The sequence below is a fragment of the Bacillus sp. mrc49 genome (assembly GCF_002803435.1).
The window spans coordinates 56,599-114,269 of sequence record NZ_PHNG01000688.1; the positions used below are offsets into that span (position 1 = coordinate 56,599).

Sequence of the window (57,671 nt, forward strand, 5' to 3'; positions counted from 1 at the left end):
AATCATGATTGGGGCTAAGGAAGGTGTAGAGACAGTTGGAAGTTATTAATTGGAAAGGGATTCTTGAGGCATTGCTGTTTGCTGCTGGAGATGAAGGACTCTCCGTCAAACAGATTGCTTCTGTTCTCGATATAACGGAATTTCAAGCAACGGACATCGTTGAAGGGTTGAAGGAAGAATATGTAGCGGATGTACGCGGGATCCAGGTAATCGAAATCGCAGGTGTTTATCAAATGACGACAAAAAAGGAACACTCGGATTATTTGAAGAAACTAGTAGAAACATCAAGCACCCAAGGCTTATCACAGGCAGCTTTGGAAACACTCGCGATCGTTGCCTATAAACAGCCGATCACAAGGGCGGAAATCGATGAAATTCGCGGTGTGAAAACGGATCGTCCGATCCATACACTGGTCACGAAAGTCTTGATTAAAGAGGTCGGCCGTGCGGAAGGGTCGGGCAGGGCTTATTTGTATGGTACGACAAAGGAATTTTTGGATTACTTCGGGCTCAATTCCATTGATGAGCTGCCGTCTCTTGCCGATCCATCCGATGAAAGCTTTGAAAATGGTGAAGCGGATTTATTTTTTGAAAAATTTCAGCAAACAATCGAATAACATTTTCCCTTAAATTGTGATAATATAGAAAAAAATGAATGCGGGGGGATTGCAGGTGAGGATTGTTGCATGCAATGGATTTAGGCTTGAAAAGGAAAAGTCGAATTCGCCTGAGGAATTTTTTAATCGATCCGTTATACAATACATAAAGGATGGAGAAGAAAAGGCATTGAATGTACTTTATCTCCGTTATTTTGACGAGATGGTCACGCAATGGACGCCCTATCATGCCAATCCCGTATTCCAAACCCCAAAAAGAGAGATTTTCATGGCTGATCTCATCGCCCTGGTCTGCTTACTCAGAGACCAAAGCTTGGTGAACCGAAAACGGATGTATATAAATTCAGAAAAAGAGTTAGCTGGTTACTTCGAAAATATCGATTTTCAAAAATTGGAGAAAGTGTTTATATCGATTGACCAAGCTAAACCATATGATATAGAAACACCTGTTGATTATTATATTCAATCTTAAACATTTTGAGGAGGGTTCACGGTTGGGGAATACATTGGTAAAATCTCAGCTTGAGGATGTAAAAAGCTTTTTAGAAGTGACAGTGGCTCAGCTAGAGGAATTTATGAATGAGACGACCTATTCTAAGCTGCAAGAGGAAAAAAGCGGCGATGAAACGTACTATAAAGGGGTCCTTTCTAGTTTAAGAAGAATGCTTGTCAGTTGTGAAGAGGGCTTGGAAGCCTGCCAAATCGTCCTGAAAAATGAAAACTTCAATAAGGCTGCAGCCGAAAAAACGCTTTATCGAGTCTATCATCAATGTATCGAAGAATACTTTTCCCCAAAATCAGATCGCTGGTTCGAGGACAGCAGATCGGCTTACACAGGAAAGAATTCGATAAAATTCCACAAAACCGTACCGGACAGCATCATATCGATCCTGAAGGCCTTAGAGGGCGGTTTCCAGTCGATGCGTGAAGAGTTGGAGTTTTATGAAACGGATTACCGCACGAAAATGTTACAGTCATGATAAAAAACAGCAAGGCTTACAGCCCTTGCTGTTTTTTTTATTCATAAAATGGAATCTCCGCCTAATCGAAACATAAAATACGTTGATGATTTATGTGCAATAAGGCTACAAGGAGGCGCAAAGATGTCTGAAGTAAGAGAGTATGCCAAAGAGGTAAGTGATTGGATTGATGAAATCATGGAATACCTCGAAAAAATCGATATCACGGATTCTTCATTGCTATCAAATATTGAAAGGCTTTCCCAGTGGACCAAGGATTTGGATGAGGAAGAAATGGATTATGAGCATATGGTCGAGATTGAAGAAGAAATGTCACGCGTTTATGCAGAAGTTGAACAAATCGCTTTGGAATTCAGGAGCAAGGAAAGGCAATCCGTCCCTATCGGGCAGCATACACTCCCGCCATTGCCTTATCCCTATGAAGCGTTAGAACCGACGATTTCGAGGGAAATCATGAGGCTGCATCATGATAAGCATCATCAATCCTATGTTGACGGTTTGAATAAAGCGGAGCTGATGATGGAAAAAGCGAGGGAAACGAAAGATTATGCCTTGCTGAAGCATTGGGAAAAGGAAGCAGCCTTTCATGGGTCGGGTCATTATCTCCATACATTATTTTGGGAAGAGATGATTCCAGGAGGAGGCGGGCAGCCAAAGGGGGACTTACTTAAACAGATAGAGAAGGATTTTGGAAGCTTTGCGGCCTTTAAAAGCCATTTTAGTGAAGCGGCCAAACAGGTTGAAGGTGTCGGCTGGGCAATTTTAGTCTGGGCGCCCCGGGCGCGGAGGCTTGAAATTCTACAATCGGAGCTGCATATGGTCCTGACGCAATGGGATACGGTTCCAATCCTAGTTCTTGATGTGTGGGAACATGCCTATTACCTCCAATATAAAAATGATCGAGCGAGCTATGTGGATAAATGGTGGGATGTGGTGAACTGGCCGCAAACGGCGGTAAGGTTCTCCGAGGCGAAGAAGCTTATCTGGAAAAAACAATAGCGGAAACAGCATGAAGGAAGCTGGAGTCAGCAAATGAAGGAGCCGGGCCGCGATGGTTCGGTTTTTTTGCTTGGGTATTTTCGAATCATTTGTGGGGAAAATGGGAAGGGTATAAAAGAATGACCTGGCCGGTTCATATGATTGGTGGGTCTATTGATTCTCATTTGGGAAAGGATATTAGTTTGAAAAGGAGGCAGTGGCAACTTTCAAAATAATGAGTTTGAGTTTCGATATTACCTTGAGATAGTATTGGGAATGTAGAAAATGAGCCTGTTTTATGTACACTGGGTAAATAAACTCAATAAATGTATATCAATATATAAACTGTGACTAATTTGTGAACATGAAAATTATTAAGGGATATTTATTGACTAATTTCTATTTAATAATTATTATAAATAGGAGCAGATAAAAAAAAGCCATTGGAGGAATTCAATATGTCATTGATTAACAAACAAGTTGAAGATTTTAAAGTACAAGCTTACCATGCAGGAGAATTCAAAGAGGTTACACTTGAAGATGTTAAAGGGAAATGGGCTGTATTCTTTTTCTACCCAGCTGACTTCTCATTCGTATGTCCAACAGAATTAGCTGACCTTCAAGATAACTATGAAACATTCAAGGAAATCGGCTGTGAAGTATACTCCGTTTCCACAGATACTCATTTCAGCCATAAAGGGTGGGCTGATGCTACAGATACAATCGGTAAAATCCAATACCCAATGTTAGCTGACCCAGCAAACGTATTATCCCGTCAATTCGGTGTATTGATTGAAGAAGACGGTCTGGCACTGCGCGGGACTTTCATCGTCAACCCAGAAGGACAAATCAAAGCATACGAAATCAATGACCTAGGAATCGGCCGTAATGCAGAAGAGCTTGTAAGAAAAGTGCAGGCTGCACAATTCGTAGCTGAACATGGAGATAAAGTTTGCCCTGCTAAATGGACTCCAGGTGAAGATACATTAGAACCGAGCTTAGACCTAGTAGGAAAACTTTAATTTTTAACGGGACGAACCAGCATTAAAGCAAAAGGCACTTACCTAAAATAAGTGCCTTTTGTTTTTCAATATAATCGGATTGACGCGAAATTAATTTACAGCAAGGAGCACAAAAATGAAAAACATATATGATTTATTGATTATTGGCGGCGGACCTGCAGGCCTCTCAGCTGGCGTTTATGCAGGGAGAGCCAAATTGAAGACCATCATCCTTGAAAAAGGGACTGGGGGCGGACAAGCTGCAACAACATCGGAAATAGCCAATTATCCTGGTATCCGCCATATTTCCGGCCCGAGGTTAGTGGAAGAAATGAAGCTTCAAAATGAAGACTTTGGCGTGGAAATCGCAAAAGCCGACGTTACGGGCGTCGATTTCTCCGGTGAAGTAAAAGTCGTTAAAACCCTTGGCGGAGACTACCAAGCACGCGCGATCATCATCGCAACAGGTGCTTCACCGAGAACACTTGGATTTCCGGGTGAAGAGGAATTTACAGGACGCGGCGTAGCTTATTGCTCAACGTGTGATGGTGAATTCTTTGATGGGCTGGAAGTTTTCGTTATCGGTGCTGGCTATGCAGCTGCCGAAGAGGCCATCTTCCTGACTCGCTTTGCTACGAAAGTTACCATAATTGCCCGGGAATCAAGCTTTACATGTGCCCCGTCGATCGTGGATAAAGTAATGGCAAATGATAAGATTGAAGTGAAATTCAATACGGAAATCCTTGGCGTTTATGGAGACGGGATGATTCAGAGTGCCCGCTTCATCAATAATAAGACCAAAGTGGAATTTGAATATATGGCGAAAGAAGAAGATAATACATTCGGAGTATTCGTATTCATAGGGTATGAGCCGAAAACGGAAATCTTCCGCGGTCATATCGAAATGGACCATGCAGGTTACATTCTTACGGACGATGATATGAAGACGAATGTGAATGGGGTATATGCGGCTGGTGACTTAAGGCCAAAATCCCTGCGCCAGATAATCACGGCCGTATCTGACGGTGCGATTGCGGCAACGGATGCGGGCAAGTACATTGCCGAGGAAAAAGATCGCTTAGGCATCAAGGATGAGCCTCAGGTGGAAAAACCGGCGAAGAAGGAACAAGCTGCCGTCCCGGCTGGGAAGAGCGCATTATTGAGTGATGCATTGCGCGGCCAATTGAAAGGAATCTTCGGCAAGATGGAGAGCGACGTCACATTGGTATCCATCGTGGATGAAAGTTTGCCAAAGTCAGTGGAATTGCGTGACTTCTTGCTGGATGTTGCCGAGTTAAGTGACAAGCTTCATCTTGAGTTGTATTCGAAGGGCGAGAATAAGGAAATCGAGGAAAAAATCAATGCTGATAAATTCCCTGTCGTTTCCCTCCTGAATGCGAGCGGTGAATACAGCGGTGTCAAATACCACGGTGTACCAGGCGGGCACGAGTTGAATTCGTTCATCTTGGCCATCTATAACTTAGCTGGTCCTGGTCAGGCTTTGGATTCAACCGTACTGAATTCCATTAAGGGAATCAGTAAAAAAGCGAACATTAAGGTTATGGTTTCCTTGGCGTGTCATTATTGTCCGGATGTTGTAGTCGGTGCACAGCGCATTGCGATCGAAAACCCTAATGTTGAAGCGGAAATGGTCGATATCAATAACTTCCAGGAAATTAAAAAGAAATATAAAGTCATGAGCGTTCCGGCTATGATCATCAATGATGAAGAAGTCGTATTCGGTGCCAAGAAAATCGATGAAATTGCTGCATTATTAGTATAATAGAACAATAATTCGATAGAGGCTCCTATCGTTCAGTTCGTAGATAAAAGGGGGGCGGAATGATAAATTCCGTCCTCCTTTTGAAATTTTCTTTGAATGTTCGCCTGAATTTTAAAGATCAGGGCTCTACGAGTCCTCTTTGTTAGGCCAGTTTTGGACCTTGCCATGTCCTAAAGCAGTCCAACGCATACCATAGTCTGAAACGATGGGGGGCCCCTATCGTTTTTTTGTATGCCTGTTTGTTGAAAAGAAGTTATACATCCACTTTCGGTTCTTTTTAATCATAACACTTGTCCCCCTGCATAAACTTGTACAAAAACAAGTAAAGAGACGAGGGGGCACTCATGCGTTTTCCATATAAAGGGTTATCGAGTTTATGTATCGTCATTCTCCTGTTGTCTTTCATGGCACCTGTACAAAGCGCGAAAGCAAATGTAGCCGTCAGCGCCCATAGTGCGATCCTTATGGATGAGGAAAGCGGGAGGGTCATTTATGAAGTGAATGCACATGAGAAGAATCGCATAGCAAGCATCACAAAAATCATGACGGCGATCCTCGCCATCGAATCCGGTGAAATGGATGAAAAAGTAAAGGTAAGCAGCAATGCCTTCGGGACGGAGGGTTCTTCCCTTTATTTAAAAGAAGGAGAAAAGATCAAGCTTGAAGATTTGGTTTATGGGCTGATGCTGCGTTCAGGAAATGATGCAGCCGTTGCAATCAGTGAAAAAGTTGGCGGGAGCCTGGATGGGTTCGTCTGGATGATGAATCAAAAGGCGGAAGAAATTGGCATGAAAAATACACACTTTTCAAATCCACATGGACTTGATAATACGAAAAACCATTATTCGACTGCTTATGACATGGCCATATTGACTCGTTATGCCATGCGAAATGACACGTATGCAAAGATTGCCGGTACGAAGGTGCATAGGGCCCCCAATTCAACTGAACAATGGGATTATGTATGGAAGAACAAGAACCGCCTTCTTACACAATTATATGAGTTTTGCACAGGCGGGAAAACCGGCTATACGAAACTGGCAAAACGCACCTTGGTCACGACGGCAACAAAAAATGGTCATGACCTGATTGCGGTGACATTGAATGGACCCGATGATTGGAATGATCATATTCAAATGTATGAATCCGCTTTTAAGGAGTACAAGCGGACGGAAATCTTGCCGCAAGGCCCGGTAAAGGACTTGAAAAATAAAACGTATAAAGGGCATGTGTACATTAAGAACGATTTCACGTACCCACTGACGAAGGAAGAAAGCGACCTGATCAAGGTAAAAATGAAATTGCTGAAGCCGAAGAAGGCTTGGGAGGACAAACGGAAAATTCCGGAAGTGGTCGGCAGGGCTTCCATTTATCTTGATGGAAAGAAAATAGGTACGCGCTCGATTTTTTACGGGGAATCAGAAGAGAGCTTCAAGCAGCAATCATTCCAATCATCTTGGGTTGAGATGTTCGAAGCGGTGTTGGGAATCGAACGGAATGGTTAATTATATCTGGGGTGGAATGTTCGTCATAGGGATTATATTTGGCATGATCAATGGGACGATGGATCAGGTGAATGAAGCCCTTTTTGTCAGCGCAAAGGAAGCGGTCACCCTCTGTTTGGGCCTGATGAGCATACTTGTTTTTTGGCTGGGTTTGATGAAGATTGCAGAGGAATCGGGACTGCTTGATAAGCTATCCACCTTGTTCAAGCCATTCATGCGATGGTTATTTCCTGAAGTCCCGCCCAATCATCCTGCCATGGGGTATATCCTCTCGAATATGATGGCCAATACATTCGGTCTAGGGAATGCCGCTACTCCCCTTGGGATAAAAGCCATGGAGCAGCTGAAAAAATTAAATGGGGGTAAAGCGACCGTCAGCCGGTCGATGGTTACTTTTTTGGCGATCAATACATCAAGCGTAACGTTGATTCCAACGACAGTCATCGCAATCCGCATGAATTACGATTCCCATTCACCAACCGACATCGTTTTTCCGACGATAATAGCCACTGCCATTTCTGCCATCGGAGGAATTGCGATCGATCGATATTTCTATTACAGGAGAAAAAAGAACGGGAGGGAATAGAATGTTGCATTGGATGACCACCATTTCGATTTGGATGATACCGCTTTTGATTCTCTCCGTATTGCTGTACGGTACATTGAAAAGGGTCCCGACCTATGAAACCTTCGTCGAGGGGGGGAAAGAAGGAATTAACATGTCCTTTTCCCTCATTCCTTACCTGGTAGGAATGTTAGTGGCAATTTCGGTGTTTAGGGCATCTGGTGCCTTGGATTACTTTGTCCAATTAGTAAACCCCTTGCTTGCGCTTTTGCATTTTCCGTCAGAGGTGTTACCTCTTGCGATAATCAGGCCCATATCGGGTACGGCTGCATTGGGCATGACCAGTGACCTGATTTCGGTTTATGGGCCGGATTCATTTGTTGGCCGCCTAGCAGCCACCATTCAGGGAAGCACAGACACCACCTTCTATGTATTGACCGTTTACTTTGGAGCTGTCGGCATCAAAAAAATGGGCGATGCCCTGAAGGTCGGGCTCTTGGCGGATTTAATCGGAATCATAGCCGCCGTCATCGTCGTTACACTCGTTTTCGGAATGAATTAAAGATCAAGGAAATGGGCGCCCCATTTCTTTTTTTTTGTCTTTTTTCGGATAGATGATCCCTAGTGCGGGCCTATTTTTTTATGAGTTTAAACACCACTCAAAAAGGAATATTTTTTTGTATGGAAAAAAAAGCTATGTTACACTCATTATGGAAACCAACCCATTTAACTGTTCCATTATTGGTGCAATATGAAAAGAAAAGTTCATTATCGCGAAAAACCTTTTGTTTTTGTCTCTCCATATGTAATAATTGTATGATTGTGTATTTGTAGACAATGACAAACCAATGATTAAACTATGAGGTGAAGATAGATGGAACGATTACAAAAGGTGATAGCACATGCTGGACTGGCTTCCCGCCGTAAAGCAGAAGAGTTGATTTTGGAAGGTAAGGTAAAAGTGAACGGCAAATTAGTGAAGGAATTGGGTGTGAAGGTGGGGCCCAACGATAAGGTCGAGGTCAATGAAGTCCCGCTTGAAAAAGAAGCTCCTGTTTATTTCCTCTTCTATAAACCGCGCGGCGTCATCTCGGCCGTTTCGGATGATAAGAATAGAAAGGTCGTAACGGACTATTTCCCTTACATCAATGAAAGGATTTATCCGGTTGGCCGGTTGGATTACGATACTTCGGGTTTGCTTGTATTGACCAATGATGGAGAATTTGCAAACACATTAATGCATCCCAAGCATGAAGTGGATAAAGTGTATGTGGCAAAAGTGAAGGGGATGCCACTTCGTGAGAGCTTGAAAAAGCTAGAAAAAGGCATCAAGCTCGAAGATGGCAAGACAGCTCCAGCGAAGACCAGGGTATTGTCTACCGACAAGAAAAAGGAAACGGCCATCGTTGAAATCACGATACATGAAGGCAGGAACAGACAGGTGCGCCGCATGTTCGAAGCGATTGGCCATCCCGTGATTAAATTGAAGCGGGAACAATACGGATTTTTGACCTTGGACGGCTTAACCGCTGGAGATTCCCGGGAGTTGACTCCGCATGAGGTCAAATTGATGCGTACCATGGCATCGACAGACCCTAAACAAAGAAGGATGTAAGCAAGAATTAGGTTGAAACCACTACCCCATTTTTCCCTGTGAAGAAGGGGTGGTGGAAAACAACCTGTAAATACCTTTTCTTTCATCCTACGGTAATGAATGTCACAAAACCTTCGGAAATGCAAAAAAATGACATGGTGTTAAATGGTATAATGGTAGGGTTAAATTTAGTGTTGCCTTAGGAGGATTTCTATGGAAAAAAAGAAGCGACGCTTAATAAGCAGAACCATCATTCTTCTGTTGTTAGGTGCAGCTTTAGTGTTTGCCCTTTATACGAACTTCACTAAAGATAAGAATGAAAGTCTTAGAAAAGGATCAGATGCCCCCAATTTCGTTTTGACCGATATGGAAGGCAAAGAACATAAACTGTCCGATTATAAAGGGAAAGGTGTTTTCCTGAATTTTTGGGGTACATATTGTAAGCCGTGTGAATATGAAATGCCGTATATGGAGCATCAATATCAAAACTATAAAGACCAGGGTGTGGAGGTATTGGCGGTCAACGTCGGGGAATCCGATTATGCTGTCGATAATTTCATCACAAAGCATGATCTTACTTTTCCGGTCATGATCGATCAAGGCAGGGAAGTGGAAAATGCTTATCGCGTGGATATTTTACCCGTTACTTTTTTGATTGATAAAGAGGGACAAGTGATAGATATCATTACCGGAGCTTTGACAGAAGAGAGCATCCAAAAGCATATGGAGAGAATCAAACCATAATACTGGGGAGTTTTTGACATGAAACAAGTAAAATGCGATTGTGGTCATGTAAATCCGTTTGGCACGGAGATTTGTGGAAAGTGCGGCATGGTGCTTGGCAGTGAAAAAGAAAATAAGCTTATCGATATGCGCTATGAAGGAAGTGCGAGGCGTTCGCAAACCTACAAGAAAACGATCATTGATAAAATATGGAACTTTTTTTCATCCGTCAAGGTGGGGGTGTCGCTCATCGTCATTGCCTTGATCGCTTCAGCCATCGGAACGATTTTACCGCAGGAAATGTATATTCCTTCAACTGCTACGCCGGCAGAGCATTATGAACTGGAATACGGCTGGTTCGGAAAGCTGTATTATGAACTTGGATTTCATAATTTGTATAGTTCATGGTGGTATTTGCTCATAATCGGCATGCTTGGCATATCACTGCTGGTTGCCAGTATCGATCGTTTCTTTCCTTTATATCGTTCATTAAAAAAACAAGGGGTCACCCGGCATGACGGGTTCATGAAGCGACAGAGGATATATGGGGTAACAAAGCTTGATGATCAGGATATCGATCTGGATAAAGTAAAGGCTGAACTGAAAAGGCAGCGTTATCATATTCGTGAGGAGAACGGTCATATACTTGCCGAAAAGAACAGGTTTTCACGGTGGGGGCCCTATGTTAATCATATCGGACTTATCATTTTTTTAATGGGTGCCTTACTGCGTTCTGTCCCGGGCATGTATATCGATAAAGTCGTTTGGCTCAGGGAAGGAGAGAGAAAAGAGATTCCCGGCACGAATGGCGAATACTATCTCCAGAATAACGAATTCACCTTAGAGGTATATGACAAAGGCAACAAAGAGGACGAGCAATACAGCGCCGCCATCGATAAAACGGGTACGATAGCCAAAACCTATCAATCCGATGTTACGCTCTATGGACGTAAGGGAGATGCTTTACCAGGGGAGAACGTCGGCCTTGAAAAGATTAAAGATTATAAAATCAAAGTCAATGAACCTCTGAAACATGATCATTACGCCCTCTATCAAGTAGATTATAAGCTGGATGAGCTCAGTACGATGTCTTTTAATTTGATCAACAAAAAAACGGAAGAGAAATTTGGCAGTGTGAAGATCGATTTGAATGATCCGCAAAAGAAATACGAGTTGAATGAGGGCTATTCCGTAGATCTGATCAGTTACTTCCCTGATTTCGAGTTTGATGAAAAAGGCGAACCGAGGACGATATCGAAGATTCCGAATAATCCAGCATTTATCTTTAAAATGCATACACCGGATAAGCCTGAGGGGGAAGTCAGTTTCGTGGCGATTAAAGAGACTGCCGAGCCATTAGGTGAAAACACGTATAAAATGGCTTTCAACGGTGTGGAAACACAAGATGTCACGGCCTTGACCGTTCGGAAGGATTTAACGCTCTGGATTCTTTTCACTGGGGGAATCATCTTCATGGTGGGTGTGGTCCAAGGCTCGTATTGGAATCACCGTCGTATATGGATCAAAAGGAAACAGGATGAGATAGTAATGGCCGGCCATACGAACAAAAACTGGCATGGCATTAAAAGAGATATCAAAAAAGCGATAGAATCGACATCTCTTTCTGAACCAACAGATCAACTTGAAGAGGAGAAATCTTCTACTAAGGGGGAAGTTTTAAATGGCTGAAATGAGCAGTAACTTTTTATATGCAGCTTTCATACTATACTTACTCGCCACTTTCTTGTTTGGGGGGGCGATAAAGGATAAACGGGGAGCGGAGGAAAAGAAACAAAATAAATGGGCTATGCTTGCCATTTCCGTCACCATTCTTGGTTTCGCTGCGCAAATTGGCTATTTCATCACTCGATGGATTGCTGCAGGCCACGCCCCTGTAAGTAATCTGTTCGAATTCACGACCTTTTTCGGAATGATGCTGGTCGGTGCATTCATATTAATTTACTTCCTTTATAAAACACCCGCACTTGGATTATTCGCTTTACCGATTGCGTTATTGATCATTGCCTATGCCAGTATGTTCCCTACGGAAATATCACCGCTCATCCCTGCGTTGCAGAGTGATTGGCTTCATATACATGTAACGACTGCGGCGGCGGGACAGTCGATACTTGCGATCAGTTTCGTGGCAGCCATCATCTATTTAGTTAAATTCGTCGATCAAACACATGCCAGTAAAAGAACGTTCTGGCTTGAGGTCATCATGTTCACGTTAGTCAGCACCATCGGTTTTGTCATCATCACTTCTACCTTTGCAGCAACGGATTACAAAGCGAATTTCGATTGGATCGATAAAAAGGGTGCAGCGGACAAGCAGGAATTCAACCTGCCTGCGTTAGTGGGTCCCCATGAAGGGAAACTGATCGAGCAGGATCGGCTTGAGCCGCTTGTAAGCATGCCGGCGATCATCAATGCCAAAAAACTGAATACAGTCATTTGGTCTACAGGAGCCGGGATCGTTCTTTACGGTCTTATAAGATTGATAACTCGCAGAAGGGTAGCGGCCTTGATAAAGCCAATCGTTAAAAATGTGAATTTGAGCCTGTTGGACGAGATCAGTTACCGTTCGGTCCTTATCGGTTTTCCAATCTTTACACTCGGTGCCCTCGTTTTTGCCATGATATGGGCACAAGTGGCATGGACAAGGTTCTGGGGTTGGGATCCAAAAGAAGTCTGGGCACTTATAACCTGGTTGTTTTATGCAGCATTCTTGCATCTGCGCATGTCAAAAGGATGGCAAGGGGAAAAATCAGCTTGGCTTGCCGTCATTGGTTTCGCCATCATGATATTCAATTTGATATTCGTTAATCTGGTAATTGCCGGTTTGCATTCATACGCATGATTCTGTATTGTAATATGTAGCTGAAGGGGATCTTTTGATAGAAATTCGAGAAGATGGATGATCGAATTTTCTAGAGAATGATCCCTTTTTCTATAGCGCCCAATAAAAAAGGATAACGCGGTGAAGTGCATGACCATTTCTCGAAGCATGCATGCAGCCGATTAATGTGACAAAATGGTGAAATGTCCGTGGTAGTGATGCGGAATCGCCGTTTTATCATACTTTGGATGGAAATAATATTAGGCATCGAAGTATTCATTTTGTAGAATATAGGATAGGAGGCTGATTACATATGAATAATGCGATTAAAATTCTCGTGGTGGATGATGAGGAAAGAATTCGCCGATTATTAAAGATGTATTTGGAAAGAGAGGAATACATAATCGATGAAGCGGAAAATGGTGATGTAGCATTAATGAAAGCCCTCGAAAATGACTATGATTTGATTTTATTGGATATCATGATGCCCGGTAAGGATGGAATCGAAGTTTGCCGAGAGCTGAGGGAGAAGAAGACGACGCCGATCATCATGCTGACGGCTAAAGGGGAAGAAGTGAACCGGGTACAAGGGTTCGAAGTGGGGACCGATGATTATATCGTGAAACCGTTCAGTCCCCGTGAAGTCGTGTTAAGGGTCAAAGCTTTATTGCGCCGTTCTTCAAGCACGAGTTACGTTCAGACGGAAACGACGGCAAAAGATGTGATCGTTTTTTCCCATTTAACCATAGATAATGATGCCCATAGGGTGCTTGCCGATGACAAAGAGGTTTCTTTAACTCCTAAGGAATATGAATTACTATATTTCCTGGCCAAATCCCCTGATAAAGTTTTCGATCGGGAGCAGTTGTTAAAAGAAGTGTGGCACTATGAATTCTTTGGAGATCTTCGAACTGTAGACACACACGTAAAACGCTTACGTGAAAAACTAAACCGAATATCGGAAAATGCAGCCAAGATGATTGTTACGGTTTGGGGTGTCGGTTACAAGTTCGAAGTCATTAATGACTGATGCTATGGGGCAGTGTTGTAGGGAAGCTGTGGGCGACGATCCTATTACTTGTGTCATTTGTATTGATCGTTTTGACCGTCCTGCTCGTCGAATTCTTTGAGAATTTCCAAATTGAAAATATCGAGAACGACTTGACGAAAACGGCTGAACAAATCATCAAGGTGACAAATGATCATCAAGGGTCTCATGCGGATGTTTTGCAAATAGCTTCGGAGCTGATAGGAAATGAAACGAAAATGATCATTTTGAACGATGATAAAATGGTGTTCTCATCCATTGGTGACAACGAGGTTGAAATAACGCCGCAATCCATCAAGGCGGACTCCGAATTGCTTAAAGTTTTTACGGAAAGGAAGACCGTGAAAAAGGAAATGGCGCTATCCGACGATAAGGATCAGGAATTATCCGCAATCGTTGTAGGCGTGCCGCTGGAGTTGAATGGCGAGCAGGACGAAGTATTCCTATTTCAATCGTTGGAGTCCATGGAAGAAACGACAAAATCGACGACACAGTTCATTTTATTGGCCGCCGGAATCGCCATTATTTTGACGACGTTTTTTGCCTTCTTTTTATCTACCAGAATAAATGCTCCATTGGTGAAGATGAGGGAAGCTGCACTGGCCATCGCACGAGGGAAATTTGATACAAAGGTTCCGATCCTGACACAAGATGAAATCGGCGAGCTGGCGATAGCGTTCAATCAGATGAGAAAGCAGCTGAAATTCAACATGAATGCGCTCAGCCAGGAAAAGGAGCACCTTTCAAGCATTCTAAGCAGTATGGCAGATGGGGTCATCACCTTCAATAAAGATGGTACGATCCTTGAGACCAATCCGCCAGCCGAAAGGTTCTTGCAATCCTGGTACTTCGAGAAGGGCTATAATCGGGAAGATAATGTGAATGTCCCGTTGGTGCTGATGAACTTGTTTGATGAATCCGAGTCTCTGGATAAGGAACAGGTCGGGGAAATTACGTTGCAGGGCCGTGACTGGGGCTTGATTGTGAGTCCCCTATATACCAATCCCGACAATATCCGGGGTGCTGTGGCCATCATCCGGGATATGAGTGATGAAAGGCGGATGGATAAACTAAGAACAGATTTCATTGCAAATGTTTCCCATGAGCTGAGAACGCCGATTTCCATGTTGCAAGGATATAGTGAAGCGATCGTTGATGACATAGCCAGCAGCGAAGAGGAAAAGATGGAAATGGCCCGCATCATTTATGATGAGTCCTTGAGGATGGGACGTTTAGTCAATGATTTACTCGACTTGGCTAAATTGGAATCGGGAAAAATGAATCTTAGCTACGAGCGTGTGCCCATTTCCTCTTACTTGAAAAGGATTACCAGCAAGTTTTCCGTGCTGGCCAAGGAGAAGGGAATCTCCATATCCACGAACCTCCAAGACAGTGATATTGAATGGCACTTCGATCCGGATCGTATTGAACAAGTCTTGACGAACTTGATCGATAATGCGATCCGCCATACTCCTTCAGGAGGTAACATTGATGTCATTCAAAGGACCAGTGATCGAAGAGGGCTGGTCATAGATGTTAGGGATTCCGGATCGGGTATTCCAGAAGAGGATTTGCCCTTCGTATTCGAAAGATTTTACAAAGCGGATAAAGCAAGGACCCGCGGCCGGTCAGGTACGGGATTGGGATTGGCAATCGCAAAAAATATCATCAATGCCCATGATGGTTACATTTCGGTGAACAGTTTACCGGATAAAGGGACAACATTCAGTTTTATCCTGCCTCGAATCATGGAAAATACTGAATGATTAACGGAGAGTTTGCCAGAAAATCTTGTTTCATGAGAAACGGTGAAAAACAAAGGCATGTGGACGAAATTCCAACTTGCCTTTGTTTTTTTTCTCAAGCGTAATCCAAGAAAAAATGCCGGATATGTGGAAATTGGTTCAACGTTATAATAAGAATGAAGCGGGTTTATGTAACTTTTCATTCAAGTTTGACGACTATATTTATGAACGGATGTGGGGAAATGATGGATTCCGTTTTCCACGATCTTTATGAAAAATATCATCATGAAATCTATCAATTCATTTATTATATGACTAAAAATCGAGAAACGGCCGAGGATCTTGTACAGGAGGTCTATATCCGGATCATGAAGGCGTATGAACGATTCGAAGGTAAAAGCAGTGAAAAAACCTGGATGTATTCCATCGCAAGAAATGTGACGATCGATCATTTCCGTAAGCAAAAAGGATGGAAGGATAAAATTTTTGCCAACTTTGATTGGGATCGGCAATCGATTGAGGATACCCAGCCGATTCCTGAAGAAGTGGCAATCTTGAATGATGATATCCAAGCCCTTTATCAATGCTTGAACCGATGCACGACAAATCAAAGGTCCGTCATCATTCTTCGCTATATACAGGGAATGTCGATAACGGAAACCGCTGAGATATTGAACTGGAGTGAAGGTAAGGTAAAAACGACCCAGCACCGTGCCATCAAGGTGATCAAAAAGCTGATGGAAGATCTATCAGGGAAGGAGGCGCGCGGCATTGAGAAAATCCCGTTGGAACGAAAAAGAAATTGAAGACATGCTACGCGAGCTTCCAAAAATGAAGGATGACAGAACCAAGGCAGAAGTAATGGCGGGGATATATGATAAAAAGAAAAAGAAACGCTCATTACATCTATTGGCTGGCGTTGCTTCCCTATTCCTGATGATTGTTGTGGCGTCAGCATTGATGACTGGAAAAGATGGGGGAGTGGGTCCGGAAAAAAGTGACGGCAGCCGGAAGTTATCAGTTACTGAAAGTAAGGAATCAGCAGATTATGGAGCTAAATCGAAAGAAAGCAGCTCGGGAGATATCCAGGAAAACCAAACGCTTTCGGGCAACCATGCAGAAATGGAAGCCAAAGATGAGGAATTGGATATTGAACCTTTTAATGGAAGTCAGGAAAAAACGTTTACACATGCGATTTACGAGAATGACCTGAAAAATGTCTCGGTCATTACGCTGGGCATTCCTGATGATCAAATGAATATCATCGTCCCTGTTTCCTTCAAGTTTAGATCCTTTGACGAATCGGATACACTGAACCGGATGGTCAAGCAAATGTCCAAGGTCGATGAAGAGCGATATGGTTTATCTGACTATTTTCCGCTTGATGTAACGATTAGTGAAGGCAGCGATAGGACGACTGCTCACATTGAGTTTCGAGAAGGTAGTCCACTATTGGATGAGGATGATCTTTTTCTCTCTTCCATGGCAGAGAGCCTTTCCTATAATAATATAACGAAGATGACTTTTGCTACAGATGGTAAGCAAGGGGCGAAGTTTTTGCATGCAGGTTTCTTAAAGAAGCTTGATATACCCGAACATAAACGGCGAACTTACCACCTTTACCAAAAAAATCAATCCTCTCCAAAGCTGCTCGTCCCAAGCACTGTCCAATATCAGGAGTTTTCCGCAGCGCTGCAAGCCGGGAAAAGGCAGTCCGAATTAAAAGGAATATCACCTGCCATCCCAAAAGACCTGGAATGGGAACGAATTAAGTCTAAAGGGAGTCATGTGACCATTCATTTAGCAGAAAATATGATTATGGAAAATAGTGAGCGGAATCTTCAAGCCATAGAAGCGATTCTTTTCATCGCAAAGGATTTTGGCTATGAAACAGTGAAGTTCGAAAATGCTTCGATCGAAAAAGTGGGGCATCTGGATTTAACAGGCGAGATAACAGTGCCGAGGGCACCTAACCAAATGAATTAAGACGAAGGCTATTTTCTATCAGAAAAAAAGCAAAAGCGCCCATGTTGCAGGCACTTTTGCTTTTTTTATAAGGCTATGCGGGCCATAAAGGTGATTTCTTTCGTTTCCATCAAGACTTGTTTGAGGTTATCCTCGAGCGGGGCATCAAAGCTTAATACCATGATGGCCTCCCCTCCAGCTTCTTTACGGCCTACCTGCATCGTGGCGATGTTCACCTCATGATCTCCTAGGATCTTCCCTACGTTTCCGATTACTCCAGGTTTATCTGTATGCTGGATATACAGTAAATGTGGTTCTGGATGAAAGTCGATTTTGAAACCATTCAAATTCACGATCCGTGAACCGTAATTTTCGATATACGTACCGCTGATCGTTAATTCCCGGTTATCGCCCTTGACCTTCAGGCTGATCAAGTTCGCATATCCTAAGGGGTCCGTGGAGATTTTTTCCCCGACTGTGATGCCGCGCTCTTTTGCAACCAGCAGGGCATTCACCTCATTGACTGATGCGTCAACCCTAGATTTGAAGAAACCTGAAATTAAACTTTTTGTCAGGATCGCTGTATCGAAGTCGAGTGAGTCTCCTGCGTAGGTTACCGAGATTTCTTGAATTCCTTCTTTCATGCACTGTGAAGCAATCGATCCCATTTGCTGGACGAGTTGATAGAAGGGCTGGACCCTCTCAAACACTTCTTTGGAAATGGCTGGCAGGTTGATGGAACTTGAGACTGGATTTCCCTCGAAATAGGTCAATACTTCCTGTGCGACCTGTACGGCCACATTCAATTGGGCTTCTTTCGTGGATGCACCCAGATGAGGCGTGGCAATGACACTATCAAGTTCGAGCAGTTTATGGCCAAGGGGGGGCTCTTCGACGAAAACATCCAGCGCAGCGCCGGCTACATGACCTTTAACGATCATTTCGTATAAATCATCTTCGTCGAGAATTCCGCCGCGGGCACAATTCAGGACATAAACGCCTTTTTTACAAGTGTTCAATTTTTCTTTATTGATTAACCCCCTCGTTTCAGCGGTTAGTGGAGTATGTACAGTAAGGATATCTGCTTTAGGAAGCAATTCATCCAAGGGCAAGGATGTTACGGACACTTTCTTGGCACGATCAGCGGTCAGGAATGGGTCATATACAATGACATCCATGCCAAACACTTTAGCGCGCTTGGCAATTTCACCTCCAATACGCCCAAATCCAACAATGCCCAATGTTTTGCCTCGGAGTTCCGTACCTGTATAGGAAGAACGCTTCCACTCCCCATTCTTCAGTGAGGCGTTTGCCTGAGGAATGTGGCGCATAAGTGAAGCCATCATGGCAAAAGTATGTTCAGCTGTAGAAATGGTATTGCCGTCAGGCGCATTAACCACTAAGATTCCGCGCTTCGTTGCAGCGGGGATGTCAATGTTATCCACGCCTACACCTGCGCGGGCGATGATTTTTAAATTCGGCATCTTGTTCATTAAATCTACCGAGACCTGCGTTGCGCTTCTTACAAGGATAGCATCAATCTGTTCTAGTTCGTTTGCTGCTTCCTCTACCGTCTTTTGAATGAGAAGAATATTGGATGCCCCTGATAGCGGACCGAGTCCTTCTTGTTGAATAGCATCTGCTACTAAAATTCGATACATGACTACACACCTTCCTAGTGGATAATTATCTTAAATTTCAGTTAATTTTACAATTTAACGATGGAGGATGTCAATTTGGGATTATTAATTGTGTTAGCACTTAGGTTGGCAGCTTACGTACGCCGTATGATCGGTTTTAACATAGAAAGCTATAAAAGCATATAGAATTGCATTCATTAATTTTGGATGCCCCGCTAAAGGGAGTGCTTGCAATGGAAATCAACGATCAACTTGCAAAACAACTCCTCACTGCTGAAATCGGTTCGAATGAATTTTTGCTGGAACCTAAAGAAATTCAAGGAGTCATCAGGTGAGGAAGAAGGCAGGTATATGAGCCCTTAGTCATTTCCCCTTTAAAGTAATAAACGTGGGTAGCAAATTAAGTAAATTGGGTTGAATCGAATGAAAAAGCGGATGAAATCAGGAATTTATTTCTTGCATTTTTTCAATTACATGTTAAACTCAAGTAAATTAGGTGGAATTAAAACGGTAGGTTATGGGCAGGGAAACTTTGCAGGAAAAATGAGTTTTCAAGGGGTTGGTGACAAACACATAAAATCCCCCATACGCATAAAATACCGATGTAAAGCCACTTAATCCTTTCGGAAACGGAAGGAAACAAAAAATTTTATAGGTCTATCTTCGGGGCGGGGTGCAATTCCCCACCGGCGGTGATGAAGAAAAAGCTTCTTCTAAGCCCGCGAGCCTTTCGGGGCAGGATTTGGTGCAATTCCAAAGCCGACAGTATAGTCTGGATGGGAGAAGATGGAGGTTCCTGATTGCGTTTCAACAATCATTTGCTGAACGTTTGTTTGATGTAACCTTTAATTAATCCCTTTAATTCAATCGGAATTAGAGGGTTTTTTATTGCACATCAGCATGTTGATGGAACCCAAACCTCTTTTTCAGGTAGATCGGAAAAGAAGGAGAGAGAACTATGAAAAAGAGCAAAGTGAAAAAAACGGTCACACTGGCCATGATGGGGAGCATTTCATATTTATTGATGCTTTTGAATTTCCCGTTTCCGGGATTCCCGTCATTTCTAAATGTTGATTTTAGTGATATTCCCGCATTGATGGCCGCCTTGATTTTTGGCCCGGTCGCTGGAATATTGGTTGAATTCATTAAAAACCTCTTGGATTTAATCATGACAGGTACGCTGACAGTTGTACCAATAGGGCACATCGCTAACTTTTTAGCGGGCATCCTGTTCGTTTTGCCGACTTACTATGTGTTCAAAAAACTCAATTCGAAAAAAGGAATGACGTTCGCATTGCTTGCGGGCACCATTTCCATGGCGGTAGTAATGAGTGTCCTGAACTATTTCGTTTTTTTACCGGCGTACACCTTCTTTATGGGATGGGATGCCATGTCGGCAACGGAATCAAGGAAGCTCGTAACGGCTGCAATCCTGCCTTTCAATGTGATCAAGGGCTTGCTTATCACCTCAGTATTCATGTTGCTGTTCATTAAATTGCAGACATGGATCAATAAGCAAACCATATATAAAAATGCTTAAGGGCATTGACGATAAAAAAACCGGATAGAGATATCCGGTTTCAGACTGTAGACAAACTCGATAAGAATCGAGTTTGTCTATTTTTATGAGTTATACAATGTGGCCGTTGGTTTCCTCTCCAGGCACTCGCTTTCCGCGGGCGGTCCGGGAGCCTCCTCGGCTTTCAGCCTCCAGTGTCTTCCGTGACTCGCATTTCCCGCAGGAGTCTCGTACCTTCCGTTCCAACCAACTTTGTTTTACCTTTTAGTTAGAACACTTTTGCCTAGAGTCATTTTTGTACTAAAATAGAAGGATTAAAACTTGAGGTGATGAGGATGCTTTCTAAACATGATTCTATTCTGCGAGGTCAACTTGAAATGATTACGTTAGATCAACTGGTGCGACCGAACCAGTTGGTTCATAAAATTGAGGCTGCAATGGACTTCACTTTCATTTATGACTTGGTGAAAGATATGTATTCAGAGGTAGGACGCCCAAGTATTAATCCCGTTATATTATTGAAACTGACTCTCATTCAACATACCTTCGGTATTCGTTCCTTGCGTGAAACGATTGATCGTGTATTCGCAGATGCAAAAGAAAAGCATGGTATGCGTTGGACTACTTTAAGGGGACTTGAAAAATTGTCGATGCAGGCGATGCTTACTTTCGCTGCCATGAATGTAAAGAAGCAATTGGACATGGCAAGGTCCAAAAATGGCCTAACATAGTTGGCTCGTAGAGCCACAATCTTTTAACTATAGGCGAAAATTCAAAGGGAATTTCAAAAGGGGTTCGGAATTTTTTAATTCCGAACCCCTTTTGTCTACAAACTGAAACCACAGAGATATCCGGTTTTTTTCGCTTTCCCAAAAGGGGAAGCGGTGCAAATAAAAAAAAGCCATTCTCGTCTGAAAATGGCTTGTACCTTTATTCGAATTTCAGTGCGTCTCCGTCAAAGGCCTCGTCGGCAACTTTAATGGAATCGGTTGGACATCCTTCGAATGCGTCCATCATGTCATCTATAAGTACATCCGGGATTTCCACGATTCCCTCGTTATCGTCAAGGGTAACAAAAGCGATCCCTTCGTCATCATAATCATATATATCCGGTGCTGCCGCTCCGCAAGCCCCGCATGCAATGCATGTTTCTTTATCCACAATCGTAAATTTAGCCATGAATATAACCCCTCCTAAGTTGTTTAACAACTGATAATCTTTTTATCCAGATTATTATCTCTTTCTTATTGTAAGACCCAATGCCAAACTTTTCAATAGAAATTGTATTGAGAATAACTATCATAGAGCGGAATGTCAATGGAAAACATTCTAATATTTCATTTTACTCTTGCCTTGTTTCGTCATATAGTCACAATTTCTTCCTTATATTAAGCAATAAAAACGGCGACTTTTGCTGTTTTTTGTTACAATAGGGTTTACGGATCGATGAAATAAGGATGTGAGTCCCATGAATAATTATCTACAGGCAATCATTCTATATGCGATAAAAAAATTTCAAGGCGAGCGTTCCATTTATGCTATATACCATATGCTGCAGGGGAAGAAGTCGTCACAAACGATTCAGGATGCCCATTTATTCGGATTAACGAATATATTTGGGACGATGCCTGTATTTACCCGTCAGCAGTTAAATCAAAACATAGAACAATTCATTAACGATGGCCTGATTAATCCGACGGATAAACCGGATGCCTATGAAATTAGTGAACATGGCGAGGAGACATTAGCCGGATATTTGTTCGATAATCCGTTTCCAACCTACCTGAATGGCTGGAAATATCAAAATATCACCCCTGTCTTCTGGGGCAGGTTAAATTTGCTCATTCAAACCATATCCCATATTGTCCACAATGAAAGACGTTTTTATCCGATACAGCGAAGCCCTAAGATCCAATATTTCGTAAAGGAATTCCTACATACGAATCGTCAGGACCGAGGCTTGATAGCGATGCATCTATATGAAGAGCTGGTTTCGCTATTAGAAGCGCAAAGTGAGTTGAAAAAGGATATATTCATCCTCAAATTAACGGGGGTAAACCGGATTGGCCTGACTTTTGAACAGATTGCCAAAAGGAAAGCAGCGGAAGAAGAATACGTGCGGTTCATGTTTCTTGACTCGTTGCATCAATTGCTTGCTGAATTGGGGGATGGAGCGGATCATCCGCTTTTGGCGTCGTTGACATTTGATTGGAAAAGGGGCGGGAACCCTCATTTGACCCAATCTACACAAACGACCTTGCAATACTTGCAGGAAGGAAGGAGCATGGGGGAGATCGCTGAAATACGCCGTCTGAAGCAAAATACCATTGAAGATCATCTCGTCGAAATCGTTCTATCGGATAAAAGTTTTCCGATAGCCGATTATGTGTCGCGCGAGGATGAACGTGATATTGCGGCAGCAATCACGGAACTTGGCACAAAAAAGCTAAAGGCAATCAAGCAGATGGTCGATAATAAAGAAATAAGCTTTTTCCAGATCAGGCTTGTACTCGCGAAGATGGGTGACCAATGATGAATATGGAACATTACCTCAAAAATAAATTCGGCTTTGATGAATTCCGACCGGGGCAAAAAGAAGTGATTGAATCTTTGTTGGCCGGCCGCCATACATTGGCGATGCTGCCCACCGGATCTGGTAAATCATTATGCTATCAGTTGCCTGCCTACCTTTTGAATAAAACTGTCCTGATTGTTTCCCCGTTATTATCGTTAATGCAGGATCAGGCAGATCAGCTGAAAATGAATGGTGAAAAAAGCGTTTTGACACTCAATTCTTTTTTGACGCTGAACCAAAAAAGGATGGCATTTGATCGGTTACATAGTTACCGGTTTATCTTTTTATCCCCTGAGATGCTCAGCCTTGACGGTGTGATTCAATCCTTGAAATCAATCGAAATAGGGTTGTTCGTCATTGATGAAGCGCATTGCATATCGCAATGGGGCTATGATTTCCGTCCGGATTATTTGAATTTAGGTGAAGTGAGGCGCGAGCTGAACGATCCGTTAACGCTGGCACTGACAGCAACGGCAACCAATGAAGTCAGGCAGGACATCGTAAGTAAGCTTAATATCGGGCAGGCAGAAGAAATTGTTTCATCCGTAGACCGTGAAAATATTACGATACTGCTCGAACGTATGCACAGCTATGAAGAGAAGCAACTACGAGCATTGGAGCTAGTGAGGAAATTCAGCGGCAGTGGAATCATTTACTTTTCATCTAAAAAAGTGGCCGAGGCAGTCACTGGTTTTTTACAGGAAAATGGAATAGATAGTGTCAATTATTATCACGGCGGGATGGAACAGGAACAAAGGATGCTGATTCAGCAGCAATTCATTTCCGGTCAGTTGAAAGTTATCTGTGCGACAAGTGCTTTTGGCATGGGAGTAAATAAAGCGGATGTCAGATATGTCATTCATTTTCATATGCCATCGACAATGGAGGCATACCTTCAGGAAATAGGCAGGGCGGGGCGGGATCGGAAGCAAAGCGTGGCCATCTTATTATATAGTGATGGCGATGAAGGACTTCCGCTGCATTTGATGGAGCAACAATTGCCGACCGATGCTCAAATTGAAGGGGTATGCTCGTACTTGGGCGCTTCAGGCTTGACGCTGTCCCGTTGCACCCTTCCTGAAAAAGAACAGCTCTCGCAAGCCTATTCCTTGAACGAAATCCAGCTTCGTTTTTTCACTCAGCTCATGACAGCCAATGAAAACCCGTTACACCAAATGGCGGAGATGAAGCAATATTGCCAAAAGCGAAAGTCCGCCAATCAAGAAAAGCTGCATAAGTTCTTGAATTGGATTCATGCAAAGGAATGCCGGCGCTTAGGAGTATTGGATTACTTTGATGAAAAGCAGCAAGCAGTAAACCCGCAATGCTGTGACTACTGTGGAATGGACGCGCAAAGAATGGTTGATGCATGGCCCGATGTCAAGCATGATCAGGTTCATTCCTATTCCACATGGAAAGAGGAACTGGCTTTCATTTTATTAAAAAAGGAAAATGGGAATGAAAAATAAGCAGGCTGAATTAATTAAGCAACTGACAGATAAGCAGTTGCTCCAAAATTTATTTCTTACACAAATTATTCTCTTAACGTTAGCATTTTTTTTAGGTATTATTTTATTTGAAGACCGTTCCGCATTTTTCGACTTATTTAACTTCAATGACCTTAACATTTTGCTGATCGGTGTTCCCGCTGGAGTCCTCGTCGTGGTATTGGATGTTATATTGATGAAAGTGACACCCCCTTCCTATCAGGATGATGGGGGAATCAACGAACGCATTTTCAGCCATTTGCCGTATTCGATGATTTTTGTCGTTGCATCAGTGGTTGCGGTAAGTGAAGAGTTATTATTTCGCGGAGTGCTGCAAACCCATTTTGGTTTGCTGTGGACGAGCATCATTTTTGCAGCCGTCCATTATCGTTACTTGTTTAATTGGTTCTTATTTTTAAATGTATTGGTTTTGAGCTTTTTTATCGGTTTTTTATATGAATGGACCGATAATATCATCGTGACGATCATGGCCCATTTTTTGATTGACTTTATTCTGGGTGTTTTAATTAGGAACAAAAAGCAAAAAGAGTTAGGTAAGAAGGGGGGTGACTTGAATGAATCGAGTGCAAAAGGGTGAGCAGGATAACGATCAGGCAGGTGAACTTCGTTCGCGTATTGAACGTCATAAGGCTAAGTCATTGCCTAAGCGCAGTAAAATTCACCAAAATAAAAAGAAAAAAAGTAAGGTGAAGTTCAAGTTTCCGATCATCAAGGCATTGGCGTTGTTTTTCATTTTACTTCCGATTGGTTTTTACAGCCTTTATTCATATCTTCAGAAATTACCGGCCCAAGATCCGAAAACTGACCAAATCGTTTTTGAAAATGGTGAGGATGCAAAGGAAACGATTCCGACTACAGCAACTGCAAAGGATTTAAAGGGCAATGATGAAAAAGAACCGTCGAAGGCCGAAGCGAAGAAAGAGAAAGAAGAAGCTAAGGCAAAAGCGGAGGCAGAAGCGCAAAAGCAGCAGGCTAAGGAAGAGGAACAAGCTAAGAAAAAAGCTGAAGAGAAAGCCAAAGCCGAGCAGGAAGCGAAGGAAAAAGCTAAGTCCGAGCAGGAGGCGGAAGATAAGGTCAAAGCCGAGCAGGAAGCTGAAGAAAAGGCAAGGGCTCAGCAATTGGCTGACGAAAAAGCCAAGCGAGAGGCCGCAGAAAAGAAAAAGGCAGCCCAAAACGCTCAAGCCGCAAAGCCAGATAAGGATGAATATAAGGTTGTCTTACATACTGTTCAACCACAGGAAACCCTGTTCCGGATTTCAATGAATTATTACAAATCCCAGGAAGGCATTGCCCTTATCCAGAAGTGGAATGGACTGAATGGCAATGAAATATCCAACGGGCAGGTTTTGAAAATTCCGATCAAGAAATAATGATGACACCTTGCCTTATTGGCAGGGTGTTATTTTCTCATATGCAGCTAAAAACATGTGATGGATAGCCGCTTTATCATTTTTTCCTGGACAGACTCATATCATGTTTGGAGAGAGTGAAGGAGGAAAAAAGATGGAATCGACTATCATTTTATTGGATGAAAAGACGGACCAAGCAACAAAGCAAATGTTGCAAAATGTCGTGGACCGAAAAAAAAAATTCGAGGCGCTTAAAAGGAAGCACCTAAAAACTTTATGGGCTACCATGATTGCTGTCGCTTTTCTTTTTATTTACCTTTATCTTTATATTGTTGTCCCTTATTCCTATTCTTTTTTCACGATGTTCAGTGTTTTCGTCGACCATTTCAGTCATTTCCTATTCTTGGCTGCAGCGATTGGGCTTTATGGATATATGGTATTGGTTAAGAAGAAGCTGGATAAGGCGGAAAAGGAATTTCAGCTCCTTCGCTGTGAAATCATAAATAAAAGCAAGCAGCTATGGGAAAAAGAGGATGAGTGGAAGAGCCGCCATAAGGTTTTTGAAATGATGAAGAAAAATTTTGATATTAATTTATACCATGAAAATAAATGAGGGCATGTTAGGCGATATATTATTGCGGGTGTCATGATTTTATGGTTACATGAAGGTAACTCTTAGGCTTAGGATGGAAAGAAGGTTTAATGATAGATGTTATGGTTATCTGTATTATTTTTTATCATCATGGTGCTGGCATTTGCCTTGATCGTTTACATGTGGCGAATTGCCAAGCAAGATAGGCTGATTATTCAAGACTTATATTTCAATGATTTCCCTGAAGGGTTTGGCGACATGAGGATTTTTTTCATATCGGATTTACATCGGCGGATCATTTCGGATCAATTGATTGCAGGTGCCCGCGGCGGGGTCGATTTGGTGATTATCGGCGGCGATATAAGGGAAGGTGGAGTGCCTCTTGCTCGAGTGGAAGAGAACCTTTCGAAATTGAAAGAACTTGGGCCCCTTTATTTTGTATGGGGAAATAACGACTATGAAGGAGATTTCCATGAACTGGATGCGACGCTTCTGAAACATGGAGTGAAAATCCTTGATAATACGGCTGTTTCATTCGAATCTACAAAAGGAAGCGAAATTGCTCTTCTGGGCATCGATGATATCACTGAAGAACGGGATAGGCTGGACCTCGCCCTTTCTGATTGCAAAAATGAGCCATTTAGAATTCTGGTGAGCCATAACCCGTTGGTCAAGGAACAGCTCACTCCGGAACACCGTATCAGCCTTGTTCTGTCAGGGCATACCCACGGCGGACAAATCCGTATATTCGGCTATGGACCTTATCAGCTTGGCGGCATAAAAAAAGAGGGAAACTGTTTGTATATGACGAGCAATGGTTACGGGACAAGCACTGTGCCTTTAAGGCTTGCGGCAAGACCTGAAACACATCTGTTCACCTTGAAGAGGGGGAAACGGACTGAAATGGGCGAAGCGACGGAAAAGACCTATTAAAGGTTTCGTTTAGCCAGCATATCGGGATTTTACAGTCGAAAAAGAATCCACTATAATTTCAATAAATGAACGTTCAGCAATTGGAGGCCTTGTACAACCATGCAAGAAGGTAAATATAATATTAAGGCGGTTTCAAAACTGCTAAACATACAGCCGGGGACTCTAAGGGCATGGGAAAGGCGTTATAAATTCATTGAACCTGTCAGGAATGAGTCAGGCCACAGGCTGTATACAGAAAAACATCTGCAAACCCTTAAATGGCTCATCAATAAAACGAATCAAGGCTTCACAATAAGTCAAGCCGTTTCTCTTCTTGAAAACACCGGGTCTGAAGATAGTGGATCAACGGAAAGCCGGAAGGATGAGCAAACGATCAAGCTAGCGGATGACTTGATCGAAGCGTTATTGAATTTCAATGAAACGAAAGCCCAGATGCTGATTAGCCAAGCCTTCAGTATGTATACAATCGAGCATACGATAGTGGATGTCCTTGGTTCGATACTGGTCCGAATAGGCGATAAGTGGGAAAATGGAGAAATCACCTCCGCTCACGAACATTTTGCTTCGAACATCTTAAAAGCAAGGATCAGTTCCTTCATGCATACGATACCGACCAATGGTTTTCTTCCAAAAGCGCTTGCTGTTTGCGCTCCTGGTGAAAAGCATGAGTTCGGTCTTTTGATCTTCACCATTTTCTTGAAGCGTAAGGGATACGAAACCATTTATTTGGGGGAATCCATTGCCGATAAAGACCTTTTTAAGGTATTGAATATCATAAAGCCCCGATACCTATTCATGTCATGTTCACAGCAAGAAAACCTTGAAGCGACACTAGAGCTTGTTGAGGCGTTAAAAAGCGACTTTCCGGATTTAAAGATCGGTCTTGGTGGAGCGGCGCTCAGCCTTATACCCGAAGAAATGCGTGCAGCCTTCTGCGGCGTTTTGATGGGTGACACGCAATCGGATTGGGAGGAATGGCTCTAGGTATAATGGATATGCACCCTGCGACCAAGGCTTCATATGATGTATGAAGATGGTAACCAGGGGGCATTTTTTTATGAAGCTGGAGCGATTAACTAATAATAAAATCAAGATTTTTTTGACCCTTGATGATTTAATTGATAGAGGTATTACCAAAGAAGATATTTTAGGGAATTCCTTAAAGGTCCACAAGCTGTTTCAGGATATGGTCGAAGAAGCGTGCGAAGAACTCAGCTTTAAAATGAGTGGTTCCATTGCAATCGAAATTTTTTCCCTGCCTGCCCAAGGACTGATCATCATCGTTACGAAGGATGAAGAAGAATTATTGACTGACGAAGAAGAATTCTTGGATTTGCAGGTGAAAATCGACGATTTCCCCCATATTTTATATGTTTTTGATGAGTTTGAGGATATTGTCCAATTATCTCATAGGTTATCCATGCAAGGCTTACTGAAAAGTAACCTTTATCATTATGAGGGCAGGTATTACTTACTTATCGAAAATGTCAAAGATACGACTTATGACATGGTCATTTCCTTAGCTGCCGAGTATGGCCATGCTTCAACTCTCACTCTGTGTCGCATCAATGAGTATGGAACGTGTATCATCGAAAATGAAGCGATAGATGTTTTGATTTCACACTTTAGTTAATGGAAAAAAGAAGGGGGCAAGGAAGGCACATCGAAGAAAACCGAGTGGTTTGCCTTATTTGCCTCACCTTCTGGATGGAGAAATGATTGGGGAAACAATCGCCATGATAACGGTTTCATTTTTTGAATATTTCCAACTTTAATTTTCCCGTTTTTACTCTTGCATAAATATAACGAAGGTGTATACTAGCCATGAAGAGGACTATTTGTTTATTATATTTTAATATATGGATGAGATTTTCTAGGAGGTACTTTTAATGGAATCGGCAAAAGGCAATGGCCATGTAAATGAAGAGGAAAAACATGACGTACTGAGGTCCACTCAAACTGTCATACATAAAGCTTTGGATAAGCTTGGTTACCCGGAGGAAGTTTATGAGCTATTGAAGGAGCCCCTGCGTTTATTAACAGTGAAAATGCCAATCCGCATGGATGATGGCACGGTAAAAATCTTCACCGGTTATAGGGCACAGCATAATGATGCCGTTGGGCCGACAAAGGGCGGTATCCGTTTCCATCCAAATGTAACGGAACGTGAAGTGAAAGCATTATCCATCTGGATGAGCTTAAAATGCGGTATCGTGGATTTGCCATACGGCGGAGGTAAGGGCGGTATCGTTTGTGATCCTCGTAATATGTCCTTCCGAGAGCTGGAAAGGCTAAGCCGGGGCTATGTTCGCGCAATCAGCCAAATTGTCGGGCCGACTAAAGATATCCCGGCACCGGATGTTTTTACCAATTCTCAAATCATGGCTTGGATGATGGATGAATACAGCCGCATGGATGAATTCAACTCACCTGGGTTCATTACTGGCAAACCCCTTGTCCTTGGCGGTTCGCATGGACGTGAATCTGCAACGGCAAAGGGCGTAACGATTTGCATCAATGAAGCTGCCAAGAAGCGCGGCATCGATATTAAAGGAGCACGGGTCGTCATTCAAGGTTTCGGTAACGCGGGTAGCTTCCTAGCTAAATTCATGCATGATGCCGGTGCTAAGGTAATTGGGATTTCCGATGCATACGGTGCCCTTCATGATCCTGAAGGTCTTGATATCGATTATCTTCTTGACCGGAGAGATAGTTTCGGAACCGTAACCAAATTGTTTAAAAGCACCATTTCAAATAAAGAGTTGCTTGAGCTGGAATGTGATATTTTAGTTCCTGCTGCAATCGAAAATCAAATCACTGAAGAAAATGCTGCGGATATCAAAGCTTCAATCGTGGTCGAGGCAGCAAATGGACCTACGACAATTGAAGCGACACAAATCCTCACGGATCGTGGCATTCTGCTTGTTCCAGATGTCCTGGCCTCTGCTGGCGGAGTGACGGTTTCTTACTTCGAGTGGGTACAAAACAATCAAGGATACTACTGGTCTGAAGAAGAAGTGGACGAGAAATTGGAAAAAATCCTTGTGAAATCTTTCAACAATATTTATGAACTTGCACAATCAAGACGAGTTGATATGCGCCTTGCCGCCTATATGATCGGTGTAAGGAAAATGGCTGAAGCTTCACGCTTCCGCGGTTGGATCTAAAAGATTCCAATCAGGCATGCCCATAGAGGAAGTCATATTCATTGCTTTATCATTGAAATGATTTGTAAAAACTCCTATCATGTATTGATAGGAGTTTTTATTTTAGATGAACGAATTACAAAGTGTATGGAAAGGCAGTGGAGTGAAATGAATGTGGAAGAAGTCATTATCATAGGTGGGGGCCCTTGTGGATTGGCTGCTGGAATCGCGCTTAAAGACGCGGGAATACAGTCCCTGATCATTGAAAAAGGCAATGTGGTGGATTCGATTTATCGTTACCCGACACATCAAACGTTTTTCAGCTCAAGCGAGAAATTGGAAATCGGAGATACTGCTTTTATTATCGAAAACCGGAAACCGGTCCGCAGCCAGGCGATGGCCTATTATCGGGAGGTTGTCAGAAGGAAAGATTTGCGTGTCAATACATTCGAAAAAGTGGAAAGGGTGGAGAAACGGGAAGATGGGAAATTTTCCGTCAAGACTTCCAAAGGCGACTATTCAGCCTTGCAGGTAATTGTCGCAACTGGATACTATGATCACCCGAATTATATGTGCATTCCCGGCGAACAGCTTCCAAAAGTGTTTCATTATTTCAAGGAAGGCCACCCTTACTTTAATTGTGATGTGACAGTGATCGGCGGTAAAAACTCAAGTGTGGATGCGGCGCTTGAGCTGGTCAAATCCGGTGCAAGAGTGACAGTGCTCTATAGGGGTACCGTGTATTCCCCAAGCATCAAGCCCTGGATACTCCCTGAATTCGAAGCATTGGTCCGCAATGGAACAATCAAGATGGAATTTGGTGCGAATGTTGACAGAATCACGGAAGATCGCGTCATATATCATGTAGGAGAAGAGGAAAAGGCGATAAAAAATGATTTTGTGTTTGCGATGACCGGATACCATCCTGACCATTCCTTTTTAGCTTCTATGGGCATAAATATTGATAAGGTAACGGGAAGGCCGGATTATGACGAAGAAACGATGGAGACGAACGTTAAAGGAATCTATATTGCCGGAGTTCTTGCAGCAGGCAATAATGCAAACGAAATCTTCATTGAAAACGGCAGATTCCATGGAGGATTGATTGCCAATCATTTGACCGTTAAAGGAAATGAAACGGAATGAAAAGGAGCTTACAGGAGCATGGAGAAAATATCATTAATAACGACAGGCGGAACCATTGCCAGTAAAGAAACGACAAACGGAATGCTGGCTTCTGGTGCGTTAAGCGGGCAGGAATTGGCATCAACTTGCGAATTACCCAACGATATCGAGGTTAAAGTGGTTGATCTTTTCCAGATTTCGAGCATGTCCATGTCTTTTGGGAAAATGGAACAGCTAAGACTTGCCATCCAAAAGGAGTTGGAGGACCCGGAAGTTACCGGGATCGTCGTGACTCACGGAACCGATACATTGGAGGAAACGGCATATTTCCTTGATATCACGAATAATGATCGGCGCCCGATTGTGGTAACCGGATCACAGCGCTCTCCAAAAGAAGTAGGAACGGATGTATATTCGAATTTAAGGAATTCGATTTTATGTGCTGCTAGCGAGCTTCTCAAGGATGTGGGTGTGGTTGTCGTATTTAACGAGCGGATTTATTCAGCAAAATATGTGAAAAAGGTGCATGCCTCCAATTTGCAAGGATTCGAATCCTTTGGCTACGGTTATTTGGGCATCATTGATAACGATGTCGTCAGCATCTATCAAAAACCTTTACATAGGGAGCATTATCAGACCCAAAATCGTATTCCGAGAGTGGATATCATCAAGTGCCATACAGGAGCCGATGGGATTTTTATCGAGTCAGCAGTCCAGAACGGTGCGATGGGGATCGTTCTTGAGGGTGTGGGAAGGGGTCAGGTTACGCCGGAGATGGTGGAATCGATCCAATCTGCGATCGATCAAGGGATAGCGATCGTCATGACCACAAGCGCAGAAGAAGGCAAGGTTTACCCAGCCTATGATTATGAAGGCAGCGCCTTTGATTTGAAGCAGCGCGGCGTGATTTTGGGTGCCGATTATGATAGCAAGAAGGCAAGAATCAAGTTGGCTGTCGTGCTGGCAAGTGAAAACGCAGTAGATGAAACCTTCTTTAAGTACTGACGCGTTAAAATAAATGCTGGAAGACTCGATTCTTGGATTCAGTTTTTCGGCATTACGTGGTACGATTAAGGAAAAGAAGAGGAAAAGAGGGTCAGCTAATGCTGGTCATGTTGTCTGCGGCTATTGCGCCAGGATTGGCGCTTCTCAGCTATTTTTATTTGAAGGATCAATATGAAACCGAACCGATATCGGTTGTGGTGAAAACATTTTTATTCGGCGTCTTTCTCGTTTTGCCGATTATGTTCATACAGTATGTGCTTGAAACGGAGCATATTTTGAATACGGACTTAGCAAATGCATTTTTATGGGCAGCATTGCTTGAAGAATTCTTCAAGTGGTTCATCCTCATTTATGTTATTTACCAGCATGTAGCCTTCGATGAACCCTATGACGGGATCGTGTACGGAGCGGCCGTATCGCTGGGGTTTGCCACGATGGAGAATATCTTATATTTGCTGGCAAATGGAGTGGAACATGCTTTTATCAGAGCCGTGCTTCCTGTATCCAGTCATGCCTTGTTTGGTGTCATAATGGGGTACTATTTGGGTAAGGCGAAATTCTCATCCTCAAATAATAGATTTTATTTATTATTGGCATTGATCGTCCCGATAGCATTACATGGCGTGTATGACTATATTTTAGTGTCACAAAAATTTTGGATATACTTCATAATGCCTTTTATGATCTACCTTTGGTGGTTAGGGATGAAAAAAGTGAAAAAGGCTCGTCTATTATCAGATTTCCATGCAGAAAAACTATCCCGGAATCAATTTATAAGTAAATGACCATTATTATTAAAACGGAGTGCTGGCATATTTTGCCCGCTCCGTTTTTTTTTATGGATTGGAATAAAAAAGACAGTTAAGAAGAAAATAGAATTACATTAATTCAAGAAAAAGAGGAGTGTTTTTGATGAAAGGAATTTCGTCAAAATGGAAATGGCTTTTGCTGTTTTCGTGTATAACAATAGGTTTCGGAATTTACCCGGAAACAAGAACAAATGCCTTTTCGAGCCAAATCATTCAAAAGGGTGCGGTTGGAGATGATGTCATCGAACTTCAGGCACGCTTGCAAAACATCGGTTACTATCATGGAAAGATTGATGGGGTCTATGGATGGGGCACTTATTGGGCACTCCGTAACTTTCAACAAGATTTCGGGCTGCCGGTCGATGGCCTTGGAGGCACCACGACAAAAAAGAAGTTGACGAATGCCTCCAACTTCAATAAACAATTCGTCCACGATCAGATTAATAAAGGGAACGAGTTCACTTATTATGGCGGGGTAGATATTGATAAGCAGGTAAAGGTGAAAGGCAATGGGAATGAATCCAAGTCAGGTGGAGGAAACGCCAATGCAGGCAAGGAACCTGCAAAGCCAGGCACTTCAGCCAATCTTCCTGGAGGGTATTCGCAGAATGACATACAGCTGATGGCCAATGCGGTCTATGGAGAATCGCGTGGCGAGCCGTATACCGGACAGGTGGCCGTTGCAGCGGTCATTTTAAACCGGGTCGAAAGCGCTGCTTTCCCTAACTCGATTTCAGGCGTGATCTTTGAACCTGGAGCCTTTACGGCTGTTGCGGATGGGCAAATATGGCTGACCCCGAACGAACGGGCAAAAGAAGCTGTCGTGGATGCCATCAATGGATGGGACCCGAGCGGCAATGCCGAATATTACTTTAATCCTGAAACGGCAACAAGCAAATGGATTTGGTCCAGGCCGCAAATTAAAAAAATCGGAAAACATATCTTTTGTAAGTAAAGAGGTGAAGGTACATGATCAGAAGTATAGTCATTGCCCTGCTTGTTGTAGGTGTTGGAGGAACTGCATTCTGGGGCTATCAAGAACATAAGGAAAAAAACGCAATCTTAATCAATGCGGAAAACACTTATCAGCGAGCCTTCCATGATTTAAGCTACCAAGTAGATTTATTGCACGATAAGGTAGGCGGTACATTGGCAATGAATTCACGATATTCATTAAGCCCAGCCCTGACGGATGTATGGCGCATCACTTCCGAAGCACAAAGCGATGTCGGGCAGCTGCCATTGACCCTGCTTCCTTTTAATAAGACGGAAGAATTTTTATCGAAAATTGCGGATTTCAGTTATAAAACAGCTGTACGTGACCTTGAAAAAGAACCATTGAATGATCAGGAATATTCGACTTTACAATCCCTGTATGCACAGGCAGGAGATATCCAGGGTGAATTGAGGAAGGTTCAATATCTGGTCCTTAAAAACCATTTAAGATGGATGGACGTTGAGATGGCCCTAGCGACCGGAAAGGAAAATTCGGATAACACGATCATTGATGGACTAAAGACCGTGGAGAAAAAAGTTTCAGGGTATGGGGAAGCGAATGAAATGAACCCGACCTTCACCTCAACCCAACAACGGGATGAAAACTTCAAGAATTTGCAGGGGAAAACGATCACTAAAAAAGAAGCGATCGAGACTGCAAAAAGATATGCACATTCAAAAAGCGGGAATGTGGAAGTCAATGTGGAGGAAAATGGAAAAGGTTCTGATTATGGCTTTTATAGCGTCAGCATCCTGAATAAAGATTCCAATAGCGAATTAAATATGGATTTGACAAAAAAAGGCGGTTACCCGATTTGGTATATCAATAATAGGGATGTGAACAAAACCAATATTGACTTGAATCAAGCCTATACAAAAGCGGCGGAGTTTCTTAAAGAACATGACTTCAGTTCGCTTGACCTCTTTGAAAGTGCCCAGTATGATAACATCGCTTTGCTGAATTTCGTGTCATCAGAGAACGGGGTCAAGATTTATCCGGATTCAGTCAAGGTGAAGATCGCCTTGGATGACGGAGCTGTGATCGGATTCTCGGCGGATGAGTATTTAAGATCACATAAAACGAGGGAAATCGGAACTCCAAAGATACCCGAGAAAGAAGCCAGGGATAAAATCAATCAAAATGTAAAGATCATGGAAGAGGGTAAGGCGCTGATCATCAATGATATCGGCAAAGAGGTTCTCTGTTATGAATTTCTTGGCACGATTAAGGAAGATACATACCGTATTTTCATTAATGCCGATACTGGTCAAGAAGAAAAGGTGGAAAAATTAAAGAATTCGGAGCCCGTATATGAAAATTTAATCTGATTGTATTTCTAATTTCAATTTTAAATGGGGAAATGTGCCTAGTCACTTTCCCTTTTTCTCATTTCATGACATAATAATAGAAACGATTTTTGGATTAAATGGGGAATTTGATGGGCAATGGGATGTCGTTAACCAAATTCCATTACATCATAAAGGAAGTGGAACGTGATGATTAAAATTGGTGATATATTAATGCTCGAACAAAAGTACTCCGCCCAGAAGGAAAAGTTCAAATGTATGGTTGTCGAGATGGAGCCTGGTTTTGTTTATATAGATTTCCCCATCCATTTAGAAACTGGAAAAATTGCCTTCCTGATGGACGGGACTCAGCTGAACGTCACGTTTTCGAATGAGGAGCAAGCGGTTTATGTGTTTGATTCTGAAGTCCTGGGAAAAGTGAAAGGCAGGATACCGATGATACAGCTTTCCCTGCCCCATTTGGACACGTTTGTGAAAATCCAACGAAGGCAGTACGTTCGTCTGGATGTAACGCTTGATGCTGCCCTCCATCCTGAGCATGCCGAGTTTACCCCCTTTCGTGCATTAACGGAGGATATCAGTGCCGGCGGAGCATCGATAAGGCTTTTGAAAGGGGCAACCATCCAATCGGCTTCACAGTTATACCTATGGCTGGCGCTAACGCTTAAATCCGGGGAAATCCATTACTTACGCTTGAAAAGCAAAGTCATCCGAGTGACGGAGAAAAATCATGGCAATATGCTTTTGCATGTCCAATTTGTTGAGCCGTCAAAAAATGATGTACAAACATTAATGCGATTCATTTTTGAAAAGCAGGTCGATTTAAAGAAAAAAGGGTTGTACGTATGACGGGGTTGAATGAAAAACGGCGATTCCACCCATACTGCTAATATAATCAGTATGGAAGGGGCGGAGCATGAAAACATTTGAAAGAATATTAATTAAAGTGATTCTCATCCAATTGGCCTGCTTATTCTTATTCCAGTTCCTGTTAAGCAGGGAGGACCAAATCTTTGATTTGACCAAGCTTTCGAGATATGAAGGCGTTACCAGCAATAATTATACGAAAATCATTGAAACGTTCAATGGGGTTACAAAATAAAGCGGTGATCCGCTTTTTTTTTGTATGAGGAGTCACGATGATCGGAAAACTATTGGGGTGGGATGATTCAAAGGGGATTTTGATTGTACGCTTCCTTTTATTAATGATTTTCCCGCCAGTTGTGATAAAATGAAAGTGTAATAAATAATCAGCATGATTGTAGGATTCTTGGGAGGATTTATGGGAAAAAAATTATCAGTTGCAATCGATGGGCCAGCTGCGGCTGGAAAAAGCACGGTTGCTAAAATTGTCGCAGAAAAGTTCAATTACATATATGTGGATACAGGCGCTATGTACAGGGCCCTTACCTTTAAGGCGCTTAATCAACAGGTTCGCCTCAATGATGAACAAGCTCTTTTTGGAGTGCTCATCGATACGGAAATAGAATTAAGGACGAGTGAAAAGGGACAGCTGGTATTCTTGGATCATGAGGATGTGACAGCCCAAATCAGAAACAATGAAGTGACTGGATCTGTATCGGAAGTGGCGAAGCACCGGAGCATTCGTGAAGAAATGGTGCGCAGGCAGCAAATCTTTGGTGAAAACGGCGGCGTCGTCATGGATGGAAGGGATATCGGCACACATGTGCTGCCAAACGCTGAAGTGAAGGTTTTCCTGATTGCGTCTGTAGATGAAAGGGCCCAACGGCGACACCAGGAAAATTTACTGAAAGGTTTCCCTTCCGATATTGAAAAGCTGAGGGAAGAAATTGCAACAAGGGATAAGCTGGACTCCGAACGTGAAGTATCGCCTTTGAAAAAGGCAGTGGATGCCATTGAAATCGATACGACTTCCTTATCAATTCAAGAGGTGGCCGAAAGTATCATGTCTTTAATAGAAGAGAGGAAAAGATGAAATTGGATTTTTACACATTTGCCAAAAACGTTGTAAAAGGCGTTTTAACGCCTGCTTATAGGGTTAAAACCTTAGGAAAGGAACATTTCCCTAAAGAGGGCGGTGTCTTGATCTGCTCCAATCACATTGATAATTTGGATCCGCCCGTAGTTGGCATGACATCACCTCGCGATATACATTTCATGGCGAAGGAAGAGTTGTTTCAAGCGCCTGTTTTAAAGGGTATATTACCTAGGGTGAATGCTTTTCCGGTCAAGCGGGGCAACAGTGACCGGGAATCGCTCAGGAAGGGTTTAAAGCTTCTGAAGGAAGGCAAGGTCCTTGGGCTGTTTCCAGAAGGAACCAGAAGTAAAACTGGTGAATTGGGAGAAGGCTTGGCAGGTGCTGGTTTTTTCGCATTGCGATCTGATGCCGTGATCATACCTTGTGCAATCATCGGCCCCTATAGGTTTTTACGGCCATTGAAGGTGGTTTATGGCCCTCCCATCGATTTCAACGAATATCGGGAACAGAAGATTTCAGCCGATGAAGCAACAAAGATCATCATGGACCGTATCGGGAAATTGATTTCCGAGCATAAATAGTCCTTCATACTTGACAATTTTCCGATTTTGTTGGAATTTATAAAATAGGGGGCAATGTTCCTTATTGGCGATGAAAAGGAATATAACCTGATTATTCTAAAAAAACTGTTTTTTTATCTTTATTAGGAAAGTGTTTTTATTGAACCACTTAAATAAAATATGTGGCCGATGAAGAGGAAGATTGCTGATCAGTCATGGGTTAAGGAGGAGTTAGTAATGACAGAAGATATGAACCAGGTAGAAGTGAACAATTACAAAGTTGGGGATCAAGTGAAAGCAACCGTTTCAAAGGTAGAAGAAAAGCAGGTCATTGTCGATGTTGAGAACAGTAAGACTGATGGAATCATCCCTATCAGTGAGCTGTCCAGCCTTCATGTCGAAAAGGCATCAGATGCCGTTTCGGAAGGGGATGTATTGGAGCTTGAAGTTATTAAAGTGGAAGAAGAAGCTCTCATTCTATCAAAACGTAAAATCGACGCACTAAAGGCATGGGATGACCTGGAACTGAAGTTTGAAAATGGTGACGTATTTGAGGCAGAAGTGAAAGATGTCGTCAAAGGCGGACTTGTTGTGGATCTAGGCGTACGTGGTTTCGTTCCGGCTTCTCTAGTAGAAGACTATTTCGTTGAAGACTTTTCTGATTACAAAAACAAAACTTTAACATTCAAGATCGTTGAGCTTGAGAAAGACAAGAATCGCTTAATTCTCTCACATCGTGCGGTAGTCCAAGATCAAAAGGAAAAACAAAAGGCAAATGTACTCGATAATCTTGAAAGCGGGCAAGTGCTTGAGGGTGTCGTCCAAAGGATCACCGATTTTGGGGCATTCGTCGATATCGGAGGCGTGGACGGCCTTGTCCACATTTCCCAACTTTCCCACCAGCATGTCGACAAAGCGTCCGATGTCGTTTCCGAAGGTGATAAGGTACAAGTGAAGGTGCTTTCCATTGATCGTGATAATGAGAGGATCTCGCTTTCCATCAAGGATACCCTTCCAGGACCGTGGGCAGGCATTGCCGATAAGGCAGCAAAAGGATCTACACAATCGGGAATCGTCAAGCGCCTGGTTTCTTTCGGTGCATTCGTCGAGATTTTCCCTGGGGTAGAAGGACTTGTTCACATCTCGCAAATATCGCATAAACATATTGCCACACCACAGGAAGTACTGAAGGAAGGGCAAGCCGTCGAGGTGAAGGTTTTGGATGTCAACGAAACGGAACAGCGTTTATCATTGAGCATAAAAGAACTTGAAGAACCTCAGTCCTCTAATTACAACACATCAAACTATGAACTTCCTGAAGAAACAAAGGGTTTTCAGCTAGGTGAAATGATTGGGGATCAATTGAAAAAACTAAAATAAGATAATAATGGTGATAGCCTTGGAGAGAGAAAAACGAAAATTAGATCATATAGAATTTGCGCTAAAAACAGGTCAGCAGCATAACTCCGGACTGGAAGATATTTCGTTTATTCACCAAAGCTTACCAGAAATTTCTTTGAATAACGTGACCCTCACAGCAGAAATTGGCGAACTTGAATTAAGTTCGCCAATTTTTATAAATGCCATGACCGGAGGCGGGGGCGCTGAAACGGAAAGATTGAATGGTGATCTTGCCATAGCTGCAAGGGAAACGAAAATCGCCATGGCGGTCGGTTCGCAGATGGCTGCCATCAAGGATCCTGCCCAGCAGGCGTCTTTCAAAGTGGTCAGACAGGAGAATCCCGACGGCGTGCTGATTGGCAATCTTGGCGGTGAAGCAACTGTAGACCAAGCGAAGCGAGCAAGCGACATGATTCAGGCAAATGCCCTGCAGATTCACATCAACACAATACAGGAGCTGACGATGCCTGAAGGAGATAGGGATTTTGCCGGAACCCTGTCAAGAATAGAAAAAATCACTAGCAGCATCGGAATACCTGTCATTGTAAAAGAGGTCGGTTTTGGAATGAGTAAGGAAACGGTGGATCAATTGCTTTCCGTCGGAGTTTCAATCATTGATGTAGGCGGTTTTGGCGGCACGAACTTTGCTAAAATCGAGAATGAAAGACGAGCGAAAGTACTTGGATACTTTAATGAATGGGGCATTCCGACGGCTGCTTCGATTGTGGAAGCGGTTAAAGTTTCACCTGAACTTTCGGTGATTGGATCCGGCGGCATCCGTAATTCTCTGGAAATCACAAAATGCCTCGCTTTAGGAGCGAGAGGGGTCGGTTTGGCCGGTCATTTTCTCAAGTTGCATAAAGAGTTGGGCCTTGTACAATTAATTAAAGAAATAACCTACATACATGAAGATATAAAAATCATCATGACTGCACTAGGCTGCCGAAATATCGGCGAATTAAGGAAATCGAAAATGGTCATTTCAGGGAATACCTACCATTGGTTAACGCAAAGGGGAATCGATTGCTCCGCCTATGCAAGATGATAGCCATAAAAAGAAGCACCTCAATTGGAATGAGCATTGAGATGCTTCTTTTTTTCGTTCATATATGCCTAGCTATTCCTTTTTCGTGCCTCTTCGGGACCTTCCATACTCGTGGCCCCTTTATGACCCAAGGATTGATCCCTATCGGACTCCACCCGCTTACTTTGTTTCAACTTCTTCTCCTGGCGATCTTTGCCCATGTTTCCACCTCCTTAATTTAAAATGACCGAGCGGAAATGTGAATGAATGCATATAAAGCCCCAATAATTGCAGGACATTACGTTTATTCTTTAAAAAAACGAGCCATAATGTTTCCTAGAGGGGGATGCTGCATGGATGGAATATTGTTTTATTGGTTGTCTTGGATAGTTTGGGTCATTGTCATGTTTTTTATTCCGAAAACGGTGCCATATCGGTTTGATTTTTTGTTTCATCTGTTGGCAGTCATGCTATTAGCGGGATATAAGTTGGAGATTTCCTTGCTTTCCATGCATGTGAGCGGACTCTACCTATTCTTAATACTGTGTGTGTATATCAGGAAGCAATCGATTTTCAAAATCATGGAGTTGATCAGCGGTTGTCTTATCGTTACGCTCGCCTATGCAAGTTTTCAACTTTTTTCTTTGCTAGACCCGATATGGCTCATTATCAACCCCTCCTACCTCTTGTGCCTCTTTTTGAATTATCTTATCCTATTACTTTTTAAAAATTGGAAACATCGCTTGTTTGCCCTTTTAATTGGTTTAATAATGGGGGATATCATATATTCTGTTTTACTGGTTTATCACTCTTTCCCATATGTGGCCTTGGCTTTCGCTTGGCATGATGACGCAGCACTGATTCTGGGAGCAAACGTACTTTGGCGGATGTTGGAGCTTGTTGGCCAATATATATATGCAGCTTCCCAATCGAGATTTTTATCGAAACAGAGAAAAGAAAACTTCAATCAGTGAACTAGGGGGGGGAGATCCTTTCTCGTGTTTTATCCCAATGATGCCTGTTAAATGGAGTAATATGGAATGGGAGGCTTTTATTTATACAATCATTGTTGATTGGCGCGAAATTTGGTACTATAGGGTAGTTAGAGGTCTGTAGATAAATCGTAAAGTGCTCTAAACAATTAATAAGGAAGCACACGCTTGAGAGCTTTCTTCATTTTTTTGGGCTGTATATAATCATGTTTTAGCATGCAGTCGGTTCATGTAAAGAAAGTGAACGATCTTGCCTGTAAATCCTTGATACGTTTAACTGATCATCAGTTGTGCATGTAGTCCTGATGGAAGTTTCCTTTATATGATGATGGATACAGTCTTTTCCTTGAAGTAGGAAATAATGAAAAACAATAATGCAATGCAAGTAATGCATGCATTCCTGGATTTCGTGACTTTGACAGAGATATAGTAGCAGAAAGGGTGAATAGCAATGCCAAAACCGGTAATTGCGATTGTCGGTCGTCCGAACGTAGGTAAATCGACGATCTTTAATAGAATAGTGGGAGAACGGGTTTCGATTGTCGAAGACGTTCCAGGAGTGACACGTGACAGGATATATAGTTCAGGTGAATGGTTGACACATGATTTTAACATCATTGATACAGGCGGAATCGATATCGGTGATGAGCCGTTCCTTGAACAAATTCGCCAACAGGCTGAAATTGCCATCGATGAAGCCGATGTGATAATCTTTATGACGAATGGCCGTGAAGGGGTTACGGCTGCCGATGAAGAAGTAGCCAAGATTCTTTATAAGTCCAGAAAGCCGGTTGTCCTTGCGGTTAATAAAGTCGATAATCCAGAAATGAGAGATCAAATTTATGATTTCTATGCGTTAGGATTTGGGGATCCATTCCCGATTTCCGGATCACACGGACTTGGACTCGGAGACTTGCTGGATGAAGCAGCGAAGCACTTCCCTAATTTCAGTGGCCAGGATTATGCTGACGATGTCATTAAATTCAGCTTGATCGGAAGGCCGAATGTAGGCAAGTCATCATTGGTCAATGCATTGCTGGGGGAAGATCGCGTTATCGTAAGTGAAATTGAGGGTACGACCCGTGATGCGATCGATTCGCCTTATAAATATAACGGTAAAGAGTATGTCATCATTGATACCGCTGGAATGAGGAAAAAAGGGAAGGTGTATGAAAGTACGGAAAAATACAGCGTACTTCGTGCATTGCGGGCAATTGAACGCTCAGACGTCGTTCTTGTCGTATTGAACGCTGAAGAAGGCATTCGCGAGCAGGATAAAAAAATTGCCGGTTATGCCCATGAAGCAGGCAGGGCGGTCATCATCGTCGTCAATAAATGGGATGCGATCGAGAAAGATGAAAAGACAATGAAGGATTTTGAAGAAAAAATCCGTGCCCACTTCCTATTCCTGGATTATGCGCCGATCATCTATCTTTCTGCATTGACTAAAAAGCGGACACATACATTGATTCCGGTCATCGATCAGGCTAGTGAGAATCATGCCATTCGAGTTCAGACAAACGTATTGAATGAAGTGGTCATGGATGCCGTGGCGATGAACCCTACGCCAACCCATAATGGGAACCGCTTGAAAATTTACTATACGACCCAGGTAGCGATCAAGCCGCCTACTTTCGTTGTATTCGTTAATGATCCTGAGTTATTGCATTTCTCCTATGAAAGATTTTTAGAGAATCGAATTAGGGATGCCTTTGGTTTCGAAGGAACACCAATTCGGATTTTTGGGCGCCAAAGAAAATAGTAAAGGGAGTCATACAATGGTGAAAGCAAAAGAAAGCATCGCAGTCATTGGTGCAGGTAGCTGGGGCACTGCTTTAGCGATGGTATTAGCTGATAACCAGCATGAAGTGAGATTATGGGGACATAATCCGAAGCAAATTGAAGAAATAAACCAACATCATACGAATGAAAAATACTTGCCTGGTATTGAATTGCCGAAAGGGATTAAAGGCTATTCTTCCATCAAGGAAGCGTTGGTCGGAATTGAAATGATCATTTTGGCTGTGCCGACCAAAGCTTACCGGGAAGTTCTTGGGCAGGTTGAAGCGGCCCATGATAAACCATTGACAGTTGTGCATGTAAGTAAGGGGATCGAACCGGACTCCCTGCTGCGTATTTCTGAAATGATCGAAGAAGTCTCTTCTCCGGAATGGCTAAAGGATATCGTTGTTCTTTCGGGACCAAGCCATGCGGAAGAGGTCAGTCTCCGTCACCCAACGACAGTTGCCGTTTCTTCAAAAAATATGAAGGCGGCAGAAAAAGCTCAGGACATCTTCATCAACAACAATTTCCGTGTTTATACGAATCCCGACTTGATTGGTGTTGAAATTGGCGGAGCCCTGAAGAACATCATTGCCTTGGCTTCAGGGATTACCGACGGGTTAGGCTATGGTGATAATGCAAAGGCTGCCTTAATGACCCGTGGTTTGGCAGAAATCTCCCGTTTAGGAGTGGCCATGGGTGCCAATCCACTTACTTTTTCAGGATTAGCTGGAATTGGTGATTTGATCGTCACTTGTACAAGCGTTCATTCCCGAAATTGGAGAGCAGGGAATATGCTTGGTAAAGGAAAAAAACTGGATGAAGTATTGGAAAGCATGGGAATGGTGGTCGAAGGGGTCAGAACCACTAAAGCCGCCTACCAGCTAGCCCGGAAATACGAAGTCAATATGCCGATTACTGAAGCCCTGTACCATGTTTTATTCAATGGAAAAGAAGTGAAAAGTGCAGTTGACCTTTTGATGAATCGTTCAAAAACGAATGAAATGGAAGAACTATACAACATTTTGGATAACAGGCAGTAGGATTTCCCTTTTTTTGCTGCATTCATAAAAGAATTTCAATTAATTAGGCATTCGATGATGCGTCTTGCCATGTATCAGCATACAATGCAACGAAAGTAAACTAGTAATTTGACCTCGGCACGGGGGATTTAGTCAAATGAGCAGAAGATATCTTAATATCTTCTGCTTTTTTTGTGGAAAAAAACTTCCCTGAAGGTATGAAAAAATGAATAGGTTATTCAAGTTTGCATGAAACATTCTCTATATTTCCTTATTTTTTGTTAAATATCGACTATTTTTTTTGGTATGAAAATTGCTGAGTGTAATATAACCAAGAAATTTTTTGAAATGAACGGAGAAGTTGGTCAATTATTCTCGAAAAAAAGGGAAGGGGCATGATACATGCAAACAGGTAAACTGAAAAGGTCTTTAAACTTATGGCAAATCGTCTTGCTTGGTGTTGGGTATATGACGCCGATGGTCGTCTTTGATACATTCGGGATCGTTTCCGAATTAACGGGAGGACATGTGCCGACCGCTTATGTCATTGCTTTGGTGGCAATGCTGTTTACGGCAGCCAGCTATGGGAAAATGGTGAAAATTTATCCTCAGGCCGGGTCCTCCTATACGTATACACAAAAAACGATCAATCCGCATTTAGGTTTCCTTGTCGGATGGTCATCGATGCTTGATTACTTATTTTTACCGATGGTGAATGCGATTTTAACAAAAATATACTTAACGGCACTTTTTCCGGAAGTAGCCCCATGGATATGGGTGGTGTCATTTGTCTTGTTAATGACTGGAATTAACTTATTCAATGTTAATTTCGCTGCAAACTTCAATAGCTTCCTTGTCTTTTTTCAAATTCTCGTAATCATCATTTTCGTGGCACTTGTCATCAAGGGGGTCATGAATGGTGAAGGTACAGGAGACGTTTCCTCGCTTCAGCCGTTCATCGGGCCTCATCTGGAAACGTCGACGCTCATTGCGGGTGCTACGATCCTTTGTTTTTCCTTCTTGGGGTTCGACGCTGTCACGACATTATCGGAAGAAACACCCAATCCAGCCAAAACGATTCCGCGGGCCATTTTTTTGACGGCTCTCATCGGAGGGGTTTTATTTGTGGCAGCTGCATTTTTCACCCAGCTATTCTTTCCCGATGTTTCCCGTTTCAATGATCCGGAAGCAGCTTCCCCGGAAATTGCGCTTTTCGTAGGCGGGAAGCTATTCCAATCCATATTCCTTGCTGGCACACTATGCGGTACCCTTGCCTCCGGTCTTGCTTCACATGCCAGTGTATCAAGGTTGTTATATGTGATGGGGCGCGACCAGATGATTTCAAAAAAGCTTTTCGGATTTGTCCATCCAAAATATAATACGCCATTTTTTAATGTCATCTTTGTCGGAGCCATTTCGCTGGTTGCCTTATTCCTTGATCTGGTTACGGCTACTTCGCTGATCAATTTCGGAGCGCTGATGGCTTTCACTTTCGTGAATATTTGCGTAATCGTCCATGCAGTCAGGAACAAAAGTTTTCACACGGTCAAAGGATTTCTTGCCAATATGCTATTCCCTATTATTGGCGGGGCATCGGTATTTATCCTATGGCTTAATCTTGAAATGAGCTCCTTGATTCTGGGGACAGTCTGGGCAGGAATAGGGATCGTGTATCTTTCATACCGGACGAAATGGTTTACGGAATCCCCCCCGTTATTCAGTTTTGAAGAGGCACAGTGAATCGACTTTCATGATTAGGGAGGCAGCTGAACCACTTTTAAGACGTTAAGCAGCGGTCAAATCAATGTCCTATTCGTTTTTGATCAATAATTTGGTAAGCGGATTCAATGCATGCATGTAGAGGTAATGGTACTTGTCGCAACAGGTTGTATCAGAAACTTTTTGGCCCTAGACGCAAAGATACAGTTTACTGATTATTATGACGATTTTTCGTGTAGGGTGATAATGGCTGCAGCAGGAACCTCCTTCTCCATATCGGTGGGAAAGGGAGACTGAAAATGTCGTCCGTATAGAGGAAAAGGGCCAGCGGATGGCCCTTTTCTTATGGCTTGAATAGGCACAGGTGTAAGGGGTATCAAAAGTTAGGGTTATTTTTTATCTAGCAATTCAGAATTATGTTAAAATATAGACTAGGTTACTTTAAGGGGAGTGAAACTGTGTTATCCATTCCGGATGATAAAATTAGACCATTCATAACGATCACGATCGATCAGCCAGCACTTTCAGAGCAAAACATTCATGAGATACAGGAACCTTTCTTCTTTCTGATGAAGGATAATCAGGTGTTTGCCTATATCCGCATGGATGATTTGCCGTTAAATGAAAGAATAACAACAGTCGAACAGCTTTTACAGTATGCCTTATCGATTGATAATGTCTGTAAATTGCCTCCGAACATATCCTTGCCGCTTCTGTTTCAAATTATTGGCGAACCAATCGTCCTGATCAAGACCGACGATGGCATGCTTACCGGTTATGTCAAAAGGGAAGATGTGTTAGCGGAATTATTCAAGCAGGACAGCAAACAAAACCTGGACCTGTTAAAGGTCATATTAACTTCTATTCCGATGGGGATTTTTGTCGCGGATAAAGAAAAAAATATCGTGAACTTCAATGAATCGGGCTTGAAAATGATCAAGAAACCTGCTGAACAGGTTCTTAATGAACCAGCTGAGACCATCTTTAATAAAGAGCATATACATAGCGTGTTTGCAAGCGGGGGCGGTATTCTTAATCAGCTGGAAATCACCGATGTCATGAGTGTACTTGTCGATTATAGCCCGATCCTGAACCATGCTAAAGAAGTGGAAGGCCTGATCATCATCGTTCAGGATTTACCGATGGTTGAGGAAATGGCGATGGAAATAGAATTGATAAAAAGTTCGAATAAAGACTTGAATGCCATTTTAGCGAATATTTATGATGAAATCCTGGTCGTTAATCAAAAAGGGGAGCTGCTTCGCTATAGTGACAGTATCATTTCCGGTTTTTGGGGTAAGGATTTAAAGGATTATATCGGAAAGAATCTCTTGCAGTTGGAGGATGAAGGGATTTTCAATCCTTCTGTAACTCGTCTTGTCCTTGAACAAAAAAAGAAAGTATCGATTGTCCAAGATACGAAAATGAATAAAAAAGTCCTTTCCGTCGGAACGCCTGTATTCAATGAAAAAAGGGAAATCGAACGAATCGTGATTGCATCTAGGGATATTACCGAAACGACGCAATTGAAATCGGAATTGAATGAAATGAGAAAAGAATTGGATTCGTTCAAAAAGCAAGACCAATTTTATAAAGAGTTGATTTTTGCCAGTCCTAAAATGGAACAGATCATCAGCCAAATCAAGAAAATCGCTCATTTTTCCTCTACCGTTCTGATCAATGGGGAATCGGGGGTTGGGAAAGAAGTGATAGCCGAAGCCATTCATAAAATGGGGAGGCGATCGAAACAGCCCTTCCTGAAGATAAATTGCGGCGCAATACCTGAGAACCTTCTTGAAAGTGAATTGTTCGGTTATACGAAAGGCTCCTTTACCGGAGCGGATAAAAACGGGAAAGTCGGCTATTTTCAACAGGCCAATAAAGGCGTTTTGTTCCTTGATGAAGTGGGTGACATGCCGATCCATCTTCAGGTCAAGCTGCTGCGTGTCCTTCAGGAGCAGGAAGTGATTCCGATCGGAAGTACGACACCGATCCCGATCGATGTTCAAATCGTTGCTGCCACCAATAAAGGATTGGAAAAAATGGTCGAAATGGGAACGTTCCGGGAAGATTTGTTCTATCGGCTGAACGTCATTCCGATACATGTCCCCCCTTTAAGGGAAAGGCCAGAGGATATACCGCCGCTTGCCTTTCATTTTCTCCAAAAATTGAATGAAAGGTATCAACGGAACTACCACTTTTCCCCTGATGCCTTGAACATCCTGGAGGTGTATACGTGGCCCGGTAATATCCGGGAATTGCAGAACATGATCGAGAGGTTGGTTGTTTCTGCTGATGAAGAGATGATCGATGCTGACTTCATCCAACGATTCATTCCTGTCGGGAGCGGTTTTAAACAAACGAAACCAATCATTACGCGGATCCTACCTCTTCAGGAAGCCATGGATCATGTCGAGGAGCAACTGATCATGCTTGCCATGAAACAGTACAAAACGACGACGAAAGCGGCAAAAGCGCTAGGGATAAGTCAATCCTCCGTAAGCAGGAAGTATCAAAAGGTCCTGGCTGAACAAAGCAGGAATATCGAAAAAAATGCCTATTAAATGAAAGCCATTGGACAAGCGATTTACAGTCGCTTGTCCAATGGCTTTTTTTCTTGAAGATGCCGACAAAAAGGCGATTATGCAAACTGAAATAGAGCTATGCAATTTCGCATAGTTTCGGAGGGGATGCTAACCTAAATGACGATATCCATAGGATTTTTAACTTGGCATGCTTCTTGCTTAATTATATATATATAAGCAAAAAGGGAGGTAAGCATTAACATCTCACCAGAAATATTTAAAATGATCCAACCACTACAGTTATCAAAAAGGAGATTATTACATGTCTATTAATGTTGAAAGCAAAAAAACTCAAGCTACCCAATCGGAAACTCAAGACTATATTAAAAAAGTGCTTCAATTAATCGAACAAAAGGAAATTTCAAAAGAGGATGCCCAATGGGTCACGAGGGAAACGGTCGAGAATTTCCGTAATCATGTAAACCCTGGTTTTTTGGAATATCGGAAGACAGTGACAAAAGACACACAATTCGCCGCTGTTGAGTGGTCAGATCAGGATTCCTGCTTTACGGATGTAAATGGAAAGAAATATATTGATTGTTTAGGGGGATTCGGGATTTATAATGTTGGTCATCGCAACCCTAAAGTCGTGAAAGCAGTCACGGATCAATTGCAAAGGCAAGCCCTCCATAGCCAGGACTTACTTGACCCTCTACGGGCAATGCTAGCCAAGATTCTTGCCGATATCACGCCGGGAGATCTTAAATACTCCTTCTTTACGAACAGCGGGACGGAGAGCGTGGAGGCTGCGCTTAAGCTTGCTAAAATGTACAGTGACCGCTTCACGATCATTTCCACGACAAAATCATTTCATGGAAAGAGCCTTGGTTCCCTTTCGGCTACGGCAAAGGGCATGTTCCGAAAACCATTCATCCCACTGATTCCAGGTGTGCGCCATGTTCCGTTCGGTGATGTGGATATGATGAGAAAAACGTTTGAAAGTTGTGCACTGGTCGGTGAAGATGTCGCTGCCGTGCTGTTGGAACCTATCCAAGGTGAAGGCGGGGTCATCCTGCCTCCGCAAGATTATTTAAAACAGGTTCGAGCATTGTGCGACGAATATGATGCATTATTGATATTGGATGAAGTTCAGACTGGCATGGGCCGAACTGGTAAAATGTTCGCTTCCGAGCTCTATGATGTTGTACCGGATATCATTTGTTTGGCTAAGGCGTTTGGCGGCGGGGTGATGCCAGCTGGTGCAGTCGTGGCCAATGAGAAAGTATTTAAAAGCTGGTTTGACAATCCATTCATGCACACGACGACGTTTGGCGGAAATCCACTCGCTTGCGCTGCGGCCATAGCTACGATCGACGTTCTTTTGGAAGAAAAATTACCGGAGCGTGCTGCAGAAGTGGGTGAATATTTCTTGAATGGTTTAAGGGAAGCGGCAAACGAGCACCAAGACAAGGTCTTGGAAATTCGCGGCCAAGGATTGATGATCGGTATTGAGTTCCATAAAGACGAAGTGGGCTATGAATTTTCAAAAGCCTTGTTTGATAAAGGCATTTTAGTCGCAGGTACGCTCATTAATTCCAAAACGATCAGGATTGAGCCTTCATTGACAATTCAATTGGATGAAGTCGATACCGTCATCAATGCGTTTAAAGAAGTGCTGCCAACACTTCAAGCTTAATCGGAATCTGTACAAAAGACAGCCTTAGGGCCGTCCTCACACTGTAGGCAAACTCGATGGAAATCGAGTTTGTCTACTTTTTTTATGGCTTGAACAATTTGGACGTTGAACTCCGTCATTATTCAGTTTGAGTCATCCACCAGTGCTGCTTGGTTTCGATTTTGGATACGCAATCAACTCATGAAAGGTCTCGGGTCAAGATGAAGAAATAAAGCGGGGAAACCCGATTATTGATGGAAATTCAAGCCGTTCAGGTGACAAATGCACAGTTTGGACAATGATTTAATTCCTTTAACGTAATTTGGTATGTTATAATAATTTCTGGAAAAAGGAGTGATAAATATATGACACCCGCTCTGCAAAAAATGTGGATATCCTTCATCGCCATGGGCTTTATGGTTATCTCGATATTTCTTATCTACTTAAGCCGCTATAAGTTAAAAGGCTTTTGGAGAGGCTTGACAGCAATCATCGCATACATACTTATGATACTAGCCGGCTTGATCATCATTGTCGTTGTTCTTAGCGGGCCAACCACTTGATAGGTGAGGAGAAATGATGAGGAATTTTTTCAAAATATTATGTTTATTAACCATCACTGCATCATTATCCGGCTGTTTATATCCGGAGAAGCAAAAAATGCAAAATCAGCTGCCTTATAAAGAGCAAATACAATCCGTCCAAAGTGCCGTCGATCAATTTCAAAAGGACGAAGGTGGCATATTGCCAATCGTTACGAAAGATGCCGAGACACCGCTTTATCAAAAATATGTCATTAAATTTTCTAAGATTTCTCCCAGGTACATGGCAGAACCGCCGGATAACGCCTATGAATCTGGAGGTGTTTTTCAATATATCCTAGTCGATGTTGAAAAAGATCCGACTGTGAAATTGCTGGATGTCAGGATGGCCCAGAAGATTCAGGATGTTTCATTAAGATTGACCGCCTATCAGCAGAACAACGGATACCCGCCATTCAAGGAAAGGTTATCCGATGATGTCTTTACCCTCGATCATGAAAAGATGGGCCTGAAGGAAGCTCCCACGGTCACAAGTCCCTTTTCACAAAAAGATCTCTATCTAGTAGTGGATGGGCGTGGGAATATTTTTGTTGATTATACCCCTGATCTAATCGATGTTTTGAAGACACACGAGGCAAAAATCAAACCGGGTGATGATATCAGGGAACTGCTTGTACAAAGCTCGGAGTTCGTTCCAGCTTATTCATTGCCTTATACAATTGATGCAAAAACAAAAAATCCAATATTTCTAGAAAAATAGGCATAACCCTTCTTCTGCAAAATATATTGTAGGGGAAGGGTTATTTCTTTATCTTTAGTTCATCTTACTTATAAAAATAACAACCCTTATATAAAATTTCTGGTGGAGGAAGGGATTGAACCAGGGAAATAATTGGAATAAATTTTTAGGACAACATCATAGATATATAGTGTCCTAATAAAAACAAATGGATAAACGAAATCCCAAAACGCTAATTCGGGAGGGGATACCTTGGAAAAGGTAGATATTTTTAAAGATATAGCTGAACGGACCGGCGGCGACATTTATTTAGGGGTTGTCGGTGCCGTCAGGACAGGGAAATCGACATTTATTAAAAAATTCATGGAGTTAGTCGTCATACCTAATATCCCGTCAGAAGCTGACCGTGCACGAGCACAGGATGAATTGCCGCAGAGTGCTGCCGGAAAAACGATCATGACGACAGAGCCAAAATTCGTACCGAATCAGGCAGCATCGATTTCCGTAGCCGAAGGTCTGGAAGTGAATATTCGTTTAGTGGATTGTGTCGGTTACACGATACCTGGAGCTAAAGGGTGTGAAGATGAAAATGGTCCGCGCATGATTCATACACCTTGGTATGAGGATCCGATCCCGTTCAATGAAGCGGCGGAAATAGGCACTCGCAAAGTGATTCAAGATCATTCCACCTTGGGTGTGGTCGTTACGACGGATGGTTCTATAGGAGAAATACCACGAAGTGATTATTTAGAGGCTGAGGAAAGGGTAGTCGAAGAATTGAAGGAGGTCGGCAAGCCGTTTATCATGATCGTCAATTCCGTCCAGCCCCACCATCCGAATACGGTGGCCTTAAAGGAATCCCTCCAGGAAAAGTATGATATCCCCGTCTTGGCCATGAGTGTCGAGGGAATGAGGGAATCGGATGTTTACAGTGTCCTCCGTGAAGCCCTCTATGAATTTCCTGTTCTTGAAGTCAATGTCAACCTCCCAAGCTGGGTAATGGTTTTGCGAGAGGATCATTGGTTAAGGGAAAGCTATCAGGAAGCGGTTAAAGAGACGGTGAAGGACATTAAACGCCTGAGGGATGTTGATCGGGTGGTCGGACATTTCAATGAATTCGATTTTATCGATCGTGCAGCCCTTGCAGGTATTGAGATGGGGCAGGGTGTTGCCGAAATCGACCTATATGCACCAGATGAACTTTACGACGAAATCCTTAAGGAAATCGTCGGTGTGGAAATACGGGGCAAGGACCATCTATTATCATTGATGCAGGACTTTGCCTATGCAAAAGCGGAATATGACCAGGTAGCTGATGCACTGAGGATGGTCAAACAAACGGGATATGGAGTCGCAGCTCCCTCCCTTAATGATATGAGCCTGGATGAACCGGAAATTATCCGTCAGGGAGCCCGGTTCGGTGTCAGATTAAAAGCGGTGGCTCCTTCCATCCATATGATCAAGGTCGATGTCGAATCGGAATTCTCACCGATCATCGGGACGGAGAAGCAAAGTGAAGAATTGGTACGATACTTGATGCAGGATTTTGAAGACAATCCACTTTCCATTTGGAACTCTGATATTTTTGGCAGAAGCCTGAGCTCTTACGTCAGGGAAGGCATCCAGGTGAAATTGGCGATGATGCCGGACAATGCACGCTACAAATTGAAAGAGACTTTGGAAAGAATCATTAATGAGGGCAGTGGGGGCTTGATTGCCATCATCTTATAAAAACGTTGAAACGCTGGACCAACTCCTTCATTGGATTGGTCTTTTTGCATGCAGCTCATGGCAGGAACAAACCTGCTGAAGTCCGTTTTTATTTCGCATTTTTAGGAAAATCTTGAAAAAACCCCATGGTTAAGCGATTTTCAGTGAAATAATAAGTTTAATTTCTATAAAAACGGGAAATGATGAATAGCGAAAGACAAAATTTATAATATATACAATTATTAATGAAAAGATTCCCATTATTTTTTGAATTCCCTTGCTAAGCTTATAGGATTTGTGATAATCTACATACAGAAAACGCGTTGTAACAGCGATTTCGACCTATTTTAAATTTCCGGATGCATTATTTGGAAATTTAATCAGCTTGGTCATCCCCGGTTTACAGGGATTGAAAATGTTCGAAACGAAACTAATATCAAATCACTATTATAGTGTTGTAATAATGATTTTTTATAAAGATTCCTTTTGGGAGGAGGTGAATGGCATGAACAAAACAGAATTAATTAATGAAGTTGTTACAGCAACTGAAATTTCTAAGAAGGACGCTACAAAAGCTGTTGATGCTGTTTTTGATACAATCTTAGAAGCTCTAAAAACTGGTGATAAAGTCCAATTGATTGGTTTTGGTAACTTTGAAGTTCGTGAACGTGCGGCTCGTAAAGGACGCAACCCACAAACTGGTGACGAAATCGAAATTGCAGCTAGCAAAGTGCCAGCTTTCAAACCTGGTAAAGCACTGAAAGATGCAGTGAAGTAACTCTACCATTACATACGGGTGCTTAACCGAAAAGGGCCGCGTGCAAACGCGGTCCTTTTTTTGCTTCTTAATTTCCATCTGTGATAATATAAAAGACAGTGAATATTTTAGGAACGCTGTAGGCAAGAATGAAATAAACATACGGAAAATGCAGTTCTGACAAGGCTGTGCAGGAATGGTACAATATTGCAAGGGCCCCGGCTGCGTTAACGATAGGATTGAAGGATCTCAGGGTGTCGTTATTACCTTGAAATTTATTTGAATACATACGATTTTTTTAATTTTTAGGAGGTACGGATAAATGGGTAATGTAGATCATGCCAAGATAGAGGAAGCGGTAAAGATGCTTCTTGAGGCTGTAGGGGAAGACCCGACAAGAGAAGGACTGCTTGATACACCAGGGCGTGTGGCAAGGATGTATGAGGAGATTTTTTCTGGACTTAATCAAGATCCAAAGGAATATTTCGATACGGTTTTCGGCGAGGACCATGAAGAACTCGTACTTGTAAAGGATATTCCGTTTTACTCGGTCTGTGAGCATCATTTAGTCCCTTTTTACGGTAAAGCGCATGTAGCTTACATTCCGAAAAACGGGAAAGTGACGGGCCTTAGCAAATTGGCTCGTGCGGTCGAGGCTGTATCGAAGCGTCCCCAGTTGCAGGAGCGCATCACCTCAACAGTGGCCGACTCGATAATGGAAAAGCTTGAACCACATGGTGTGATGGTGGTGGTCGAGGCAGAACATATGTGCATGACGATGCGCGGCGTCAAAAAACCAGGTTCCAAAACAGTCACCTCCGCTGTTAGGGGAACGTTCGCAAAAGATCATCGTACTAGGGCGGAAGTATTGGCGTTCATTAAAGATTAAGGATAGGGGGCAAAAAAATGAATGAGAAAAAGATCCTGAACGATTTTGTGGTAATTAAGGCCATTGAGGATAGTGTGAATGTGATCGGATTGACGAGGGGAACGGATACCAAGTTCCATCACTCGGAGAAGCTTGACTCAGGCGAGGTGATGATCGCGCAATTCACGGAGCATACCTCGGCAATCAAAATCCGGGGACATGCCAAAGTGTATACGCCATTCGGTGAGATAGAAAGTGATTCAAAAAAAAATTCTTTTGAAAAATGATAGCCAGTCTAACAACTGCTTGAGACTGACTCAAATATCTGATAGGACGTTTAACAAGCTGGAAAATCCCCGCATCCATTTTTTTTAGAAGCTAAGCGGCCGCTTCCTTATAATTGGAAGTTTCTTTTTATAAACGTTGTCCATTTCATCTGATTGTTTTTATGGTATAATAATGTGTATTTTACACAGACAGAAACCAATATGCATGAAAAAAATATCTTTCAGGGATGCAAGGGTGGTCTCAATTGTTAAACATAACGGACGACAAAAGCCAATTAAAACGATTAATAGAAAAGAAAGCTCAACATCCATATTTATTGAAGTTTATACAAAAACCAAGCTTGGACGAAGATAAATTGCTATTGCTTTGGGGATTGTTTAACGATTTGGACGTTAAAAGCGAAAAAAGGGATCAATACATCACTTCGACCATGCTCGTGCAAATCGCCCTCGACACCCACGAAATCGTATCGAATTCGGTTGAGGGACCGGAATTGCCTGAAGTATTGAAAAACCGCCAATTACAGGTGCTTGCCGGTGATTACTACAGTGGTCTGTACTACCAGGTTCTTGCCAGTGTGGGGAATGTTGAGATGATCCGTATACTTTCAAGCGCCATAAAAAAAATAAATGACAATAAAATCATCCTATATCAACAAAGGTCGATAAAGGATGTTCGATCACTTGTAACGACGATAAAAGCGATCGAGGCTTCGCTGATCCACAAACTCGCGGTTTATTATAAACAGCCTGCCTGGATCGATGTTTCGGAAGATTTCCTGCTTTTGAGCAGGCTTCATGCCGAAAAGGGGCATTACTTGAAGACGGGGCGATCGATCATATTCGATATCCTCCGGGAGATGCCTTCAGATGGTTCCAATGATCTGGAAGAACTCGCTCCACAAAAGGAAGAACAGGTCCGGTTCAGGTTCGAGAAATGCTTGGGGGATGCCAGGAAATCCTTGGAGCGTTCGATGCAAAAACTGATGAAAACGGATGATGAGCTAAGGGAACGAGTGAAGGTCCTCATGGAACAAACAGCAAGTATAGCAAATTCATATGTGAAAGAAGGGTGAAGCATGGAGCAGTCTAAAGAGCAAAAAGTTCATCATGTCTTTGAGAAGATATACGGAAACTATGACAAGATGAATTCCCTCATCAGCTTTAAGCAGCATCTTAAGTGGCGGAAGGCTACCATGGCCATCATGAATGTCCCGAAAGGCGCCCACGCCCTTGACGTATGCTGCGGCACAGCGGACTGGACCATTGCGCTTGCTAATGAAGTAGGACCAGAAGGCAGTGTTGTCGGTCTGGATTTCAGTAAGAACATGCTTAAAATCGGTGAGCAAAAGGTGAAGGATCTCAATTTGGATCAAATTTCCCTGATGCAGGGGAATGCAATGGAACTGCCTTTTGAGGATAATAGCTTTGATTACGTCACGATCGGGTTCGGGCTGCGGAATGTTCCTGACTACATGCAAGTGCTTAAAGAGTTAAACCGTGTCGCCAAACCGGGGGGAATGATCGTTTGCCTTGATACCTCACAGCCAACCACGCTCGGCTTCAAGCAGGGGTATTATTTTTACTTCCGCTTCATCATGCCTGTGTTCGGTAAGTTATTCGCGAAAAGCTACAGCGAATATTCTTGGCTTCAGGAATCTGCACGCGATTTCCCAGGCATGAAAAAGCTTGAAAGCATGTTCAAGCAGGCAGGAATGGAAAATGTCAGTTACAAGTCCCATTTCGGCGGTGTTGCAGCAACACATTTCGGGTACAAGCCTTCAAAATAAGCATAATAGCAATGGACAAAGCTGGGTGGAATGTATGAAATTTAAAATGATGTATTCATTTTTGAATGCAGATTTGCAATTAATAGAAAAAGAATTGGAAGACGCTATTGAAGCGGATTCCACTGTTTTAAGGGAAGCCTCCCTGCATTTGCTGCAATCCGGCGGAAAGCGGATCCGTCCGGTATTCGTCCTATTGGGCGCCAAGTTTGGCGATTATGATATTCACATCGTAAAGCATGTTGCGGCGACATTGGAACTGATTCACACGGCTTCGCTTGTGCATGATGATGTTGTGGATGATGCAGATTTGCGCAGGGGATCTGCAACCATCAAATCAAAATGGGATAATCGTGTCGCCATGTATACAGGCGACTTCATTTTTGCACGTGCACTGGAAATGATGTCAGTGATCGAGTCACCCCTTGCGCACCAAATTCTCGCGGATACGATGGTCGAATTATGCCTTGGGG

Annotated in this window: 57 protein-coding genes, 1 pseudogene and 1 riboswitch (2 of these 59 only partly in view); of the genes and pseudogenes, 55 read left to right on the forward strand and 3 right to left on the reverse strand. The window is 42.8% G+C overall.

Annotated elements, in window-relative coordinates; translation table 11 throughout:
* From CVN76_RS11565 to CVN76_RS11650, 18 genes are all read left to right on the forward strand, one after another.
* On the forward strand, positions 1–49 hold the final stretch of the coding sequence (locus tag CVN76_RS11565) for a segregation/condensation protein A (RefSeq protein ID WP_100531362.1). Its footprint begins 719 nt before the window's first position; 49 of the gene's 768 nt are visible here — the last part of the coding sequence; the start codon falls outside the window, past its left edge; its stop codon occupies positions 47–49.
* Positions 36–617: an SMC-Scp complex subunit ScpB gene (scpB, locus tag CVN76_RS11570; protein WP_061144335.1), complete on the forward strand. Its 582-nt coding sequence runs from the start codon at positions 36–38 to the stop codon at positions 615–617. The genes CVN76_RS11565 and scpB overlap by 14 nt, the downstream gene beginning before the upstream one ends.
* A 55-nt stretch (positions 618–672) precedes the next feature.
* On the forward strand, positions 673–1,089 hold the full coding sequence (locus CVN76_RS11575; RefSeq protein WP_100531363.1) for a hypothetical protein: 417 nt from the start codon (positions 673–675) through the stop codon (positions 1,087–1,089).
* Between the two features lie 22 nt (positions 1,090–1,111).
* Positions 1,112–1,597, forward strand: coding sequence for a YpuI family protein (locus CVN76_RS11580; RefSeq protein ID WP_100531364.1), 486 nt, complete (start codon positions 1,112–1,114; stop codon positions 1,595–1,597).
* Between the two features lie 123 nt (positions 1,598–1,720).
* Positions 1,721–2,596, forward strand: a complete 876-nt coding sequence (locus CVN76_RS11585; protein ID WP_100531365.1) for a superoxide dismutase — start codon at positions 1,721–1,723, stop codon at positions 2,594–2,596.
* Between the two features lie 437 nt (positions 2,597–3,033).
* Complete coding sequence (ahpC, locus tag CVN76_RS11590; protein ID WP_061144331.1) at positions 3,034–3,597, forward strand: alkyl hydroperoxide reductase subunit C; 564 nt, start codon at positions 3,034–3,036, stop codon at positions 3,595–3,597.
* Positions 3,598–3,712: 115 nt separating this feature from the next.
* A complete protein-coding gene (locus CVN76_RS11595) occupies positions 3,713–5,359 on the forward strand; it encodes an FAD-dependent oxidoreductase (protein WP_100531366.1) in 1,647 nt (548 codons plus the stop codon).
* A gap of 344 nt (positions 5,360–5,703) precedes the next feature.
* On the forward strand, positions 5,704–6,864 hold the full coding sequence (locus CVN76_RS11600) for a D-alanyl-D-alanine carboxypeptidase family protein (RefSeq protein WP_100531367.1): 1,161 nt from the start codon (positions 5,704–5,706) through the stop codon (positions 6,862–6,864).
* Entirely contained in the window at positions 6,857–7,450 is a 594-nt protein-coding gene (locus tag CVN76_RS11605; protein ID WP_100531368.1) for a nucleoside recognition domain-containing protein, read from the forward strand. Before CVN76_RS11600 ends, CVN76_RS11605 begins: the two co-directional genes overlap by 8 nt.
* A gap of 1 nt (position 7,451) precedes the next feature.
* Positions 7,452–7,991 (forward strand): spore maturation protein, encoded by a 540-nt coding sequence (locus CVN76_RS11610; protein ID WP_198512542.1) that lies wholly within the window; start codon positions 7,452–7,454, stop codon positions 7,989–7,991.
* Between the two features lie 312 nt (positions 7,992–8,303).
* Positions 8,304–9,044: a 23S rRNA pseudouridine(2605) synthase RluB gene (gene rluB / locus CVN76_RS11615; RefSeq protein WP_100531369.1), complete on the forward strand. Its 741-nt coding sequence runs from the start codon at positions 8,304–8,306 to the stop codon at positions 9,042–9,044.
* A gap of 192 nt (positions 9,045–9,236) precedes the next feature.
* Positions 9,237–9,767 carry a thiol-disulfide oxidoreductase ResA gene (resA, locus tag CVN76_RS11620; RefSeq protein WP_061144326.1) on the forward strand — a complete coding sequence of 177 codons (531 nt, stop codon included), beginning with the start codon at positions 9,237–9,239 and terminating at the stop codon, positions 9,765–9,767.
* Positions 9,768–9,785: 18 nt separating this feature from the next.
* Positions 9,786–11,435 carry a cytochrome c biogenesis protein ResB gene (gene resB / locus CVN76_RS11625; protein WP_100531370.1) on the forward strand — a complete coding sequence of 550 codons (1,650 nt, stop codon included), beginning with the start codon at positions 9,786–9,788 and terminating at the stop codon, positions 11,433–11,435.
* Positions 11,428–12,606, forward strand: a complete 1,179-nt coding sequence (ccsB, locus tag CVN76_RS11630; protein ID WP_061144324.1) for a c-type cytochrome biogenesis protein CcsB — start codon at positions 11,428–11,430, stop codon at positions 12,604–12,606. Before resB ends, ccsB begins: the two co-directional genes overlap by 8 nt.
* 292 nt (positions 12,607–12,898) lie before the next feature.
* A complete protein-coding gene (locus CVN76_RS11635) occupies positions 12,899–13,615 on the forward strand; it encodes a response regulator (RefSeq protein ID WP_100531371.1) in 717 nt (238 codons plus the stop codon).
* Positions 13,612–15,399, forward strand: coding sequence for an ATP-binding protein (locus tag CVN76_RS11640; RefSeq protein WP_061144322.1), 1,788 nt, complete (start codon positions 13,612–13,614; stop codon positions 15,397–15,399). The genes CVN76_RS11635 and CVN76_RS11640 overlap by 4 nt, the downstream gene beginning before the upstream one ends.
* 224 nt (positions 15,400–15,623) lie before the next feature.
* Positions 15,624–16,184, forward strand: a complete 561-nt coding sequence (gene sigX / locus CVN76_RS11645; RefSeq protein WP_100531592.1) for an RNA polymerase sigma factor SigX — start codon at positions 15,624–15,626, stop codon at positions 16,182–16,184.
* On the forward strand, positions 16,150–17,364 hold the full coding sequence (locus CVN76_RS11650) for a hypothetical protein (RefSeq protein WP_100531372.1): 1,215 nt from the start codon (positions 16,150–16,152) through the stop codon (positions 17,362–17,364). Before sigX ends, CVN76_RS11650 begins: the two co-directional genes overlap by 35 nt.
* A 65-nt stretch (positions 17,365–17,429) precedes the next feature.
* Here the strand turns inward: CVN76_RS11650 and serA are convergent, their stop codons facing one another.
* A complete protein-coding gene (serA, locus tag CVN76_RS11655) occupies positions 17,430–19,004 on the reverse strand; it encodes a phosphoglycerate dehydrogenase (RefSeq protein ID WP_100531373.1) in 1,575 nt (524 codons plus the stop codon).
* 634 nt (positions 19,005–19,638) lie between these two features.
* Positions 19,639–19,775: riboswitch (FMN riboswitch) on the forward strand.
* Positions 19,776–19,941: 166 nt separating this feature from the next.
* Here serA and CVN76_RS11660 point away from each other — a divergent pair.
* Together CVN76_RS11660 and CVN76_RS32370 are read left to right on the forward strand one after the other, a co-directional pair.
* Positions 19,942–20,523 carry an ECF transporter S component gene (locus tag CVN76_RS11660; RefSeq protein ID WP_100531374.1) on the forward strand — a complete coding sequence of 194 codons (582 nt, stop codon included), beginning with the start codon at positions 19,942–19,944 and terminating at the stop codon, positions 20,521–20,523.
* Between the two features lie 452 nt (positions 20,524–20,975).
* Positions 20,976–21,194, forward strand: a pseudogene (locus tag CVN76_RS32370) (transposase); the annotation flags it as partial.
* A 238-nt stretch (positions 21,195–21,432) separates the two neighbouring features.
* On the opposite strand, the gene CVN76_RS11670 reads toward CVN76_RS32370, so the two are convergent.
* On the reverse strand, positions 21,433–21,681 hold the full coding sequence (locus CVN76_RS11670) for a ferredoxin (RefSeq protein ID WP_034308087.1): 249 nt from the start codon (positions 21,679–21,681) through the stop codon (positions 21,433–21,435).
* Between the two features lie 289 nt (positions 21,682–21,970).
* Here CVN76_RS11670 and CVN76_RS11675 point away from each other — a divergent pair, with 289 nt between their 5' ends.
* From CVN76_RS11675 to fni, 20 genes are all read left to right on the forward strand, one after another.
* A complete protein-coding gene (locus tag CVN76_RS11675; RefSeq protein ID WP_100531376.1) occupies positions 21,971–23,035 on the forward strand; it encodes a helix-turn-helix domain-containing protein in 1,065 nt (354 codons plus the stop codon).
* On the forward strand, positions 23,032–24,546 hold the full coding sequence (locus CVN76_RS11680) for a RecQ family ATP-dependent DNA helicase (RefSeq protein WP_100531377.1): 1,515 nt from the start codon (positions 23,032–23,034) through the stop codon (positions 24,544–24,546). The genes CVN76_RS11675 and CVN76_RS11680 overlap by 4 nt, the downstream gene beginning before the upstream one ends.
* Complete coding sequence (locus CVN76_RS11685; RefSeq protein WP_100531378.1) at positions 24,536–25,162, forward strand: CPBP family intramembrane glutamic endopeptidase; 627 nt, start codon at positions 24,536–24,538, stop codon at positions 25,160–25,162. Before CVN76_RS11680 ends, CVN76_RS11685 begins: the two co-directional genes overlap by 11 nt.
* Complete coding sequence (locus CVN76_RS11690; RefSeq protein ID WP_100531379.1) at positions 25,140–25,955, forward strand: LysM peptidoglycan-binding domain-containing protein; 816 nt, start codon at positions 25,140–25,142, stop codon at positions 25,953–25,955. The genes CVN76_RS11685 and CVN76_RS11690 overlap by 23 nt, the downstream gene beginning before the upstream one ends.
* Positions 25,956–26,088: 133 nt before the next feature.
* Positions 26,089–26,547 (forward strand): YpbF family protein, encoded by a 459-nt coding sequence (locus tag CVN76_RS11695; RefSeq protein ID WP_061144313.1) that lies wholly within the window; start codon positions 26,089–26,091, stop codon positions 26,545–26,547.
* A 96-nt stretch (positions 26,548–26,643) separates the two neighbouring features.
* A complete protein-coding gene (locus CVN76_RS11700; protein WP_100531380.1) occupies positions 26,644–27,459 on the forward strand; it encodes a metallophosphoesterase in 816 nt (271 codons plus the stop codon).
* Positions 27,460–27,558: 99 nt separating this feature from the next.
* Positions 27,559–28,443, forward strand: coding sequence for a MerR family transcriptional regulator (locus tag CVN76_RS11705; protein WP_100531381.1), 885 nt, complete (start codon positions 27,559–27,561; stop codon positions 28,441–28,443).
* A 73-nt stretch (positions 28,444–28,516) separates the two neighbouring features.
* A complete protein-coding gene (locus CVN76_RS11710) occupies positions 28,517–29,092 on the forward strand; it encodes a genetic competence negative regulator (protein ID WP_100531382.1) in 576 nt (191 codons plus the stop codon).
* Positions 29,093–29,348: 256 nt separating this feature from the next.
* Positions 29,349–30,626, forward strand: a complete 1,278-nt coding sequence (locus CVN76_RS11715) for a Glu/Leu/Phe/Val family dehydrogenase (RefSeq protein WP_061144309.1) — start codon at positions 29,349–29,351, stop codon at positions 30,624–30,626.
* 147 nt (positions 30,627–30,773) lie between these two features.
* Positions 30,774–31,751 carry a YpdA family putative bacillithiol disulfide reductase gene (locus tag CVN76_RS11720; RefSeq protein WP_100531593.1) on the forward strand — a complete coding sequence of 326 codons (978 nt, stop codon included), beginning with the start codon at positions 30,774–30,776 and terminating at the stop codon, positions 31,749–31,751.
* 18 nt (positions 31,752–31,769) lie between these two features.
* Positions 31,770–32,735, forward strand: coding sequence for an asparaginase (locus tag CVN76_RS11725; RefSeq protein WP_061144308.1), 966 nt, complete (start codon positions 31,770–31,772; stop codon positions 32,733–32,735).
* 98 nt (positions 32,736–32,833) lie between these two features.
* On the forward strand, positions 32,834–33,520 hold the full coding sequence (gene prsW / locus CVN76_RS11730) for a glutamic-type intramembrane protease PrsW (RefSeq protein WP_100531383.1): 687 nt from the start codon (positions 32,834–32,836) through the stop codon (positions 33,518–33,520).
* Between the two features lie 127 nt (positions 33,521–33,647).
* On the forward strand, positions 33,648–34,499 hold the full coding sequence (sleB, locus tag CVN76_RS11735; RefSeq protein WP_100531384.1) for a spore cortex-lytic enzyme: 852 nt from the start codon (positions 33,648–33,650) through the stop codon (positions 34,497–34,499).
* 14 nt (positions 34,500–34,513) lie between these two features.
* Entirely contained in the window at positions 34,514–35,869 is a 1,356-nt protein-coding gene (ypeB, locus tag CVN76_RS11740; protein WP_100531385.1) for a germination protein YpeB, read from the forward strand.
* 168 nt (positions 35,870–36,037) lie between these two features.
* A complete protein-coding gene (locus tag CVN76_RS11745; RefSeq protein ID WP_100531386.1) occupies positions 36,038–36,697 on the forward strand; it encodes a flagellar brake protein in 660 nt (219 codons plus the stop codon).
* A 67-nt stretch (positions 36,698–36,764) separates the two neighbouring features.
* A complete protein-coding gene (locus tag CVN76_RS11750) occupies positions 36,765–36,950 on the forward strand; it encodes a YpfB family protein (RefSeq protein WP_100531387.1) in 186 nt (61 codons plus the stop codon).
* 180 nt (positions 36,951–37,130) lie between these two features.
* Positions 37,131–37,805, forward strand: a complete 675-nt coding sequence (cmk, locus tag CVN76_RS11755; RefSeq protein WP_100531388.1) for a (d)CMP kinase — start codon at positions 37,131–37,133, stop codon at positions 37,803–37,805.
* 2 nt (positions 37,806–37,807) lie between these two features.
* The gene (locus CVN76_RS11760) at positions 37,808–38,389 is read left to right on the forward strand and encodes a lysophospholipid acyltransferase family protein (RefSeq protein ID WP_100531594.1); all 582 of its coding nucleotides are present in this window, start codon (positions 37,808–37,810) and stop codon (positions 38,387–38,389) included.
* 216 nt (positions 38,390–38,605) lie between these two features.
* Entirely contained in the window at positions 38,606–39,748 is a 1,143-nt protein-coding gene (rpsA, locus tag CVN76_RS11765; RefSeq protein WP_100531389.1) for a 30S ribosomal protein S1, read from the forward strand.
* Between the two features lie 19 nt (positions 39,749–39,767).
* A complete protein-coding gene (gene fni / locus CVN76_RS11770) occupies positions 39,768–40,814 on the forward strand; it encodes a type 2 isopentenyl-diphosphate Delta-isomerase (protein WP_157805649.1) in 1,047 nt (348 codons plus the stop codon).
* A gap of 68 nt (positions 40,815–40,882) precedes the next feature.
* Here fni and CVN76_RS11775 read toward each other — a convergent pair whose 3' ends face one another.
* A complete protein-coding gene (locus CVN76_RS11775; RefSeq protein WP_100531391.1) occupies positions 40,883–41,014 on the reverse strand; it encodes a YpzI family protein in 132 nt (43 codons plus the stop codon).
* A gap of 132 nt (positions 41,015–41,146) precedes the next feature.
* Here CVN76_RS11775 and CVN76_RS11780 point away from each other — a divergent pair, with 132 nt between their 5' ends.
* The 15 genes from CVN76_RS11780 to hepT form a co-directional block, all read left to right on the forward strand.
* Positions 41,147–41,767, forward strand: coding sequence for a YphA family membrane protein (locus tag CVN76_RS11780; protein ID WP_100531392.1), 621 nt, complete (start codon positions 41,147–41,149; stop codon positions 41,765–41,767).
* Between the two features lie 469 nt (positions 41,768–42,236).
* On the forward strand, positions 42,237–43,547 hold the full coding sequence (der, locus tag CVN76_RS11785) for a ribosome biogenesis GTPase Der (protein WP_061144299.1): 1,311 nt from the start codon (positions 42,237–42,239) through the stop codon (positions 43,545–43,547).
* 16 nt (positions 43,548–43,563) lie between these two features.
* A complete protein-coding gene (locus CVN76_RS11790) occupies positions 43,564–44,610 on the forward strand; it encodes an NAD(P)H-dependent glycerol-3-phosphate dehydrogenase (protein ID WP_100531393.1) in 1,047 nt (348 codons plus the stop codon).
* Positions 44,611–44,991: 381 nt separating this feature from the next.
* On the forward strand, positions 44,992–46,329 hold the full coding sequence (locus CVN76_RS11795; protein WP_100531394.1) for an APC family permease: 1,338 nt from the start codon (positions 44,992–44,994) through the stop codon (positions 46,327–46,329).
* Positions 46,330–46,766: 437 nt separating this feature from the next.
* On the forward strand, positions 46,767–48,872 hold the full coding sequence (locus CVN76_RS11800) for a sigma 54-interacting transcriptional regulator (RefSeq protein WP_232732189.1): 2,106 nt from the start codon (positions 46,767–46,769) through the stop codon (positions 48,870–48,872).
* 283 nt (positions 48,873–49,155) lie between these two features.
* Entirely contained in the window at positions 49,156–50,529 is a 1,374-nt protein-coding gene (locus CVN76_RS11805; RefSeq protein ID WP_100531396.1) for a putrescine aminotransferase, read from the forward strand.
* A gap of 344 nt (positions 50,530–50,873) precedes the next feature.
* Entirely contained in the window at positions 50,874–51,071 is a 198-nt protein-coding gene (locus CVN76_RS11810) for a DUF2768 domain-containing protein (protein WP_061144294.1), read from the forward strand.
* A 16-nt stretch (positions 51,072–51,087) separates the two neighbouring features.
* A complete protein-coding gene (locus tag CVN76_RS11815; RefSeq protein WP_100531397.1) occupies positions 51,088–51,810 on the forward strand; it encodes a hypothetical protein in 723 nt (240 codons plus the stop codon).
* 231 nt (positions 51,811–52,041) lie between these two features.
* On the forward strand, positions 52,042–53,520 hold the full coding sequence (gene spoIVA, locus CVN76_RS11820; protein WP_061144293.1) for a stage IV sporulation protein A: 1,479 nt from the start codon (positions 52,042–52,044) through the stop codon (positions 53,518–53,520).
* Between the two features lie 484 nt (positions 53,521–54,004).
* Positions 54,005–54,277: an HU family DNA-binding protein gene (locus tag CVN76_RS11825; RefSeq protein WP_061144292.1), complete on the forward strand. Its 273-nt coding sequence runs from the start codon at positions 54,005–54,007 to the stop codon at positions 54,275–54,277.
* A 301-nt stretch (positions 54,278–54,578) separates the two neighbouring features.
* Positions 54,579–55,145, forward strand: a complete 567-nt coding sequence (gene folE, locus CVN76_RS11830; protein ID WP_061144291.1) for a GTP cyclohydrolase I FolE — start codon at positions 54,579–54,581, stop codon at positions 55,143–55,145.
* 17 nt (positions 55,146–55,162) lie between these two features.
* Positions 55,163–55,411 carry a trp RNA-binding attenuation protein MtrB gene (gene mtrB / locus CVN76_RS11835; RefSeq protein ID WP_100531398.1) on the forward strand — a complete coding sequence of 83 codons (249 nt, stop codon included), beginning with the start codon at positions 55,163–55,165 and terminating at the stop codon, positions 55,409–55,411.
* 245 nt (positions 55,412–55,656) lie between these two features.
* The gene (locus CVN76_RS11840; protein WP_157805650.1) at positions 55,657–56,487 is read left to right on the forward strand and encodes a heptaprenyl diphosphate synthase component 1; all 831 of its coding nucleotides are present in this window, start codon (positions 55,657–55,659) and stop codon (positions 56,485–56,487) included.
* A gap of 3 nt (positions 56,488–56,490) precedes the next feature.
* Positions 56,491–57,201 (forward strand): demethylmenaquinone methyltransferase, encoded by a 711-nt coding sequence (locus CVN76_RS11845; RefSeq protein ID WP_100531400.1) that lies wholly within the window; start codon positions 56,491–56,493, stop codon positions 57,199–57,201.
* 34 nt (positions 57,202–57,235) lie between these two features.
* Positions 57,236–57,671, forward strand: the 5' portion of a protein-coding gene (hepT, locus tag CVN76_RS11850) for a heptaprenyl diphosphate synthase component II (protein WP_100531401.1). The gene runs 527 nt beyond the window's last position; 436 of the gene's 963 nt are visible here — the first part of the coding sequence; the start codon lies at positions 57,236–57,238; its stop codon lies off the right edge, out of view.

Bases quoted from the DNA above. Each gene is read 5' to 3' on its own strand.
- CVN76_RS11585 (WP_100531365.1), top strand. From the start codon at position 1,721: ATGTCTGAAGTAAGAGAGTATGCCAAAGAGGTAAGTGATTGGATTGAT.
- ahpC (WP_061144331.1), top strand. From the start codon at position 3,034: ATGTCATTGATTAACAAACAAGTTGAAGATTTTAAAGTACAAGCTTAC.
- CVN76_RS11595 (WP_100531366.1), top strand. From the start codon at position 3,713: ATGAAAAACATATATGATTTATTGATTATTGGCGGCGGACCTGCAGGC.
- CVN76_RS11600 (WP_100531367.1), top strand. From the start codon at position 5,704: ATGCGTTTTCCATATAAAGGGTTATCGAGTTTATGTATCGTCATTCTC.
- CVN76_RS11605 (WP_100531368.1), top strand. From the start codon at position 6,857: ATGGTTAATTATATCTGGGGTGGAATGTTCGTCATAGGGATTATATTT.
- CVN76_RS11610 (WP_198512542.1), top strand. From the start codon at position 7,452: ATGTTGCATTGGATGACCACCATTTCGATTTGGATGATACCGCTTTTG.
- rluB (WP_100531369.1), top strand. From the start codon at position 8,304: ATGGAACGATTACAAAAGGTGATAGCACATGCTGGACTGGCTTCCCGC.
- resA (WP_061144326.1), top strand. From the start codon at position 9,237: ATGGAAAAAAAGAAGCGACGCTTAATAAGCAGAACCATCATTCTTCTG.
- resB (WP_100531370.1), top strand. From the start codon at position 9,786: ATGAAACAAGTAAAATGCGATTGTGGTCATGTAAATCCGTTTGGCACG.
- ccsB (WP_061144324.1), top strand. From the start codon at position 11,428: ATGGCTGAAATGAGCAGTAACTTTTTATATGCAGCTTTCATACTATAC.
- CVN76_RS11635 (WP_100531371.1), top strand. From the start codon at position 12,899: ATGAATAATGCGATTAAAATTCTCGTGGTGGATGATGAGGAAAGAATT.
- sigX (WP_100531592.1), top strand. From the start codon at position 15,624: ATGGATTCCGTTTTCCACGATCTTTATGAAAAATATCATCATGAAATC.
- serA (WP_100531373.1), bottom strand. From the start codon at position 19,004: ATGTATCGAATTTTAGTAGCAGATGCTATTCAACAAGAAGGACTCGGT.
- CVN76_RS11660 (WP_100531374.1), top strand. From the start codon at position 19,942: ATGAAAAAGAGCAAAGTGAAAAAAACGGTCACACTGGCCATGATGGGG.
- CVN76_RS11670 (WP_034308087.1), bottom strand. From the start codon at position 21,681: ATGGCTAAATTTACGATTGTGGATAAAGAAACATGCATTGCATGCGGG.
- CVN76_RS11675 (WP_100531376.1), top strand. From the start codon at position 21,971: ATGAATAATTATCTACAGGCAATCATTCTATATGCGATAAAAAAATTT.
- CVN76_RS11680 (WP_100531377.1), top strand. From the start codon at position 23,032: ATGATGAATATGGAACATTACCTCAAAAATAAATTCGGCTTTGATGAA.
- CVN76_RS11685 (WP_100531378.1), top strand. From the start codon at position 24,536: ATGAAAAATAAGCAGGCTGAATTAATTAAGCAACTGACAGATAAGCAG.
- CVN76_RS11690 (WP_100531379.1), top strand. From the start codon at position 25,140: ATGAATCGAGTGCAAAAGGGTGAGCAGGATAACGATCAGGCAGGTGAA.
- CVN76_RS11695 (WP_061144313.1), top strand. From the start codon at position 26,089: ATGGAATCGACTATCATTTTATTGGATGAAAAGACGGACCAAGCAACA.
- CVN76_RS11700 (WP_100531380.1), top strand. From the start codon at position 26,644: ATGTTATGGTTATCTGTATTATTTTTTATCATCATGGTGCTGGCATTT.
- CVN76_RS11705 (WP_100531381.1), top strand. From the start codon at position 27,559: ATGCAAGAAGGTAAATATAATATTAAGGCGGTTTCAAAACTGCTAAAC.
- CVN76_RS11710 (WP_100531382.1), top strand. From the start codon at position 28,517: ATGAAGCTGGAGCGATTAACTAATAATAAAATCAAGATTTTTTTGACC.
- CVN76_RS11715 (WP_061144309.1), top strand. From the start codon at position 29,349: ATGGAATCGGCAAAAGGCAATGGCCATGTAAATGAAGAGGAAAAACAT.
- CVN76_RS11720 (WP_100531593.1), top strand. From the start codon at position 30,774: ATGAATGTGGAAGAAGTCATTATCATAGGTGGGGGCCCTTGTGGATTG.
- CVN76_RS11725 (WP_061144308.1), top strand. From the start codon at position 31,770: ATGGAGAAAATATCATTAATAACGACAGGCGGAACCATTGCCAGTAAA.
- prsW (WP_100531383.1), top strand. From the start codon at position 32,834: ATGCTGGTCATGTTGTCTGCGGCTATTGCGCCAGGATTGGCGCTTCTC.
- sleB (WP_100531384.1), top strand. From the start codon at position 33,648: ATGAAAGGAATTTCGTCAAAATGGAAATGGCTTTTGCTGTTTTCGTGT.
- ypeB (WP_100531385.1), top strand. From the start codon at position 34,514: ATGATCAGAAGTATAGTCATTGCCCTGCTTGTTGTAGGTGTTGGAGGA.
- CVN76_RS11745 (WP_100531386.1), top strand. From the start codon at position 36,038: ATGATTAAAATTGGTGATATATTAATGCTCGAACAAAAGTACTCCGCC.
- CVN76_RS11750 (WP_100531387.1), top strand. From the start codon at position 36,765: ATGAAAACATTTGAAAGAATATTAATTAAAGTGATTCTCATCCAATTG.
- cmk (WP_100531388.1), top strand. From the start codon at position 37,131: ATGGGAAAAAAATTATCAGTTGCAATCGATGGGCCAGCTGCGGCTGGA.
- rpsA (WP_100531389.1), top strand. From the start codon at position 38,606: ATGACAGAAGATATGAACCAGGTAGAAGTGAACAATTACAAAGTTGGG.
- CVN76_RS11775 (WP_100531391.1), bottom strand. From the start codon at position 41,014: ATGGGCAAAGATCGCCAGGAGAAGAAGTTGAAACAAAGTAAGCGGGTG.
- CVN76_RS11780 (WP_100531392.1), top strand. From the start codon at position 41,147: ATGGATGGAATATTGTTTTATTGGTTGTCTTGGATAGTTTGGGTCATT.
- der (WP_061144299.1), top strand. From the start codon at position 42,237: ATGCCAAAACCGGTAATTGCGATTGTCGGTCGTCCGAACGTAGGTAAA.
- CVN76_RS11790 (WP_100531393.1), top strand. From the start codon at position 43,564: ATGGTGAAAGCAAAAGAAAGCATCGCAGTCATTGGTGCAGGTAGCTGG.
- CVN76_RS11795 (WP_100531394.1), top strand. From the start codon at position 44,992: ATGCAAACAGGTAAACTGAAAAGGTCTTTAAACTTATGGCAAATCGTC.
- CVN76_RS11805 (WP_100531396.1), top strand. From the start codon at position 49,156: ATGTCTATTAATGTTGAAAGCAAAAAAACTCAAGCTACCCAATCGGAA.
- CVN76_RS11810 (WP_061144294.1), top strand. From the start codon at position 50,874: ATGACACCCGCTCTGCAAAAAATGTGGATATCCTTCATCGCCATGGGC.
- CVN76_RS11815 (WP_100531397.1), top strand. From the start codon at position 51,088: ATGAGGAATTTTTTCAAAATATTATGTTTATTAACCATCACTGCATCA.
- CVN76_RS11825 (WP_061144292.1), top strand. From the start codon at position 54,005: ATGAACAAAACAGAATTAATTAATGAAGTTGTTACAGCAACTGAAATT.
- folE (WP_061144291.1), top strand. From the start codon at position 54,579: ATGGGTAATGTAGATCATGCCAAGATAGAGGAAGCGGTAAAGATGCTT.
- mtrB (WP_100531398.1), top strand. From the start codon at position 55,163: ATGAATGAGAAAAAGATCCTGAACGATTTTGTGGTAATTAAGGCCATT.
- CVN76_RS11845 (WP_100531400.1), top strand. From the start codon at position 56,491: ATGGAGCAGTCTAAAGAGCAAAAAGTTCATCATGTCTTTGAGAAGATA.